The sequence below is a fragment of the Brevundimonas diminuta genome, assembly GCF_039673845.1.
GTDB lineage: Bacteria > Pseudomonadota > Alphaproteobacteria > Caulobacterales > Caulobacteraceae > Brevundimonas > Brevundimonas diminuta_E.
The window spans coordinates 170,228-226,345 of sequence record NZ_JBDJMK010000004.1 but is presented as its reverse complement, the minus strand read 5'-3'; the positions used below and the strand labels follow the sequence as shown (position 1 = coordinate 226,345).

Below are 56,118 nucleotides of genomic sequence, written 5' to 3'. Positions count from 1 at the left end.
CGATGTATCTGATCATCGGCATCTGGGGCGGCGCCAACCGCATCTACGCGGCGTACAAGTTCTTCCTGTACACCCTGCTGGGCTCGGTCCTGATGCTGCTGGCCATGCTGTGGATGGCCCATGAGACGGGCACCACCAGCATTCCGGAACTGAAGCAGTACGCCTTCGACCCGGCGGTGCAGCCGCTGCTGTGGCTGGCCTTCTTCGCCTCCTTCGCGGTGAAGATGCCGATGTGGCCGGTGCATACCTGGCTGCCGGACGCCCACGTTCAGGCGCCGACGGCCGGTTCGGTCATCCTGGCCGGCATCCTGCTGAAGCTGGGCGGCTACGGCTTCATCCTGTTCAACATTCCGATGTTCCCGCAGGCGTCGCAGATGTTCACACCTCTGGTGCTGACGCTGTCGGTGATCGCCATCGTCTACACCTCGCTGGTCGCCTTCCGTCAGACCGACATCAAGAAGCTGATCGCCTATTCGTCGGTCGCCCACATGGGCTTTGTGACCATGGGTATCTTCGCGGGCAATGAGGCGGGCGTGCAGGGCGCTGTCTTCCAGATGCTGAGCCACGGCCTGATCTCGGGCGCGCTCTTCCTGTGCGTCGGCGTGGTCTATGACCGGATGCATACCCGTGAGATCGCCTTCTACGGCGGTCTGACGGCGCGGATGCCCTGGTACGCGGCCATCTTCCTGATGTTCACTATGGCCAACGTCGGCCTGCCGGGTACCTCGGGCTTCATCGGCGAAGTGCTGACGATGACGGGCGCCTATCAGGTCTCGACCTGGACGGCCCTGATTGCGGCCTCGGGCGTGATCTTCTCGGCGGTCTATGCACTGACGCTGTTCCGCAACGTCATGTATGGCCCGATCACCAATCCGGCGCTGGAAGACATCACCGACATCGACAAGCGCGAACTGCTGATCTTCGTGCCCCTGATCGTCGGCACCATCTGGCTGGGCCTCTATCCCAACGCCGTTCTGGATTACACCGGGCCGACGGTTGAGGCCCTGACGACCGCCTATCGCGCAGCCATCGGCGGGTGAGAGCATAATGACTGATCTGTCTTCCGCCCTTCATCTCTCGGCTCCGGAACTGACCCTTGCGGTCGGCGGGCTGGTGCTGCTCATGCTCGGCGCCTTCGCCGGGGAGAAGTCGACGCGTCTGGTTTCGGGCCTGTCGGTGCTGCTGCTGCTGGCGGCGACGGCTCTGGCCGCCGTCGGCCCGCTGGGCGCCGCCTTCAACGGGGCCTATGTGGCCGATCCGCTGGCCGTCTACGGCAAGGCGGTGATCTTCCTGTCCGCCGCCGTGGCCGTGGTGCTGGGCGACGGCTGGATGCATCGCAACAACATCGCCAAGTTCGAATATCCGATCCTGATCGTGCTGGCCTCGGTCGGCATGGGCATGATGGCGTCGTCGGGCGATCTGATCTCGCTCTACATCGGCATCGAGATGCACTCGCTGGCCCTCTACGTCCTGGCCGCCTATCGCCGCGACGACCTGAAGGCCTCTGAAGCCGGTCTGAAGTATTTCGTTCTGGGCGCCCTGTCGTCGGGTCTGCTGCTGTACGGCGCCAGCTTGATCTACGGTTTCGCCGGTTCGATGCGGTTCGAGGACATCGCCGCCTTCGCCAGCGGCAACCCCGGTCCGGGCCTGATCTTCGGCCTGGTCTTCCTGATCTGCGGTCTGGCGTTCAAGGTTTCGGCCGCGCCGTTCCACATGTGGACGCCCGACGTCTATGAAGGCGCCCCGACGCCGGTCGTGGCCCTGTTCTCGACCGCGCCCAAGGTGGCGGCCATGGTCCTGATCATCCGCGTGCTGGTCGAAGGCTTCGGTCTGGCCCATGACCAGTGGGCGCAGGTGCTGATCCTGATCTCGCTGATCAGCTTTGCGGTCGGCGCCTTCGGCGGACTGATGCAGAAGGACATCCAGCGCCTGCTGGCCTATTCGTCCATCATCAACATCGGCTACGCCCTGCTGGGCGTGGCGGCGGGCACGCAGGTCGGCGTTCAGGCGACCCTGATGTTCATGACCCTGTATGTCGTGGACCAGATCGGCTTCTTCGCCATCCTGCTGTCGCTGAGCCGCAATGGTCGTCCGATCCGCAAGATCGCCGATCTGGCCGGTCTGAAGAAGGACCGCCCGGTGACGGCTGTCGCCCTGACGATCCTGTCGCTGTCGGCTGTCGGCATTCCGCCGATGTCGGGCTTCTGGGGCAAGTTCTACGTCTTCGGCGCCGCCGCCGATGCGGGCTACTGGATGGCGGGCGTCGCGGGTCTGGTGGCCTCGGTCGTTGCGGCCTTCTACTACCTGCGCATCATCAAGGTGATGTGGTTCGACACGCCTGAGTTCGACGTGACGACCGACAAGGCGCCGGCCGGCGCGCAGTGGATCGGCTGGGCGGCTGCGGCCTTCAGCTTCCCCGTGCTGCTGATCGCCCTGACCTGGCTGGAGCCGCTGACGCGCGCGGCGGCCGCGGGCGTCGGGATCGGATAAGGGGCCTTGGCGGCTCCGGTCCTGATCCTCGAAGAGACCGACTCCACCAACGCCGAGGCGCGCCGTCGCGCCGAGGCGGGCGAGGCCGGGCCGCTGTGGATCGCGGCCCGGCGTCAAACCGCCGGGCGCGGTCGTCGCGGCCGCGCCTGGGACAGCCGGGACGGCAATCTGGCCACGACTCTGCTGCTGACGCTGAACCGCACTCCGGCCGAGGCGGCGCAACTGACTTTCGCCGCCGCGCTGGCGGTGGCCGATCTGCTGGACCGCTATGTTCCGCCCGCGCTGGTCAGCATCAAATGGCCCAATGATGTCCTGCTGGACGGGCGCAAGTCGTCGGGCATCCTGATCGAGTCCGGCCCGGCGCCGTCCGGCGGCCTGTGGCTGGCCGTCGGCATCGGCGTGAACCTGTCCCACGCGCCCGAAGGGACCGAGCGCCCGACCACCTGTATGGCCGAGCATCTGCGTCACGACGTGGCCGCCTCGCCGTCGATGGAGGAGGGGGCGAAGGCGCTGGCCGAAACCTTTGACGCCTGGCTGGAACGCTGGACGCAGTTGGGCTTTCAGCCCGTGCTGGACGCCTGGGTCGCGCGCACGCCGGGCCTGTTCGGCCCCTGCACGGCGCGGCTGAGCCATGAAACCCTGAGCGGGATCGCCGACGGCGTCGAGGCCGACGGCGCCCTGCGTCTGAAACTGCCGGACGGCAGCCTGCGAGTGATCTCGGCGGGCGACGTCTTCTTCGGAGAGGCCGCCTGATGCTGCTGGCGATCGAGCAAGGCAACACCAACACCCTGTTCGCCGTCCATGACGGTCAGGAGTGGATATTCCAGTGGCGCACCGCCACCGATCCCATGCGCACGGCGGATGAATACGCCGTCTGGCTGCATCAGCTGTTCGAGATGCGCGGGCATGGGCTGACCATGAGCGACATGGACGGCTGCATCATCTCCAGCGTGGTGCCGCAGTCGATCTTCAACCTGCGCAATCTGGCGCGGCGCTATCTGAACGTCGAACCTCTGGTGATCGGCGAGAACGTCGAGCTGGGCATAGAGGTCCGCATCCATAAACCCAGCGAGGCCGGGGCCGACCGTCTGGTCAACGCCATCGGCGCGCTTCAGGTCTATGAGGGCGACCTGCTGCTGATCGACAGCGGCACGGCGACCACCTTTGACATCGTGTCCGGCGCGAACGGGCAGGGCGGGGGCGCCTTTGAAGGCGGCCTGATCGCGCCGGGCATCAATCTGTCGCTTCAGGCGCTGCACGAGGCGGCGGCCAAGCTGCCGCGCATCGCCATCCAGCGCCCCGACACCGTGATCGGGCGCGACACCGTGACCTCCATGCAATCGGGCGTCTTCTGGGGCTATATCGCCCTGATCGAAGGGCTGGTGGACCGTATCAAGGCCGAGTGGGGCAAGCCCATGACGGTCATCGGCACCGGCGGCGTCGCCTCCCTGTTCGAGGGCGCAACCGACTCTATCGACCGGTTTGATCCGGACCTGACCATCCGCGGCCTACTCGAAATATGGCGGCGGAACTCCCATCTGTAAGGCCGTATGAAAAAGCAAAATCAAAACGACGAACTCGTCTTCCTGCCGCTGGGCGGCTCGAACGAGGTCGGCATGAACCTGAACGCCTATGGCTTCGGCCCGGCGCATGACCGCAAATGGATCATCGTCGATGTCGGCGTGACCTTCGGCGACCAGTCCACGCCAGGCGTGGACGTTATCGTGCCTGATCCGACCTTTCTGGAAGGCGAGAACATCCTGGGCATTGTGCTGACGCACGCCCACGAGGACCATATCGGCGCCCTGGGCTGGCTGTGGCCGCGCATTCAGGCGCCGCTGTACGCCACGCCCTTCACCGCCTTCCTGATCCGCGAGAAGCTGCGCGACGCCGGCATCTATGAAGATGTCGAACTGGTCGAGGCGCCGCTGGGTTCGACGGTGAACCTTGGCCCGTTCGAGGTGACCTATGTCACCATCACCCACTCGATCGCCGAGCCGAACGGTCTGGCGATCAAGACGCCGTTGGGCACGGTGCTGCACACCGGCGACTGGAAGATCGACAACGATCCGGTCGTGGGCGAGCGCACCGACGTCGACTTCATTCAGAAGCTGGGCGACGAAGGCGTCCTGGCGATGGTGTGCGACTCCACCAACGTCTTCGTGGACGGCGTAGCCGGCTCCGAGGGCGATGTGAAGGTCAAGCTGGCCGAGCTGATCCAGGGCCTGAAGGGCCGGGTCGCCGTCGGCTGTTTCGCCTCCAACGTCGCGCGGATGCACAGCGTCATCAGCGCCGCCGAGGCTGCCGGGCGCCGCGTGGCGCTGGCTGGTCGCTCGATGCACCGCATCACCGCCGCCGCCAAGTCGGTCGGCATGTTGAACGACATCAAGCCCTTCCTGTCCGAACAGGAGGCCAAGGTCTGGCCGGCGGACGAGATACTGTATCTGTGCACCGGCAGTCAGGGCGAGGCGCGCGCCGCCCTGTCGCGCGTGGCCGAAGGCACCCACCCGTTCATCAAGCTGGGCGAGGGGGATCACTGCATCTTCTCGTCGCGCGTCATTCCCGGCAACGAACTGTCTATCGGGCGTCTGCAGGACAAGATGGCTGAGCGCGGCATCCGCATCTACACCGAGAAGGATCGCCCCGGCATCCACGTCTCGGGCCACCCGTGCCGTGATGAACTGAAGCAGATGTATCAGTGGGCGCGGCCGCAGATCGCAGTGCCGACCCACGGGATGCGTCGCCACCTGATCGAGCACGGCGCCCTGGCTCAGGCCATGGGGGTGCCGGAGGCGGTGACGCCGCGCAACGGCGACATGGTGCGTCTGGCCCCCGGTCGGGCCGAGATCATCGACGAAGTGCCCTCGGGCCGTCTGTTCGTCGACGGCGGCATGCTGGTGGAAGAGGCGGGCGAGGCCCTGCGTGAGCGCAAGCACGCGGCCAACAACGGCATTCTGATCGTCAGCTTCGCTCTGGACCGTCGCGGCCGGATCGCCAGCGATATCGACGTGCGCGGCATCGGCCTACCGGGTGATCCCAACCGTCCGCTGGGCGATGTGCTGGACGACATGGCCGAGCGCGTCGAGAACACGGTGCGCGGCCTGAAGGGCGAGGCCCTGCAGGACGAGATGGTCATCGAACAGGCCGTCAGTCGCACCCTGAAGAAGGCCAGCCAGCAGATCTGGGATCGTCGCCCGATCGTGGAAACCGTGGTGTTGAGGCTCTGATGGCGGATCGTCTGTATCTTCTGAACGCCGACTGGTTCGACGATCAGGGCGGACCGTGGTTCTGCCCGCCCGGCGCGCGGATCGAGGGCGTGCTGGGGCTGTATCCGCGCCTGCGCGAGCATCTGACGGTGACCCATCTGGATCACCCGCGCCCGCGCCCGGCCATGATCGCCGAGGTGGGGGAGGCGAACCAGAGCTGCCCCCTGCTGGTGCTGGACGGCGAGTTCGACTGGCCGGACGCGCAGGTCAGCGAGGAAACGGGCGCGCGCTTCCTGCAGGATGACGACATCCTGCCGTATTGGGCCGCGCGCTACGGCATCGGGCGGCCGCATCCGTAAGCAGAGAATCCTTCTCCCGATGGGAGAAGGTGGCCCGAAGGGCCGGATGAGGGTTCCCTGCGGATGTCGGCGTAAGCCGTGGCGGAAACGGCTGACTGCGGGACCCTCACCCTTTCGCCTGTTCCAATCGCTTCGCTCTTGGAGGCTCAAGCCCTCTCCCATCGGGAGAGGGTGTCAGAGCGTGACCTTGCGATAGTTGTCGCGATCCAGCGCGCCGATCTCGACTGAAATCTGCCGGGGGCCCTCATAGCTGGATACGCCGGCCAGCAGGGCGGCCTGCACGGCTTCGCCCAGGGCGGTCTTCTGTTCCTGTGTGCGGCCGGTCAGGATGCGCAGGTCGCAGTGGACCATGGCCTGGGCCGGGTTGCCATCGGCGATGATCAGGTTTTCACAGCGCACGATGCGCGTCTTGCAGGCGGGAAGGGTCGCGCCGACGGTGTCGACGCACAGCCGGTGAATCTCCAGCGCCAGGGCGCGCCAGTCGGTCGCGTCGAAATGGGTGGAGTGTTCCAGCGTAATCTGTGGCATTCAGGGAGTCCTTGCTGAGGCGCCTCACCAAAGGCGCCGCACGAAGAAAGCGATATACGGACTTTTGTCGATGCCCCTTGGCCCATTTACCCTGATCGCCACCTATCTGACTGTCTGGTGGATCGTGCTGTTCGCCATCCTGCCGCTGGGCATGTCCGAACAGGTCAAGGAGCCGCCGACCGACGGCACCCAGTGGGGCGCGCCGACTGAGCCGAAGCTGAAGAAGAAATTCATCACCACCACCTGGGTTTCGGCCCTGGTCTGGGTGCTGATCGTCGCCCTGGTGTGGCTGGGCTGGATGCCGATTCCCCACATTTCTCACGCCGGCGCGCTCTAGATTTCGCGCCATTCGCCCGGTTAAATCCCGGACCTGACTGACTTTGCAGAGACTTACGACCATGCGCCTGTCGCGCTACTTCCTGCCGATCCTGAAAGAAGCCCCCTCCGACGCCCAGATCGTGTCGCATCAGCTGATGCTGCGCGCGGGCATGATCAAGCAGGAGGCCGCCGGCATCTATGCGTGGTTGCCGCTGGGTCTGCGCGTGCTGCGCAAGATCGAAAACATCGTCCGCGAGGAGCAGACCAAGGCGGGCGCCGTCGAACTGCTGATGCCGACGCTGCAACTGGCGGACCTGTGGCGCGAGTCAGGCCGTTACGACGCCTATGGCCCGGAGATGCTGCGCATCACCGACCGTCATGAGCGCGAACTGCTGTACGGTCCCACGAACGAGGAGATGATCACCGACATCTTCCGCGGCTATGTGAAGTCGTACAAATCCCTGCCGCTGAACCTCTTCCACATCCAGTGGAAGTTCCGCGACGAGCGCCGCCCGCGCTTCGGCGTCATGCGCGGTCGCGAGTTCCTGATGAAGGACGCCTATTCCTTCGATCTGGACGAGGCCTCGGCCCGGATCGCCTATAAGCGGATGTTCGCGGCCTATCTGAACACCTTCTCGCGTCTGGGCCTGAAGGCGGTGCCGATGCGCGCCGACACCGGGCCGATCGGCGGCGACCTGAGCCACGAGTTCATCGTCCTGGCCGAGACGGGCGAGAGCGAGGTCTTCTGCGATCGCAAGCTGGTCGAGATGACGCCGCCGGGCCATGACCTCAGCATCGAACAACTGGACAAGGTCTTCACCGAGCGCACGGCCCTCTACGCCGCGACCGAGGAAATGCACGATCAGTCCCGTTTCGAGTCCGAGACGGCCGAAGGCGACCGCCTGTCGGCGCGCGGCATCGAGGTCGGCCACATCTTCTATTTCGGCACGAAATATTCGGCGCCGATGAAGGCGCGCGTCGCCGGGCCGGACGGTCAGGACACCGATGTCCACATGGGCAGCTATGGCGTCGGCGTCTCGCGCCTGCTGGGCGCCATCATCGAGGCCAGCCACGACGACAGCGGCATCATCTGGCCGGATTCGGTCGCGCCGTTCGATGTGTCGGTCATCAATCTGCGGGCCAATGACGCGGCGGTTTCGGCGGCCTGCGAAGACGCTGTGGCCAGGCTGGAAGCGCTGGGCAAGGACGTCCTCTATGACGACACCGACGAGCGTCCGGGCGGCAAGTTCGCCACCGCCGATCTGATCGGCGTGCCGTGGCAGCTGACCATCGGTCCCAAGGGGCTGGCTGAGGGCGTGGTCGAACTGAAGCGCCGCGCCACCGGCGAGAAGCAGAGCCTGTCGCTGGACGCCGCCCTGGAGCTGCTCACGAAATGACCGACGCTGCGACGGCTTCGGCGCCCGCATCCCGGCGATCCGGCCCCTTTTCCAGCTGGGAGATCGGGCTGGCGCTCCGCTATCTGCGCGCCAAGCGCAAGCAGGGCGGGGTGGCGCTGATCGCCATGATCAGCTTCATCGGCATCATGCTGGCCGTCGCCGTTCTGATCAGCGTGATGAGCATCATGGCAGGCTTTCGCGGCACGCTGATGGACCGGATCCTGTCGTTCAACGGCCATATGTATGTGCAGGGGCCGGTGCTCTATGCGCCGGACCGCGACGCGGCGCTGAAGCGGATCGCCGACGTGCCGGGCGTGGTGGCGGTGACGCCGCTGGTCGAAAACCCGGCCATGTTCCGTGCAGGCGGCGCAGCCACCGGCGGCATCGTGCGCGGGGTGCGCCCTCAGGATCTGGCGTCGATGAAGTTCGTTCACGACAGCCTCAGCCCTGAGACACGCGCAGCTTTCGGCAAAGGGGAATACGGCGGCGACCATGTCCTGATCGGCAAGACACTGGCGACAGAGATGGGGCTGAGTGAAGGCGACCCGATCTCCCTCTATACGCCCACAGGCGCGGACAGCGCCTTCGGCAATCTGGGCGGGCTGGAGAAGACCTATATCGTCGGCGGCGTCTACACCTCGGGCGCGGCGGACTATGATCGCGCCTTCATCTTCATGCCGCTGGAACAGGCGCAACTGTTCTTCGGCAAGGACGGCGTCTGGGACATCATCGAGATGAAGGTCGCCGAGCCCGATCTGGTCGAGAACCTGCTGACGCCCGTCCAGCGCGCCGCCGGGCCGGGCAGCATCGTCAGTGACTGGCGCAACCGTCAGGCCGCCATCTGGGGCGCGCTCAAGGTCGAGCGCGTGGCCATGAGCATCATCCTGGGCATGGTGGTCGCCATCGCCGCCATGAACATCATCAGCGGCATCGTCATGCTGGTGAAGAACAAGACGCGCGACATCGCCATCCTGCGCACCGTGGGCGCCAGCCAGTCGTCCATCCTGCGTATCTTCTTCATGTCGGGCGCCGCCATCGGCATCGGCGGCACGATCGCCGGTCTGGTTCTGGGCCTGCTGTTCTGCTGGAACATCGGGGCGATCCAGCATTTCCTCGAGGCTCTGCTGGGCGTCCAGCTGTTCAACGCCGAGGTCTATATGCTGGATTCCGTTCCGGCCAAGGTGGACCTGTGGGACGTGACCTGGGTCGCGGTCTTCTCCTTCTTCATGAGCTGCCTGGCCAGCCTGCCGCCGTCGTGGAACGCGTCGCGCATCGATCCGGTGGAGGCCCTGCGCTTTGAATAGGCTGCTGAAGAAGAAACCCGCCGTCGCGGCTGAAACCAACGGCGCCATCCTGTCGCTGCGCGGGGTGACGCGCACCTACCCGACGGCTCAGGGCGGGCTGACGGTGCTGAAGGGTGTCGATCTGGAGGTCATGCCGGGCGAGGTCGTCGGCCTGATCGGACCATCCGGATCGGGCAAGTCCAGCCTGCTGCACGCGGCGGGCCTGCTGGAGCGTCCGACCAGCGGCCAGGTGCTGATCGATGGCGAGGATGTCGGCGGTCTGGATGAACGCGCCCGCACGCGTCTGCGCCTGCATCGCATCGGCTTTGTCTACCAATTCCATCACTTGCTGCCGGAGTTTGATGCTCTGGACAATGTCGCCCTGCCCATGCGCATCGCAGGCGTGCGGGAGGACGAGGCGCGTCGGCGGGCGACTGAAACCCTGACGGCGCTCGGCCTTGGCCAGCGGGTCACGCACCAGCCTGCGCAGTTGTCAGGCGGCGAGCAGCAGCGCGTCGCCATCGCCCGCGCCCTGGCCAACAGCCCGCGCCTGTTGCTGGCGGACGAGCCGACCGGCAACCTCGATCCCGCCACCAGTCAGGCGGTGTTCGAGGCACTGCGCGAACTGGCCAAGACGACCGGCGTCGCCGCCCTGATCGCCACGCACAATATGGAGCTGGCGGGCCACATGGATCGGGTCTTCGCCCTGAAGGACGGCCATCTGGAACAGCGTGCGGCCGAAAGTCACGCCTATTAGGACGCGATGAGCCGCGTCGTCGCCTTCAGCGGCAGCCGATAAGGCAGCATCGCCCAGCGCATGGCGGCGGAGCCCAGCAGCGCGGGAATATCCGCATAGGCCGGGCTAAGCGGATTGAGCGCGCGCTGCAGGGCCGCGCTTTCATCGGGCTTCAGGACCGGCTGGGACAGGGCCAGAACTCGCTGGAACCGGAAGCGCACGGTCTCGCGCCAAACCTCAGTCGTTGTCGACTGACAGGGGCTGACGCCCAGCAGGCGCACGAAGTCATCCAGCGCCTCGGGCGCGCCTTCCATGGCGTAGACGATGCTCCCGTCCACGGCGACCATGACGCCTGCCAGCCCAAGGCCGCGCGCCTGATCGCGCCGCATGTCGGTCAGGGCGGGCCAGCGTGCGCTGTTCAGAAAACCTGAGGGAGGACGGGCCAGAAAAACAGCGCTTTGCAGCACGTTGCGCCTCCATATCCCGACAATGTAACCAGGATATCGTTCGGCGATGCAGAAAGACGGATCAACTGCGTGGGACTACGAGGTTTTCTCGCGGGAAAGCTTGCGTATTTTCAACCCTATGATGCTTGATGGTGCAGTCGGCGGACAAAATGATCAGAATACGAACAAGGCAGAACGGGCCATCGCAGACATCGCCATTATCGATGATGATCGGGCGCTGCTGGAGCTGACGCTTCTGGCGGTGCGCGAGGCGGGCTTTTCCGCGGTCGGTTTTCATGAGCCGCTGGACGCCCTGATGTGGGCCTCTGACGCCGATCCGACCTGCATCGTCGCGGACCTGAAGATGCCGGGAGTCGAGGGGCTGGATCTTGTGGCCGCCTTCTGCGCCCTGAACCGGCACGCGGTCATCATCGTCAGCGCCTTTGTGGACGTGCGCATGACCGTCGACGCCATGCGGCTGGGCGTCGACGACGTCCTGCCCAAGCCCGCCACCATTGATGATCTGGTGCGCGCCCTGCGACGCGGCGTGGAGGCGGTGGCCGCCACATCTCCGCGAGAGGAACTGACCTTTACCCGTCGGGAGCGGCAGGTCGCGGAAATGCTGGTCGAGGGGCTGACCACCAAGCAGATCGCCCAGAATCTGGAACTCAGCCCGCGCACGGTCGAGTTCTTTCGCGCCAGCCTGCTGCGCAAGACCCAGTCGCCTAATTCGGCCGCCCTGGCCTCGGCGCTGACCCGGCTCGGCTTCCTCGCGAATTGAGGTTGGCGAGAACAAACGGGCAACCTAGAACAAATGGGCAACATTTGATCTGGGGATAAATCCTATGACGCGTTGGGTGAGGGATCTGCTGTCGCTTGCGTCCTGCGGCGGCTTCGTCTGGATGGTCTGGCAGGCGGCCTTTCTGGTGACATGACCGCGCCCCACTGAGGCGCGACTCCCTGCATGATGACGATGCGCCGTCTGTAGCGGCGCCGGATGCGGAGTTTTCGATTGGCGGATGCGGTGAACAGTCAGGGCTTTGTCCACCTGCGGGTCCGCAGCGCCTATTCGCTGCTGGAAGGCGCTATCAAGGCCGGCAAGATCGGCAAGATGGCCTCCGATGCTGGAATGCCGGCGGTGGCGGTGGCGGATCGCGCCAATCTGTTCGGCGCCCTTGAATTCAGCCAGACGACAAAGGATGCGGGCGTTCAACCCATCGTCGCCTGCGCCCTGCCGGTGCTGGATATCGGCGGTCAAGTCGCCGAGCGCTGGGCCAAGACGCCGACGGTTGTCCTGATCGCCCAGAACATGCAGGGCTGGCTGAACCTGTGCGCCCTGTCGTCCGCCGCCTATCTGGACGCGGGCGAGATGGCGGAACCGGGCGTGCCCTGGGGACAGGTTGTGGGTAAGTCCCAAGGGCTGATCCTGCTGTCCGGCGGTCCTGATGGGCCTGTCGACCCGCTGTTCGTGCAGAAAAAGCCTGCGGAAGCCGCCGCTGCCCTGACCGAAATGAAGCGAGTGTTCGGCGACCGCTTCTATGTCGAGTTGCAACGTCACGGTCTGTCCAGCGAGACGGTGGCCGAAGGCGGACTGGTCGAATGGGCCTACGCCAACGACACGCCTCTGGTCGCGACCAATGACGTCTATTACGCCAAGGCGGCTCAGGCGAAGTCGCATGACGCCCTGCTGTGCATTTCCGATGGCGCCTTCACGGGTCAGGAAGACCGCCGCCGCGTCACCGGCGAGCACTGGTTCAAGTCGGCCGAAGCCATGCGCGAGCTGTTCGCCGACCTGCCAGAGGCCTGCGACAACACGATCCAGATCGCGCGCCGCTGCGCCTTCCTGGTCAATACGCACAAGCCGATCCTGCCGCGTTTCGACACCGGCGCGGGCCGGTCCGAGGCCGATGAACTGGCGCACCAGGCGCGCGAGGGGCTGAAGGCGCGGCTTGAAAAGAACAAGGCCTATGCGCCGGAAGAAGACTATTGGAACCGCCTCGAATGGGAGGTCGGGATCATCCAGCAGATGGGGTTCCCCGGCTACTTCCTGATCGTTTCGGACTTCATCAAATGGGCCAAGCTGCATGACATCCCGGTCGGGCCTGGGCGGGGGTCGGGCGCGGGTTCTCTGGTGGCGTGGTCGCTGACCATCACCGATCTGGACCCCTTGCGGTTCGGCCTGCTGTTCGAGCGCTTCCTGAACCCCGAGCGCGTGTCGATGCCCGACTTCGATATCGACTTCTGTCAGGAGCGGCGCGAAGAGGTCATCGACTACGTTCAGGACCACTACGGCAAGGACCGGGTCGCTCAGATCATCACCTTCGGCACCCTGCAGGCGCGCGCCGTGCTGCGCGACGTGGGCCGCGTGCTGCAGATGCCGCTGGGTCAGGTGGACCGTCTGGCCAAGATGGTTCCGGCCAACCCCGCCAACCCTGTGACCCTGGCTCAGGCCATCGATCTTGAGCCGCGCCTGCGTGAGGCGCGCGACGCCGAGGCTTCGGTCAAGGCGCTGCTGGAGACGGCGCTGGAGCTTGAGGGCCTTTACCGCAACGCCTCGACCCACGCTGCGGGCATCGTCATCGGCGACCGGCCGCTGACGGAACTGGTGCCCCTGTATCAGGATCCCCGCTCCACCATTCCGGCCAGCCAGTTCAACATGAAGTGGGTCGAGCCGGCGGGACTGGTGAAGTTCGACTTCCTGGGCCTGAAGACGCTGACGGTGCTGGACCGGGCCAAGGGCTATCTGGAACGGCGCGGCGCGGCTCAGGACTGGGGCCTGCTGCCGCTGGATGATCCCAAGACCTATGAACTGATGGCGTCGGGCCAGACGGTCGGGGTGTTCCAGCTGGAATCGCAGGGGATGCGAGACACCCTGCGCAAGATGCGTTGCGGCTCGATCGAGGAAATTACGGCCCTGATCTCTCTCTATCGGCCGGGGCCGATGGAGATGATCGACACCTATATCGACCGGAAGTTCGGCCGGGCTGAGGTCGATTACCTGCACCCCAGTCTGAAGGAGGTGCTGACCGAGACCTACGGCGTCATCATCTATCAGGAACAGGTGATGAAGATCGCCCAGATCCTGGCGGGCTACAGCCTGGGCGAGGCCGATCTGCTGCGCCGCGCCATGGGCAAGAAGAAGAAGGAGGAGATGGATTTCCAGCGGGCGCGCTTCATCAAGGGCGCATCCGAGAAGTCCGTGCCGGAAAGCCAGTCCGGCTCCATCTTCGACCTGGTGGCAAAGTTCGCGGGCTATGGCTTCAACAAGTCGCACGCGGCGGCCTATGCGCTGATCTCGTTCCAGACGGGCTGGCTGAAGGCCAATCACCCGGTCGAGTTCTTCGCCGCCTCCATGAGCCTTGATCTGTCGAACACCGACAAGCTGGCGGTCTTCTATCAGGACTGCCGCCGTTTCGAGGTTCCGGTTCTGGCGCCGGATATCAACCGCTCATCGGCTGACTTCGACGTGTCGTGGGCGGACGGGCAGGGCAGCGTGCTCTATGCGCTGGGCGCCATCCGCAACGTGGGCCTTGAGGCGATGAAGCACGTCATCGAGGTGCGCGAGACGGGCGGGCCGTTCGCCGACATCTTCGACTTTCTGGAGCGGGTCGATCCCAAGGCGGTGAACAAGCGCGCGCTGGAAGGTCTGGCGCGGGCAGGGGCCTTCGACAGCATTCACCCCAACCGCCGTCAACTGTTCGAACAGGCCGATGTGCTGATCGCCTATTGCCAGAGCGTGGCGGCGGAACGCGCCTCATCGCAGGTCAGCCTGTTCGGCGCCGATCAGGCCGCGGCGGCGCGTCCGCGCCTGAAAAGCGTCGAGCAGTGGGCCGGGCCGGACAAGCTGGATCAGGAACTTTACGCCGTCGGCTTCTACCTGTCGGGCCATCCGCTGGAGGAACTGACGCCTGCGCTGAAACGCAAGCGCGTGACCTTCGTGGCCGAAGCGCAAGGCCTGGCTGAGGCGGGGCATGAAGCCTTTCAGATGGCCGGCGTCGTGCGTCGCCGTCAGGAGCGGGCCAGCGCCCGCACCGGCGAGAAATTCGCCTTTGTCACCTTCTCGGACCCGACGGGTGAGTTTGAATGCCTGTTCCCGCCTGAACAGCTGCGGCGTTGCCGGGAGGTTCTGGAGGTCGGGACCTCGGTTCTGGTCAAGGTGCGGGCCAAGGCGGCGGACGGGGAGGTGCGCTTCTTCGGCGACGACGCCAGCCGCATGGATGTGTTGCTGGACGACGCCCAGATCGGGTTGCGGGTGATCCTGTCGGCCCAGTCGGCGGACGCCGAGGCGCTGAAGGCGCGGCTGGATCGGGCGCGGGCGCAGGGCAAGGGCGGCGAGGTCTGGCTGCAGGCGACGCTAGGCGGCCGCACCGAGGTCGAGATCAAACTGCCCGGCCGATACCGGCTGGATGCAGCGCTACGCGGCGCGCTGAAATCGGCGCCGGGGGTGGTGATGCTGGAGGACGCCTGATGAACGAGACGAGCGTGAAGACCCATGCCGGGTCCTGCCACTGCGGCGCGGTGGCTTATGAGATTGATGTCGGTCTGGACGGACTGCTCGAATGCAACTGCTCCCATTGCTACCGCAAGGGGTTCGTTCTGGCCTTTGCGCCGCGCTCGGCTTTTCGACTGACGAAGGGGGAGAGTGAAACCACGTCCTACTTCTTCAATCAGCACAAGATCGACCATCGCTTCTGCAAGACCTGCGGGGTGCAGCCGTTCGGCTACGGCGTGGGACCGGATGGAAGCGAGGTGGCGGCGATCAATATCCGCACGCTGACTGATATCGAGCCGTGGAACTGGACGGCGCAACGCGTGGACGGCCGAAGTTTCTGATCCGGCCGGAGGTCGGCTCGCGTGATGACATCGGGCTCGCGGCGACTGTTGCGGCTATCTTGCTCGGCCGCTTGTGTTTTTCAGGCCTTTCGCCTATATGCGCGGCGCACTTCGCACGTGGGCGTGGCGCGGTCCGGGGAGACATCCCGGCCTGCACCGTTCCGAGGGATCAGCCGATTCTTTTAACCGCCCGCGCTAGGTTTGATCGGAAAAAGGAAAACACGATCATGGCTCTGCCTGAATTCTCGATGCGTACGCTGCTGGAAGCCGGCGCTCACTTCGGCCACCAGACGCACCGCTGGAACCCGAAGATGGACCGCTACATCTTCGGCTCGCGCTCGAACATCCACATCATCGACCTGTCGCAGACGATGCCGCTGCTGCACCAGGCCCTGGTCGCCGTGCGCGACGTGGCCGCCAAGGGCGGTCGCGTGCTGTTCGTCGGCACCAAGCGCCAGGCCGCTGATCCGGTCGCGCAGGCCGCCACGCGCTGCGCCCAATACTACATGAACAACCGCTGGCTGGGCGGCACCCTGACCAACTGGCGCACCGTTTCGGGTTCGATCGCTCGTCTGCGCGAACTGGAAACCATCGTCGACGCCGGCGGCGAAGGCCGTAACAAGAAAGAGCTGCTGACCCTGCAGCGCGAGAAGGACCGTCTGGAACTGTCGCTGGGCGGCATCAAGGACATGGGTTCGGTGCCGGACATCATGTTCGTGATCGACACCAACAAGGAAGCGATCGCGATCCAGGAAGCCCGCAAGCTGAACATCCCGATCATCGCCATCCTGGACACGAACTCGGACCCGGACGGCATCACCTATCCGGTGCCGGGCAACGATGACGCCGCCCGCGCCATCCAGACCTACTGCGACCTGATCGCCGACGCCGTTCTGGACGGTCTGGCCGCCGGCGCCGTCGCCCAGGGCATCGACCTGGGCGCTTCGGAAGCTCCGGTCGAGCCGATGCTGCGCGAAGCCGAGGCCCCCAAGGCTGAAGCCGAGGCCGCTCCGGCCGGCACGGAAGGCGTGGCTGAAGAGCTGGTCGCCGCCGAGGCCGAGAAGGTCGAGGGCTGAGACTGACGTTCCGGCGCCGCCGCGCGCCGGACCGACGTCAACTTGACATGCGGCCGGGCTAAACAGTCCGGCCGCCCATTTTGAATTTCAGGAGAAGAACATGGCCGAGATCACTGCCGCCCTCGTGAAGGAGCTTCGCGAGCGTTCGGGCGTCGGCATGATGGACTGCAAGAAGGCGCTGGTTGAAAACAACGGCGACATCGAAGCAGCGATCGACTGGCTGCGCGCCAAGGGTCTGTCCAAGGCCGCCAAGAAGGCCGACCGCGTCGCCGCCGAGGGCCTGGTGGCCGTCGCCGTGCGCGAAGACGGCAAGGGCGAAGTCGCCTCGGCCATCGAGTTCAACGCTGAAACCGACTTCGTCGCCCGTAACGACCTGTTCCAGGCCGCGGCCAAGGAATTCGCTCAACTGGGCCTGCACCACGACGGCGTCGACGCCATCCACGGCGCGACCCTGGAAAACGGCAAGACCGTTGAGGCCGAAGTCACCAACCTGATCGCCACCATCGGCGAAAACATGCAGCTGCGTCGCGCGGCTCGCCTGTCGGTTGGCGAAGGCGTGGTGTCGACCTACGTCCACAACGCCGTTTCGCCGGGCGTCGGCCGCATCGGCGTGCTGGTCGCTCTGGAAGGCGCGGGCGACAAGGAAACCCTGCGTGAAGTGGGCCGCAAGATCGCCATGCACGTGGCGGCCACGGCTCCGCTGGCGCTGGACACCTCGGACCTGGATCCGGCTGCGATCGAAAAGGAACGCGCTGTCCTGATCGAGAAGGCCAAGGAAGAAGGCCGTCCGGAAAACATGATCGAAAAGATCGTGTCGGGCCAGATCGCCAAGTTCCAGAAGGACGTGGTGCTGACCAAGCAGCCGTTCGTCATGGACCCGGACGTGACCATCGAACAACTGGTCGCCAACACCGGCAAGGAGCTGGGCTCCGAGCTGAAGCTGGCCGGCTTTGTCCGCATGGCGCTGGGCGAAGGCGTCGAAAAGTCCGACGCCCCCGACTTCGCGTCGGAAGTCGCCTCGATGACCGGCGGCAACTAAGGAAGACCTCTCCCTCCCCATCAAGGGGAGGGAGAATTATGTGTTTGGGCGCGTTCGGCTTTGAAGGCTGACGCGCCCTTCGTCTATGATGAGCCGCCGATTCATTTCGCGCGGATGCCAAACCCCTGTATCCCGGACCCCTGATCATGCCCGACGCCCCTTCCGAGTTTCGTTACAAGCGCGTCCTGCTGAAGGTTTCGGGCGAGGTGCTGATGGGCGATCAGCCCTATGGCGTCGACATGAAGACCGTGGATGTGGTCGCCGCCGCAGTCGCCGCCGTGGCGCGTCAGGGTGTTGAGATCTGCCTGGTCATCGGCGGCGGCAACATCTTCCGAGGCCTGTCCAAGGCCGCAGAGGGCATGGACCGCGCCAACGCCGACTATATGGGCATGCTGGCCACCATCATGAACGCCCTGGCCATGCAGGGCGCGCTGGAGAAGATCGGCGTCGACACGCGGGTCCAGAGCGCCATCCCGATGGCCGCCATCGCCGAGCCCTACATCCGCCGCCGCGCCCTGCGTCACCTTGAAAAGGGCCGCGTGGTGATCTTCGCCGCGGGCGTGGGCGCGCCCTTCTTCACCACGGATTCCGGCGCCGCCCTGCGCGCGGCCGAAATGGGCTGCGACGCCTTGCTCAAGGGCACCAGCGTCGATGGCGTCTATACGGCCGATCCGAAGAAGGATCCGACCGCGACCCGTTACGAGACCCTGACCTATCAGGAGGTTCTGGCCAAGGATCTGCGCGTCATGGACGCCTCGGCCATCGCCCTGATGCGCGACAGCGGCATTCCGATCGTGGTCTTCTCGATCCGCGAGGAAGGCTCGATCCACAAGGCGCTGACGGGCGAAGGCACCTTCACCGTCATCGCCAACAAGGCCGCCTGAGCGGCCATTCCATCGACTTAAGACAGGACCAAGGACACAGTCATGGCCAAACCCGATCTCCAGACGTTCCGTGACCGGATGGACAAGTCCGTTTCCGCGCTGAAGGACGACTATGCCGGTCTGCGCACGGGCCGCGCCAGCGCCGGACTGGTCGAGCCGGTCATGGTCGAGGCCTATGGCTCGACCTCGCCGCTGAACGCCGTCGCCGCGATCAGCGTGCCTGAGCCCCGCATGATTTCGGTCAGCGTCTGGGACAAGGGCATGGTCGTGGCCGTCGAGAAGGCCATCCGTTCGGCCGGTCTGGGCCTGAACCCGGTCGTGGACGGCCAGACCCTGCGCATCCCCATTCCGCCGCTGACCGAAGAGCGCCGCAAGGATCTGGCCAAGCTGGCGGGCAAATACGCCGAGGACAAGAAGGTCGCCGTCCGCAACGTGCGTCGCGACGCCAACGACGAGCTGAAGAAGGCTGAAAAGGCCGGCGACATCAGCCAGGACGAACAGAAGAAGATGGAAGCCGAGGTCCAGAAGGACACCGACGCCGCCATCAAGCGCATCGACGAGACCTTGAAGGCCAAGGAAGTCGAGATCATGCAGGTCTGACGTCATCATCAGTCCTGTTTCAGGAAGGTCCCATATGTCGGCCGAGCCCGTCGCCACGGCGCCTGCAAAGGGGCCACGTCACGTCGCCCTGATCATGGACGGCAACGGCCGCTGGGCGCAGCGCCGGGGCCTTCCGCGCGCCGTCGGCCACCGCGAGGGGGTTCAGGCCCTGCGCCGCACCATCAAGGCGGCGCCGGAACTGGGCGTGCAGTGTCTGACGGTGTTCGGCTTCTCGACCGAGAACTGGAGCCGCCCGGCCGATGAGGTGTCGGACCTGATGGGGCTGGTCCGCGCCTTTGTCGGCAGCGACCTGAAACGCCTGGCTGCGGCTGGCGTGCGGGTGAGGGTGCTGGGCCGTCGCAAGGGGCTGCCGGACGACATCGCCGCCATCGTCGCCCGTGCCGAGGCCGAGACGGCGCACAATGACAAATTCCTGCTTCAGGTCGCCTTCAACTATGGCGGGCGGGCGGACCTGGTCGATGCGGCGCAACGGCTGGTCGATCGCGCCCGGATGGGCGAGGATGTGGCCGTGGATGAAGTGACGCTGGGCGCCGGGCTGTCGACGGCCGGGGCGCCGCCGGTCGATCTGATCGTGCGCACATCGGGCGAGCAGCGCCTGTCCAACTTCCTGCTGTGGGAGGCGGCCTACGCCGAGATGGTGTTCCAGGATATTCTTTGGCCTGACTACGGCCTTGAGGCGCTGGCCGAGGCGATTTCGCAGTTCGGCGCGCGTGAGCGGCGCTATGGCGGGCGTGAGGCGATGACGGCGGCTTACGGCGAGGCGGCGGGCTGATATGGCGCTGAAGCCCCGCGATATCGCCCTGAGAGCGGCCTCGGCGCTGGTGCTGGCGCCGGCGGCCGTGCTGGCGACCTGGGCGGGCGGAGACTGGTTCTGCGCCCTTGTGGTGCTGGGGGCCGTGCTGCTGGCTTTTGAGTGGGCGCGGATGTGCGCGCCGCGCCTGTGGCGATCCGTCGGAACCGGCGTGGCGCTGGCGCTGGTGGTGGCGGTCATCGCGGCCCACGTCGGCCAGATTTCACTGGCGCTGGTGCTGATGGTGTTCGGCGCGCTGGCGGCGGGTCTGTTCGCGCGGACGCGCGGGGAGTCCATGCTGGATACGGCCTATGGGGTGCTCTACCTCGGCTGGCCCTGCATCCTGCTGATCTGGCTGCGCGATCTGAACGAGGTTCAGGGGCTGTACTGGACGGTGATGGTGTTCGCCGTGGCGTGGTCGGCGGACATTCTGGCCTATCTGGTCGGCAGCCTGGTCGGCGGGCCCAAGCTCTGGCCGCGCTTTTCGCCCAACAAGACATGGTCCGGCTTCATCGGCGGGCTGACCGCCGGGATGATCGCGGGCGCCGGAATGGCGGCATGGCTGGAGATGGGCCGTCTGAACGTCTTCTGGGGCGGCGTGCTGGGCCTGACGGCGGCGCTGGCCACCATGGGCGGCGACCTGTGGGAATCGGCGCTGAAGCGGCGCTTCGGGGTCAAGGATGCGGGCAATCTGATACCCGGCCACGGGGGCCTGCTGGATCGCGTCGACGGGCTGATGTTCGCCGTGGTGGTGGTGTCGGCCGGGCGGCTGATCGTCCTGATGCTGGAGCGGACGATATGATTGCGCGCCGTGTGACCATTCTGGGCTCGACCGGGTCGGTCGGCTCATCGACGCTGGACCTGATGGAGCAGGCGCAGGCCGCAGGCTCGGCTCGGTTTGAGGTCGAGGCCCTGACCGGCGGCGCCAATATCGCCCGTCTGGCCGAGCAGGCGCGTCGCTGGCGCCCGCGCATCGCGGTCACGGCCGATCCGGCGCGACTGGATGAACTGCGCGATGCGCTGGCCGGAACCGGGGTCGAGGCGGCGGCGGGGCCGGACGCCATCGTCGAGGCGGCCGTGCGGCCCGCTGACTGGATCATGGCCTCCATCGTCGGCGCGGCGGGGCTGCGCTCGGCCTGGGCGGCGGCGGGGACGGGGGCGACGCTGGCCCTGGCCAATAAGGAAAGCCTGGTCTGCTGCGGCCCGGCGCTGATCCAGCGGGTGCGTCAGGCGGGGGGGCGGCTGATCCCCGTCGATTCCGAACATTCGGCCATTTTCCAGGTGTTTCCGGCCGATGCGCCTGAGCGGGTGTCAAAGCTGGTGCTGACCGCTTCGGGCGGGCCGTTCCGCACACTGCCGCGCGCGGCCATGACCCGCATCACGCCCGAACAGGCCGTGGCCCACCCGAACTGGAGCATGGGCGCCAAGATCTCGGTCGACAGCGCCACCATGGCCAATAAGGGGCTGGAGCTGATCGAGGCCGCCTATCTGTTCGACATGCCGGAAGACCGGATCGACGTGGTCGTTCACCCGGAATCGATCATCCACAGCCTTGTGGAATATGTGGACGGTTCGACGCTGGCCCAGATGGGGCTGCCGGACATGAGGACGCCGATCGCCTGCGCCCTGTCGTGGCCGGACCGGATCGTATGGCCCGCGCCTCGGCTGGATCTGGCGGCGCTGGGCCGGTTGACCTTTGAAGCGCCGGATCATGAGCGTTTTCCGGCCCTGCGTCTGGCGCGTGAAGCGCTGGCGGCGGGCGGGGCGGCGCCGATCGTTTTCAACGCGGCGAACGAAATGGCGGCCCTGGCTTTTCTTGACCGGCGGCTGGGCTTTCTCAATATTGCCGCAGTCGTCGCCGACACCCTTGAGCAGGCGACGGGCGCGGGCGTGTCTTGCGGTTCTGACGATGCCTGCGACGCGGCCCTTGCGGTCGATGCGGAGGCGCGAAGGATCGCGAGCAACGTCATCGCCTCGCTGACCATTGCAGCCTGAGGGCGCAGGAGACATTGACCGGTATGCTAGGCGCTTTCGGCCAGGTCCTGATGTATGTCGTGCCGTTCCTGCTCGTCCTCACGGTCGTGGTGACGGTGCATGAGCTGGGGCATTTCCTGACAGCGCGCGCCTTTGGCGTGAAGATGGACCGTTTCTCCATCGGCTTTGGCCGCGCGATTTTCCAGCGGGTCGACCGGCGCGGCGTCGAATGGCGTCTGGGCTGGCTGCCGCTGGGCGGCTATGTGAAGTTTTCCGGTGATCTGGACGCCACGGGCGTGCCGGACCGGGCGGGTCTTGAGGCCATGCGCAAGGCCGTGACCGCCGAGCACGGGCCGGGCGCAGAGCGCGACTATCTGTATTTCAAGCCATTGTGGCAGCGGGCGCTGGTCGTGGCGGGCGGGCCGATCGCCAACTTCATCCTGGCCATCTTCATCTTCACCCTGCTGTTCAGCCTGGTGGGCGTCGAACTGCGTCCTGCGCGGGTGATGCAGGTTGAGGCTGGATCTCCGGCCGCTGCCGCAGGCTTCCAGCGGGGCGACCTGATCACCCACGTCAACGGCAAGCTGATTGCAGACGGCGGCGAGGTGACCCGCGTCGTGGCCCTGAGCAGCGGCGATCCGGTGCGTTTCACCGTCGAGCGCGGCGAGCAGCAGGTGCAACTGACGGCCACGCCCGAACGCCGTGTCGAGACGGATCGCATCGCCGGGCGCGTCAGCGTCGGCCGCATCGGACTGGGGCTGGGATCGAACCGCAGCGAAATCCGTCATGTCCGTTATGGCCCTATTGCGGCGGTGGGGCAGGGCGTGCGTGAAACCGGCGCCATTCTGAATACGACCTTCACCTACATCGGACGCATCTTCAGCGGCCGAGAATCCGGCGATCAGCTCAGCGGTCCGCTGGGTATCGCCAAGGCTTCCGGAGCCCTGACCAACGCCGCCGTGGAAGCGAATCCTGAGCCCTGGGCCATCGTCCGCAATCTGTTGCTGACGTTGACCAGCTTCGCCGCCATACTTTCGGTCGGAATCGGCTTTCTAAATCTCATGCCCATTCCTGTTCTGGATGGAGGGCACCTGCTGTTCTACGCTTATGAAGCCGTGGCGCGTCGACCGATGGCGGCCAAGGTTCAGGAAGCCGGATACCGGGTCGGTCTTGCTTTGCTGGCGAGTTTGATGTTGTTCGCGACCTGGAACGATCTGCAGAAGCTCAATCTCTTCAAATTCCTCGGCGGGCTCGTCTCGTGAGCCGACGCCAGCCCCCGATGGTTTCCCGCATGAATCAAAACGACAGTCGCCACATGAATCAGACACCCGGCCGCATTATCGGGGTCAGCGCCCTGGCTCTGGCTTTCGCCGCCGGTCTGGCTCAGCCCGCACTGGCGCAGCAGGCGGCGCCGGCCCCAGCCCCAGCCCCGGCCCAGGCCGATGCGGCTGCGGCGCAGACGCCTCAGGTCCAGATGGCGGCGCCCGAAGCCGAGCGCGCCGTCGTCAACCGCATCGTGGTGCGCGGCAACCAGCGGATCGATCAGACGACGGTCCTGTCCTATCTGCCGATCCAGCCGGGCGACACCATCGACGCCGTGACCATCGATGTGGCGGTGCGGACCCTGTCGCGCACGGCCCTGTTCGCCGACGTCCAGATCGGGCTTCAGGCCAACGGCGACCTGATCGTCGAGATCGCCGAGAACCCGATCATCAATCAGGTGACGTTCGAGGGTAACAAGGCCCTGGCGATCAAGAAGCTGACCGACGAAGTCACCATCAAGCCGCGCGGCATCTATACCCGCGCCCGGGTTCAGGAAGACGTCGGCAAGATCGTCGAACTGTACCGCCTGTCGGGCCGTATCTCGGCGACCGTGACGCCCAAGCTGGTCCAGCTGGAGCAAAACCGCGTCGACGTGGTGTTCGAGATCGACGAAGGGCCCGAAACCGGCATCGCCGCCGTCACCTTCCTGGGCAATACGGCGTTTTCGGACAGCGACCTGCGTCAGGTCATGGTCACCAAGCAGTCGGCCTGGTGGCGTCTGTTCAGCTCGAACGACAACTACGACCCGAACCGGCTGGATTACGACCGCGAGCAATTGCGGAAGTTCTATACCAACCGCGGTTATTATGATTTCCGCATCCTGTCGTCGGTTGCTGAACTGAAGCCGGACAACAGCGCCTTCGGCGTGACGGTGACGGTGGACGAGGGCGATCGCTACAACTTCGGCGAGATCAAGGTCGTTACCGAGAACGACCGCCTGAACGCTGATTTCCTGCAGATGCTGCTGCCGATCCGCAAGGGCGACCTGTACGAAAGCGATCGCATTCAGGCGGCGGTCGACACCCTGACCTTCGCCGCCGGTTCGGCCGGTTACGCCTTCGTCGAGATCAACCCGACCTATCGCGCCGATCCTGAAACGGACACGGTCAACGTCACCTTCAACGTGCGTGAAGGCCAGCGCGTCTACATCGACCGCATCAATGTGGTGGGCAACACCCGCACCCTGGACACCGTCATCCGCCGCGAACTGATGGTGGGCGAGGGCGACGCCTTCAACCGTTCGCTGGTCGAGCGTTCGCGCAACAACCTGCGCGCCCTGGGCTTCTTCAAGGACGTCAAGATCGAGGAGACGCGCGGCAGCGCGCCGGACCGTTCGGTCGTCAACGTCACCGTGGAAGAGCAGCCCACCGGCGAACTGTCGGTCGGCGCGGGCTTCAGCTCGGTCGACTCCTTCGTGCTGAACCTGGGCATCACCGAGCGGAACTTCCGCGGTCGGGGCCAGAATGTCGTGGCGCGCGCCGAATGGGGCTCGCTGCGTCAGCAGATCGACTTCCGCTTCACTGAGCCGAAGTTCCTGGGACGCGACGTGCGGGCGGGCTTCGACCTGTTCCACATGCGCTATGACCTGAGCAAATATTCGTCCTACGACTATCGCTCGACCGGCGGCGGGGTGCGCATCACCTATCCGCTGAACGGCTATGCCTCGTTCAGCACCCGCTACTTCCTGAAGAGCGATGAAGTCGTCATTCCCTACGGCTACTGCGGCGCCGTCGGCGCTGGCTCGTCGGCGCTGTGCGATCAGGCGGGTTCGTACCTCAACTCATCGGCGGGCTATACGCTGATGGTGAACCGCCTGAACGACCCGGTGCGGCCGACGCGCGGCTGGACCACCTCTCTGCGTCAGGACTTCGCCGGCATCGGCGGCGACGTGAACTACATCAAGACCGAGGCGGACGCCTCCTGGTACTATGGCATCCGTCCGAACTGGGTGGTCAGCGTTCAGGGTCAGACCGGTTACGTCAGCGGCTGGAACGGCGACCCGATCCGCATCAACGACCGCTTCTTCAAGGGCGGCAACACCTTCCGCGGCTTCGAGACGGCCGGTATGGGCGCGCGCGACCTGACCACGACCGACGCCCTGGGCGGCAACTTCTACGCCATCGGCACGGTTGAACTGACGGTGCCGAACTATCTGCCGGACGAATACGGCATAAAGACCTCGCTGTTCGCCGACTTCGGCACCATCGGCAAGCTGGATGACCGCTATCTGATTGATGCGACGACAGGACAGCGGAATCCGAATATTGTCGATAAACTGTCCCTGCGGGCGGCGGCCGGGGTCAGCATCCACTGGCGTTCGCCGATGGGGCCGATCCGTTTCGACCTGTCGAAGGTCCTGTCCAAGGAAGACTACGACAAGACCGAGACCTTCCGCTTCTCGACCTCTACCCAATTCTAACCGCGGCCTGACCGCCGCCACCAAGGCTTAGATTATGAAACTCATCGCTATCGGCGCCTTCGCCCTTGCTTCGCTGACCGCTTCGGCCGCCCTGGCCCAGTCGCAGGGCCCGGCCAACCCTGGCCCGGCCATCCCCGGCGTCTGCGTCTATTTCAACCAGCGCGTTCTGGCCCAGTCGACCGCCGGTCAGGCCGTCCAGACCCGCATGGAGCAGCTGGCGCAGGAAGTTCAGGGCGAGCTTCAACCTTACGCCACCGCCATCCAGACCGAGGCTCAGGCCCTGCAACAAGGCGCCTCGACCATCCCGGCCGACCAGATGAACCAGCGCCGTCAGGCCCTGCAACAGCGCGTCCAGGAAGCCCAACAGCTGGAAGGCACCCGCGACAACGAACTGCGCTACACCCTGGCCGAACAGCGCCGTAAGATCTCGGAAGCCATCGAGCCCCTGCTGGTCGCCGTCTATCAGGAAAAGGGCTGCGGCATCATGATTGACCGCGAAAGCGTCTTCATCATGAACCCGTCGATGGACGTGACCGACACCGTTATCCAACGCCTGAACGCCCAACTGCCGACCCTGAGCTTCAATCGCATGCCGGTTCCGGCCCAGCCGCAATCCTAAGGCGGGCCATGCCCGATCCGAGGTTTTTCGAGACCCTGTCGTCCCTGACGGTCGCCGCCCTCGCCGAGCAAATCGGCGGGGAGGTGGTCCGGGGCGGCGAGGTCGTCATCTCGGCCGTCGCGCCCCTGTCCAGTGCGGACCGGGGCGCGATTGCGTTTCTGGGCGACCGCAAGTTCGCCGCTGCTTTGGCGCAGACGAAGGCCGGTTGCGTGATCGTGCCGCCGTCGGCCGTGGACGCGGCGCCTGCTGACGCCGCCGTCATCGTCTCGGGCGAGGCTCAGGCCGCCTGGGCGCGCGCCTCGGCCCTGCTGCACAGACCCATCCGTCTGGATCGCGCCATCACCGCCGCCGAGGCCGCCGAGGACGACAGCGTCGTGGTCGAGCCGGGCGCCATTCTGGGCGAGGGCGTCCGCATCGGGCGCGGCAGCCGTATCGGCGCCAATACCGTCATCGGGCCAGGCGTCCAGATCGGCCGCGACTGTCTGATCAGCCCCGGCGTCACCGTCGGCTTCGCCCTGCTGGGCGACCGGGTGAAGCTGCTGGCGGGCGCGCGCATCGGCGAGGCGGGCTTCGGCGCCGCCGGGTCGAAGGCTGGGCCGGTGGACATTCCGCAACTGGGCCGCGTCATCCTGCAGGACGGGGTGACCATCGGCGCCAACTCCTGCATCGACCGGGGCGCCTATGACGACACTGTCATCGGCGAGAACACCAAGATCGATAATCTGGTCATGATCGGCCACAACTGCGTCATCGGCCGCAACAATCTGATGGCGGCGCACACCGGCATCTCGGGCTCGGTCACCAGCGGCGACAACTGCATCTTCGGCGGTCGGGCGGGTGTGGGCGACCACATCACCATCGGCGAAGGCGCGCGCGTCGCGGCCGGAGGAGGCGTTCTGGCCGACATTCCGCCGGGCGAGACCTGGTCCGGCTATCCCGCCAAACCCATCCGCCAGTTCTTGCGCGAGACGGTCTGGCTGTCCAAAGAGGCGTCCCGGAAGAAGGGCGCGAAGGAATCGAAAGAATGAGCGAAGACAACACGATCGATTACGCCGAGGTGATGCGTCGCCTGCCGCACCGCTATCCCTTCCTGCTGGTCGACAAGGCGCAGGACTTTGTGGCGGCGACCTCCATCGTCGGCATCAAGAACGTCACCCACAACGAGCCCTTCTTCCCCGGCCACTTCCCGATCGATCCGGTCATGCCGGGCGTGCTGATCGTCGAGGCCATGGCCCAGACGGGCGCCCTGCTGATGTCCAAGTCGCTGGACGTCGCGGTGGCCGACAAGGTCATCATGTTCATGTCGATCGACGGCGTGCGCTTCCGCAAGCCCGCCCGTCCGGGCGACCAGCTGCGCATGGAGGTCAAGGTGATCAAGGCGCGCGGCGACGCCTATAAGTTCCGTGGAGAGACCTTCATCGACGGCAAGCTGGCGGCCGAGGCCGAGTTCATGGCCATGGTCGTGACCGTGGCGGAGCCCGCCCAGTGACCATCCACCCGACCGCCGTTGTGGACGCCTCGGCGACCGTGGCGGACGGGGTCGAGATCGGCCCGTTCTGCACCGTGGGGCCGGGCGTGACGCTGGCCTCCGGCGTTCGTCTGGTCAGCCATGTGGTGATCCAGCAGGACGCCAGCGTCGGCGCAGGCACCACGATCCATCCCTTCGCCATCATCGGCGGCGACCCTCAGCACGGCGGCTACAAGGGCGAGCCGGTACGGCTGGAGATCGGCGAGAACAACCTGATCCGCGAGCACTGCACCTTCAACCGGGGCACGCCGCAGGGATCGGGCGTCACACGCATCGGATCTAACAACCTGTTCATGACCGGCGCCCACGTCGGCCACGACTGCGTGGTCGGCGACAGCGTCACCATGGCCAACAACGCCACCCTGGGCGGCCACGTTCATGTCGGCGACAGAGTGTTTCTGGGCGGCCTGTGCGCCATCCACCAGAACGGCCGGGTGGGACAGGGCGCTATCGTCGGCGGTCTGGCCGCCGTGACGCGCGACGTCATTCCCTACGGCTCGGTCTGGGGCAATCACGCCAGTTTGCACGGCCTCAACCTGATCGGGCTGAAGCGCAAGGGCTATGGCAAGGATGCGGTGCGTCGCCTGTTGGCCGCCTATCGCGACCTGTTCGAGGGCGAAGGGGTCTTCGCCGAGCGTCTGGACCGGGTCGAACAGGCCTATGCCGACCTGCCCGAGATCATGGAGATCACGTCCTTCATCCGTGACGGCGGCAAGCGCCCGCTGTGCCTGCCGGGCGCGGAATGACGATCGCGCCCAAGCTGGCCCTGATCGCGGGTTCGGGCGACCTGCCTATCCGCGTCGCCCAGCGCTGCGAGGCCGAGGGACGCGAGGTCTTCATCATCCGCCTGAAGGGCTTCGCCGACGCCCACCTGCATCGCTGGCCGGGGCAGGACTTCGGCATGGCCGAGATCGGCAGGATCGTGAAGGCCATGCGGGCCGAGGGCTGCCGCGCAGTCTGTCTAGCGGGCTACGTCAACCGCCCGGATTTCAAGACGTTGAAGCCCGATCTGAAGGGGGCGTCCCTGCTTCCCGGCATCATCGCGGCGGCGTCAAAGGGCGACGACGCCCTGCTGCGCAAGATCCTGTCGGTGTTCGAGGACGAAGGCTTCGCCGTCGAGGGGGCGGACGACATCCTGGGCGGCGAGATGCTGGCGGCGGGCGCCTTGGGCCGCGTGACGCCGACGGTCGAACAACTGGCGGACCTGAAGAAGGCGCTGCACGTTGCTGAAAAATCAGGCGAACTGGATATCGGTCAGGGCGCGGTCGTCTGCGACGGACTGGTGCTGGCGGTCGAGGCGCAGGAAGGCACTGATGAGATGCTGCGCCGCGTGGCGCACCTGCCCGCCGACCTGCGCGGCTCGCCGGGCTTTGCGCGCGGCGCGTTGGGCAAGGCGCCCAAGCCGATCCAGGATCTGCGCGTCGACATGCCCGTTATCGGACCGACGACGGTCGAGCTGGCTGCTGCTGCGGGTCTGGCCGGGATCGGCGGGTTCGAGGGACGGCTGATCGTCATCGACCACGAGGGTCTGGTCGAGGCGGCCGACCGTCTGGGTCTGTTCGTCTGGGGAGAGCCGCGATGAGCCGTCCGTTGAAGGTCATGCTGGTGGCGGCCGAGGCGTCTGGCGACGCCTTGGGCGCCGGGTTGGCGCGGGCGTTGAAGGCGCGGCTGGGCAAGGACGTGGTCTTCGTCGGCGTGGGCGGCCCCAAGATGGCGGCGGAGGGCGTCGCCAGCCCGTTTGATATCGCCGAGTTGTCGATCCTGGGCTGGATCGAGGGGCTGAAGGCCTATGGCAAGGTCAAGAAACGGGTGGCTGAGACGGCGGCGCTGGCGGCAGCGGAGAAGCCGGACGCCGTGGTGCTGATCGACAGCTGGGGCTTCACCATCCGCGTGGCTCAGGCGATCCGCGCCGCTTCGCCGAAGACGCCGCTGATCAAATACGTCGGACCGCAGGTCTGGGCCTCGCGGCCGGGCCGCGCCAAGACGCTGGCGGGGTCGGTGGATCATCTGCTGGCCCTCTATGCGCTGGATGCGCCGTGGTTCGAGAAGGCGGGCCTGCCGACGACGGTCGTGGGTTCACAGGCGCTGCACGTCGACATGGCAGGGGCCGACGGCGCCCGCTTCCGCGCGACGCGGGGCATTGCGGCGGATGCGCCGTTGCTGCTGGTTCTGCCGGGCAGCCGCCCCAGCGAGATCACGCGAATGACGCCTGTCTACGAGCAGGCGGTCAAACAGCTGAAGGCGCAGATTCCGGGGCTGGAGGTGGCCGTCGTCGCAGCAGGCACGGTGGCCGCCGATGTGGCGGGCCGCGTCGCCGCCTGGCCGTTCCGCGGCCATGTCGTGCAGGAATCTGACAAGTACGACGCGATGAAGGCCGCGAACGCCGCCCTGGCCACCAGCGGCACGGTCTCTACCGAACTGGCGCTGGCGGGGGCGCCGATGGTCATCGCCTATAAGATCGACGGGTTGAGCTACGCGCTGATGAAGAGGCTGGTGACGGCCAAGCACATCACCCTGTTCAACATCGCCGCCGATGAAGCCATCGCGCCGGAGTTTATCCAGCATGAGGCGACGCCGCAGTCGCTTGCCAAGGCGGTGGGGCGGCTGCTGACCGATCCTGAGGCGGCGGCCGATCAGGCGCGTCGTCAGACCGAGGCGCTGGATCTGATGGGACGCGGCGGGCCGGACCCGTCGGAACTGGCGGCGGACGCCGTGTTGCGGGTGATCGCGGCGAAGGCGGGCTGATCCCCGTCTACCCGCTCATCCCGGCGGAGGCCGGGACCCAGTAAGAACCACGCGCGCAGTTCTCGGCTGATGGGGCTGGAAGCGCCCTTGGCTACTGCTGTGACTGTGGCCAAAGCACTGGGTCCCGGCTTCCGCCGAGATGAGCGGATTTTAGAAGGACTTAGGCCAGCAAGGCCCGCGTCGCGGCTTCCACGTCTGCCTGACGCATCAGGCTTTCCCCCACCAGTAGGGCGCGGGCGCCAGCCGTGATAACGCGCGCCACATCCTGCGGCGTGAACAGGCCGCTTTCGGCGACCAGCAGGGCGCCTTCGGGGCTGAGCGCCGCCAGTTGCTCGGTCGTCGCCAGATCGACCTCGAAGGTGCGAAGCGAGCGGTTGTTGACGCCGATCAGGGCGTCGTCGCGGCCCTGGACCAGCTTGGCGGCGCGCGCCATCTCGTCGGCGTCGTGCGTCTCGATCAGGGCGTCCATGCCCCAGCGGGTCGCTTCGGCCAGCAACTCGGCGGCCAGGGCGTCATCCACCATGTCCATGATGATCAGGATGCAGTCGGCGCACAGCGCCCGGCTCTCGGCGACCTGCCACGGATCGACCAGGAAGTCCTTGCGCAGGCAGGGCAGGGCGACGGCCGCGCGCGCGGCGACCAGATAGGCGTCGTCGCCCTGAAAGCTCGGGCCGTCGGTCAGGACGGACAGGCAGGATGCGCCGCCGCGCTCATAGGCCTGCGCCAGAACGGGCGGGTTGAAGTCGGCGCGGATCAGGCCCTTGGACGGGCTGGCCTTCTTGATCTCGGCGATCAGGGCCGGGCGGCTTGTTTCGGCGAAGCGGTCAGCCAGGGCGGCGCGGAAGCCACGCGGGGTCGACGCCTCGCGGGCGCGGGCCTCGATGGCATCTTGCGATACGGCGGCCTTGCGGGCGGCGACATCCTCGCGCTTGTAGGCGGCGATGCGGTCCAGAACGTCGCTCATCAGGCGTCCTCGTCTTCGATCGGCGCGTGGGAGACACGCACCAGTTCAGCCAGGGCGGCGGCGGCGCGGCCGTCATCGATGACGGCGGCGGCCAGTTCGGCGCCCGATTTCAGGTCTTCGGCCCGTCCGGCCACCACAAGAGCGGCGGCGGCGTTCAGCAGGACGATATCGCGATAGGGCCCGCGCTCGCCCGCCAGCAGGGCGGTCAGGGCCGCCGCATTGTGCTCGGCGTCGCCGCCGCGCAGGTCGTCCATCGTCGCCAGCGGCAGGCCGGCGTCGGCGGGCGTGACGGTGAAGCGGCGCACGGCGCCGTCCTTCCATTCGGCCACCTCGGTCGGGCCTGTGGTGGTCAGTTCGTCCAGACCCTGACCGTTGACGGTCCAGGCGCGCCGGGCGCCCAGTCGGCCCAGCACCTCGGCCAGCGGCTCCAGCAGGGCGGGGTCATAGACGCCCATGACCTGATGCGTGGCGCCCGCCGGATTGCAAAGCGGCCCCAGCAGGTTGAACACGGTGCGGAAGCCGATCTCGCCGCGCATCGGCCCGACGTGGCGCATGGCCCCGTGGTAGGTCGGGGCGAACAGGAAGGCGATGCCCGCCTGATCCAGCGCCCGCGCCTGCTGGGCGGGCGTGGCGTCCAGATTGACGCCCAGGGCGGCCAGAACGTCCGACGAACCGGACTTGGAGCTGACGGCGCGGTTGCCGTGCTTGGCGACCTTCAGCCCCGCGCCCGCCAGCACGAAGGAGGCCGCCGTCGAGATGTTGTAGGTGTGCTGTCCGTCGCCGCCGGTGCCGCAGGTGTCGATGACTTGTTCGAACGGGTGATCCAGCGACCGGGCGGCCTCGCGCATGGCGCTGGCGAAGGCGACGATCTCGTCCACCGTCTCGCCCCGGATGCGTAGGGCGGTGACGGCGGCGGCGACCTGTGACGGGGTCGGTTCGCCGCGCAGACAGGCGGAGAAGAAGGCCTTGGCCTCATCCAGGTTCAGCACCTGTCCGTCGACCAGCTTGGCCAGCAGAGGCTTGATGCTGTCCATCACACGCTCGCCGGATTCTTCAGGCTGGAATGGCGCTTGACGCCCGCCAGATCGAGGAAGTTGGCGATCATCGCGTGGCCGTGCTGGGTGGCGATGGATTCCGGGTGGAACTGGACGCCGTGGATCGGCCGCGTGCGGTGTGACAGGCCCATGATCTCGCCGTCCTCGGTCCAGGCGGTGACCTCCAGCACGTCGGGCAGGTTTTCACGACGCACGGCCAGCGAGTGATAGCGCGTCGCCGTGAAGGGCGAGGGCAGGCCGCCGAACACGCCGCGCCCTTCATGCAGGATGGGCGAGGTCTTGCCGTGCATCAGGGTCTTGGCGCGCACCACCTCGCCGCCGAAGGCCTGACCGATCGACTGGTGACCCAGACAGACGCCAAGGATGGGCATGGTCTCTGCGGCGGTCTCGATCAGCGACAGGCAGATGCCCGCCTGATCCGGCGCGCAGGGGCCTGGCGACAGCAGGACGGCCTCGGGCTTCAGCGCCCAGGCTTCTTCGACGGTCAGGTCGTCGTTGCGGACGACGTGCGTCCGGGCGCCCAGCTCCGCGAGGTAGTGGACGAGGTTGTAGGTGAAGCTGTCGTAGTTATCGACGACGAGGATCATGGCGAAGGCTTCTTGAGAACGGGAAGGCAGGGCGGCCCAAACATGGAAGGCAAGCGGCCCGATTGAAAGCGGACGTTAAGCTGTCCGGGCGATAGAGGGGCATCGCCATCGGAAGAAATCCGTCTTGACCCCTGTAGAATGCATCCGTGACGCCCGCGCCCTGTTGAACGAGGCGCCCAGCGAACAACCCAAGCCGCTGCGCCTGCTGGCGGCAGCCGCCTTCGCCGCGACGACGGCGATCCTTCTGGCCGGGACCATGGTCGTGGGCCCCGGCGTAGTGTTTGACCAGGCTGCCACGGTTTCCAATCCCTAGCCGTCGGAGCCCTGGCCGCGCGTGGTCGCGGTGAAACGCCACGCCTCGGCGGCGGCTTTCATCGGCGCGCGGGCCTTGGCCAGGGTCTCGGCGTATTCGGCGGCCGGGTCGCTGTCGGCGACGACGCCTGCGCCTGCCTGAACGAAGATCTGGCCCTTGGCGAACATGGCGGTGCGCAGGACGATGCAGATGTCCGCCTCGCCATTGGCCGAGATATAGCCGACGCCGCCGCCGTAGCCGACGCCGCGCTTTTCGCTCTCAAGCTCGTCGATGACCTCCATCGCCCGCACCTTGGGCGCGCCCGACAGGGTGCCGGCGGGCAAGGCGGCCAGCAGGGTGTCCACAGCGTCCAGCCTAGGATCGGCGTCGCCGTTGACGTTGGAGACGATGTGCATGACCTGGCTGTAGCGCTCGACCACGAAGCTTTCCGTGACCTCGACCGAGCCGGGTTTGGAGACGCGGCCCACGTCGTTGCGGCCCAGATCCAGCAGCATCAGATGCTCGGCCCGTTCCTTGGGATCGGCCAGCAGTTCGACTTCCAGCGCCTTGTCCTGTTCGGGCGTGGCGCCGCGCGGACGGGTGCCCGCCAGCGGGCGGATGGTGACGCGCCCGTCCTTCAGCCGGACCAGAATTTCCGGGCTGGAGCCCGCCAGCTGGAAATCCACATAGTCGAGGAAGAACAGATAGGGCGACGGATTGCCGCGACGCAGCGACCGGTAGAAGGCGAACGGGTCCTGGCTCCACGGCGCCGAGAAACGGTGCGCCAGCACGACCTGAAAGATGTCGCCCGCAGCGATGTAGTCCTTGGCGCGCGCCACCATGCGGCCGAAGGCGGCCTCGTCCACGTCGGAGTGGAAGTCGGGCGCCGGGACCGGCTCGATCTCGCGCTGGATGGGCAGGGGGCCGCGCAGGCGGTCCTCGAAGTCCTCCAGCCGAGCCTCGGCGGCGGCGTGGGCTTTGGCCGGCTCAACCCCGGCGTCGGGATAGGCGGCGGAGATCAGGACGATCTCGTGCTTCACCGAATCGAAGATGGCGACCAGCGCCGGGCGGGCCATGACGGCGTCGGACAGGTCCAACGGGTCGGCATTGGGGGCGCCTAGCGGCTCCAGCAGACGCACCATGTCATAGCCGAAGACGCCGAACAGACCGGCGGCCATCGGGGGCAGGTCGGCGGGCAACTCAAACTTCGTCGCAGCGATCAGGGCGCGCAGCGACTCCAGCGCGGGCCGGTCTTCGGCCGTGAAGGTTTCCGACAGGACGTCGGCGCCGCGCGCGATCTCGGCCTTGCCGTCGCGGCAGCGCCAGACCACGTCCGGCGACAGGGTGACGAAGGAATAGCGGCCGTTGACGGCGCCGCCTTCGACCGACTCGAACAGGCTGGCGTAGCGCCGCCCGTGCCCGACCTTCAGGAAGGCCGAGACGGGGGTTTCAAGATCATCGACCAGGCGGCGGACCAGAACCTGAGGGCGGCCCGCCGTCAGGCCGGCGATGAAGGCGTCGCGTTCTTGCAGCATTACTTCTTGGCGGGAGCGGCCGGGGCCGCCGCCGGGGCGGCGGCGGGGGCCTCGACGCCCAGAGCCTGAAGGGCCAGGGCGGGATCGTTACGCGACTTGGTGCGCGAAGCGGCGGCGGTCAGGGTGCGGTCGGCCAGCGTATTGGCCAGTTCCTCGGTCAGACGCGGGCGGGCCTGTTCGGCCAGCGGCGCGGCCAGAGCCGGGTCCGCAGCATGGATGGCGTCCACGCGGCCGACGACGAAGGCCGTCTGCGACTGGGCGTCCGAGAAGACCTGACCCTTGCCCTGACCGAACAGGCCGCGCAGCACGCCGTCGCCGACCTGGGCCTGGGCTTCGCGGCTCTGTTGCACGCCGGTGCGGACGATCAGCTGGGCGCCGACGTCAGAGGCCACCTTGGCGATGTCTTCGCCGCCGCGCACGCGACCGGCCAGTTCCTCGGCCTTGGCCGACAGGCGACGGGCGTTTTCGCGCATGGTCCATTGCATGCCCAGCGGAGCGCGGACTTCCTCCAGCGTCGGCAGGGCCGACGGGCGGATGTCGTCCAGACGGACGGCGAAATACTGGCCTTCACCGGCGTCGATCACGTCGCTTTCGCCGCCCTTGGACAGGGCGTAGGCGCTTTCCAGAACCTGACGCGGGGCGTTCATCGGCTGGCCGTCCGGCAGTTGGCCCTGTTCGGTGAAGGGCGGCAGCTGGATGATGCGGGCCTTGGCGGCGGTGGCGGCGTCGGCCAGGTTTTTGCCTTCCTGACGCGCCTTTTCATACTGCTCGACCTTGGCGTAGGTCGCGGCCTTGACGGCCTCGGCCTGCAGTTCCTGAACCAGAGCCGGGCGGGCGCTTTCCAGCGTCACGTTCTGACCGGCCTGAATGGCGGCCAGCTTGGCGACGGTGAAGCCCAGACGGCCCTGAACGGGCGCCGAGACCTGATCGACGGTCATGCCGAAGACGGCGGCGCCGACAGCGGGGTCGCCCACGGCGGCCTGCGGCGTGGCGGCGTAATCGCCCAGCTGGATGTTGTTGGCCTTGGCGACCTCAGCCGGGCTCTTTCCGGCGCGCAGGTCGGCGGCGATCTTGTCGGCGGCGGCCTTGGTCGGGACGGTCAGGGTGACGAAGGTGCGCTTCTCGGGCTCGACCAGCGAGGCCTTGCGGAACTCGAACCGCTCCTTGATCTGCTCTTCGGTCACGGGCGGCAGGGCGTCGCCCGCGCCCGGCGTGAACAGCACCAGCGAGATCATGCGGAACTCGGGACTGCGCAGGCGGGCCTCGTTTTCCTTCATGAAGGCGGTCAGCTGGACGTCGGTCGGAGCGCCTGCGCTGCCGGCCATGGCCTGGGTGACCTGGAACCAGCGGCCGTCGCGCGTCTCCAGCGCCTGACCGGCCAGCAGGGCGGCATAGGCGCGCGGCGCCTGCAGACCGGCGAACACGGCCGAACCGACGTGCGAGGTGACATACTGGTCGCGCAGGTCCTGCTCGAGCATTTCCGAGGTCAGGTTCTGCTGGGCCAGGGCCTGGGCGTAGAGGTCTTTGTCGAACTGGCCGGTGATCTGGTTGAAGAAGGCGGGAATCTTGCGGATTTCCGCCAGCACCAGCTCCTTGCCGGGGCGGATGCCGCTCTTCCAGGCCCACGACAGGAAGCCCAGACGCTGGGTCTGGCTGTCGAGATACTGCTGGTGCAGGTTTTCCTTGACCATGTCGTCATAGCTGACGGGACGACCGGCCTGTTCCTGCAGATTGGCGCGCACGCGCTCGAAGTCGGTGCGGAACTGGTTGGAATCGACGCTGCGGTCCCCGGCGCTGATGATGTGGCGCGGCCCCAGATTGGCGAAGATGTCGGATTGCGCCCCGACAATCAGGAAGCTGAGGATGATCAGGGCGAACAGGCCTGCGGCCCATTTCGACTTGGCGAAGTTTCGGAAGTACGTGATCATCGAAAAGAACCTGACGAGGGCCGGCGTCGAAAGGGCGCCAAGGGTCGCGTATAGGGGGTGCGGGGCCGCCGCCGCAAGTGAGGCCTGACGACATCTTGGCTTCTGTCGCGCTCGCCACTAGACAGGCCGCATGAAACAATCTGTGAAGCTGGTCGCCGGCAACTGGAAAATGAACGGTCTGGGCGCGAGCCTGACCGAGGCTGAAACCCTCGCAAAGGCGCTGAAGGAACAGGCTGCGGCCTGCCGCGTGGCCCTGTGCCCGCCCGCCACCCTGATCGACCGGATGACGCAGGCCCTGAAGGGCGGCGTCGTTGAAATCGGCGGGCAGGATTGCCACGCCGAGGCGTCGGGCGCCTACACCGGCTCGGTTTCGGCCGAGATGGTTCGCGATGCGGGCGCCGGTCTGGTGATTCTCGGCCACTCGGAACGCCGCGCCGGATTCGGCGAGACGGACGCCGATGTCGCCGCCAAGGTCGAGGCTGCTCTGGCCGCCGGTCTGGAGCCGATCATCTGTATCGGCGAAACGCTGCAGGAACGTGAAGCCGGTCAGGCGGTCGAGGTGGTCAGCCGTCAGGTCGCCGGTTCTCTGCCGTCCTCGCTGTCGGGCAAGGCTTTCGCCGTGGCTTATGAGCCGGTCTGGGCCATCGGCACCGGCCTGACGCCGACGCTGGAGCAGATCGAGGAAGTCCACGCCGCCGTGCGCGCCGCCATGGTCGCCCGGCTGGGCGAGGGCGGCCGCGCCGCGCCGATCCTGTACGGCGGCTCGGTCAAGCCGTCGAACGCGGCCGAGATTCTGGCTGTGGCCGAGGTCGGCGGCGCCCTGGTCGGCGGCGCCTCGCTGAAGGCCGAAGACTTCCTGGGCATCATCCGCGCGGCCTGACCGCGCGGACCATTTGCCCGAAACCTCCAACGGTGTTAGAGGCCGCCGCTTGATCGGCGCGTTTCTGCGCCCACATGAATGACGCCATGCTCCAGACCATTCTGCTCGTCGCGATGATCATCATCTCGGTCTCTCTGTCGGCCGTGATCCTGCTGCAACGTTCCGAGGGCGGCGCCCTGGGCATGGGCGGCGGGCCGTCGGGCTTCATGACGGCGCGTGGCGCGGGCAACCTTCTGACCCGCGTGACGTCGTTCCTGGCCGTGGCTTTCTTCGTCTGCGCCATCGGCCTGACGATCGCGGGCAACTATGCACGCGGTTCGCGTTCGGTGATCGACGCCGACGCCGTCGGCTCCATCGCCGTGGACCAGCCGCAACAGACGGCGCCTGCGCCGGAAGCGGCCCTGGCTGCGCCCGCCGCGCCGACCGCGCCGTCGCTGGATGACCTTGAGGCCAGCCTTCCGGCCGGCCAACGCGCGCCCGCCAACTAAAGGCGACGTCGCCACCGAGTTTGGGGAAGCGCGCCGCAAGGCGCGCTTTCTTCTTTTGATCAACAGTTCGATTTTTCCTGGGCCCCTGCGCGCAGGACGAATCATGGAGTAAGGTGTCCGCCCATGGCTCGTTATGTGTTCATCACCGGCGGCGTGGTTTCCTCTCTTGGAAAAGGCCTTGCCTCCGCCGCTCTCGGCGCTCTTCTGCAGGCGCGGGGCTATAAGGTCCGCCTGCGCAAGCTGGACCCCTATCTTAACGTCGATCCGGGCACGATGAGTCCCTATCAGCACGGCGAGGTCTTCGTGACCGACGACGGTGCCGAGACGGACCTCGACCTGGGCCACTATGAGCGCTTCACCGGCGTCTCGGCGGCCAAGTCGGACAACATCACGACCGGTCGCATCTATCAGACCATCATCGAGAAAGAGCGTCGCGGCGACTATCTGGGCGCGACCGTTCAGGTGATTCCGCACGTCACCGACCAGATCAAGCAGTTCTGCCTGAACCCCGCCAAGACCGACGCGGGCGAGGATGTGGACTTCGTTCTGGTCGAGATCGGCGGCACGGTCGGCGACATCGAGGGCCTGCCCTTCTTCGAGGCGATCCGCCAGCTGGAGCAGGACCTGCCGCGCGGCCAGTCGTGCTTCGTCCACCTGACCCTGCTGCCCTTCATCAAGACTGCGGGCGAGATGAAGACCAAGCCGACGCAGCACTCGGTCAAGGAACTGCGCTCCATCGGCATCCAGCCGGACATCCTGCTGTGCCGCTGTGAAGAGCCGATCCCGGCCGACGAAAAGCGCAAGATCGCCCAGTTCTGCAACGTCCGTCCCGACAGCGTCATTCAGGCGATGGACTCGGCCGACATCTACGCCGTGCCGCTGGACTATCACCGCGAGGGTCTGGACACGCAGGTTCTGGCCCACTTCGGCCTGACCGAGGCGCCTGAGCCGGAACTGAAGGGCTGGAACGAGATCGTCCGCCGCCGCCTGCACCCGGACGGCGAGGTCAACATCGCCGTGGTCGGCAAATACACCGTCCTGAAGGACGCCTATAAGTCGTTGATCGAGGCGCTTCAGCACGGCGGCGTGGCCAACAACGTCAAGGTCAACATCGACTGGGTCGAGGCCGACACCTTCGAGGGCGACCCGCAGGCCTGCGCCGAACGTCTGGAAGGCGCCCACGCCATTCTGGTGCCCGGCGGCTTTGGCGAGCGTGGGGCCGAGGGCAAGATCGAGGCGGCGCGCTACGCCCGCGAGCGCAAAATTCCCTATTTCGGCATCTGCTTCGGCATGCAGATGGCGGTGATCGAGGCGGCGCGGAACCTGGCGGGCTTCCCCAAGGCGACCTCGACCGAGTTCGGCCCGGCGGATGAGCCTGTCGTGGGCCTGATGACCGAATGGGTTCAGGGCAATGAGCGCGTGAAGCGTGAACTGGGCGGCGATCTGGGCGGCACCATGCGTCTGGGCGCATATGACTCGACCCTGGCTGAAGGCTCCAAGATCGCCGAGATCTACGGCGCGACCGCGATCAATGAGCGCCACCGTCACCGCTATGAGGTGAACATCAACTACCGCGAGGCGGTTGAGGAAAAGGGCGGCCTGTTCTTCGCGGGCCTGTCGCCCGACGGCGTCCTGCCCGAAACGGTCGAGCGCCGCGACCACCCGTGGTTCATCGGCGTGCAGTACCACCCGGAATACCGCAGCCGCCCCTTTGCCCCGCACCCGCTGTTCGCCAGCTTCGTCGCGGCGGCCCTGGTGCAGAGCCGTCTGGTCTGATCACGGACGTTTGTTGGGGGCTTCGTCCGCCCCTGTGCCAAGCTGGAATTAACCTTTCGGGGCGGCACATAATGGCAGGCGAAATCCTCTACTTCCTGCACCGGCATTTCCGCACGGTGTTCCTGATCGGCGCCACGGTCAGCATCTTGTCGCTGGGCCTGATCGCTCGCGGCGTGCTGGGGATGCTGTTCAGCGCCTGAGACGGCGGTCTTTATGACGCGCCGCCGTCTGTGTTGTGCTGACGACAAGAGGGGCGGCATGCCCTATCCCTGATCTTCGTCGCCCCCTGAGCTCTGTCGCCGGGGCGGAGGACAGGGAGTTCAGCCTTGATCGATGCTCAGCCGGTTGTCGTTGACGAAGTGGTGGTGACGGCGGCGCGCCTGCCGCCTGCTGCGGGCGAGGCGGCCTTTTCCGTCATCCGGCTGGACGACGGGGTGCTGGCGCACGCCGCGCGGCTGGACGAAGCGCTGTCCAGCGTTCCGGCTGTGTCCCTGTTCCGGCGCACCTCCAGTCTGGCGGCCAATCCGACGACGCAGGGCATCAGCCTGCGCGCCATTGCGCCGTCGGGCGCGGGGCGGACGCTGGTGACGCTGGACGGGGTGCCGATGAACGACCCCTTCGGCGGCTGGGTCATCTGGTCGCAACTGCCGACCGAAAGCCTTGAGAACCTCGACATCGTGCGCGGCGCCGGGGCCGGTCCCTATGGCGCGGGCGCCCTGACGGGCGTGATCCAGTTGCGCGAGCGGGAGCGCGGCGGCGCGTTGTCGGCCTCGGTCGCGGAACGGGGCGGGGCGCGTCTGGCCGGGTCGGGCGGCTTTGACATCGGTCAGGCGCGGCTGACGGCGTCCACCCTTTATGAGACCAGCGACGGCTATGCGCCGGTGCGCGGCGCGGCGGCCGGGATGGCGGATACGCCGTTGGATCTGGAGGCGCGGGCGGCGGCTCTGCGGCTGGACGCCCCGCTGGGCGAGGCCAGTCTGTCGCTGCGAGGGTCCATCTATGACGAAGAGCGCGGCTCGGGTCTGGCGGGGGCGCGGTCCAGCGCCAGCGGCCACCTGTTGTCCGCGACAGCGGCGCGCAGGTCCGATGAAGGCCGCTATGGCTGGCGGCTTCAGGCGTGGCGGCGTGAAAGCGATTTCTCCAACACATCGGTCGCGGTCGCCGCCGACCGCAACACGACCACGCCCGCCAATGACCAGTATGAGACGCCCGCGACCGGCTGGGGCGTTAACGCCGCCCTGCGTCGTTCGGCGCGCGACATCGGCGGCGGACGGCTGGAATGGGAGCTGGGCGCCGACGCCCGCTTCAACGAAGGCGAGACGCGAGAGCGCTTCCGCTACATGGGCGGAGAGTTCACCCGCGACCGCGTGGCGGGAGGCGAGACGTCCGTGGCGGGTCTCTATGGCGAGGGGTCATGGAGCGACGACCTGTGGCTGATCGCGGGCGGGCTGCGGCTGGACGGCTGGCGCAATGAGAACGGCAAGCGCCGCGAATGGGATCGGGCGACGGGCCTGCTCACGCTGGATGAAACCGATCCCGACCGATCCGGCGAGGTGGTCAGCGCCCGGCTGGCGGCGCGGCGTTTCATCGGCGGCGGCTGGGCGGCGCGCGCGGCGGCCTATTCCGGCTTCCGTCCGGCGACGCTGAATGAACTGCACCGCCCGTTCCGCGTCGGCAACGACCTGACCGAGGCCAATGCCGCCCTTGTTCCCGAGACGCTGCAGGGAATCGAGGCGGGGCTGGCGTTCGAGGGGCCGATCTCGGCCTTCGGCTTCAACCTGTTCTGGAACCGGATCGAGGACGCCATCGTCAACGTCACGATCGCAGAGGGGCCAGGGACCTTCCCGCGCGCAGGCTTTGTTCCGGCGGGCGGCGTGCTGCGCCAGCGCCAGAACGCCGGGACCATCGAGGCCAAGGGGATCGAACTGACGGCGCGTCAGGCGTTGCGCGAAGGCCTGAATCTGAACGGCGCCCTGTCCATCACCGACGCCCGCATGGATGGCGGATCGGCAGCGCCGCAACTGACCGGCCTGCGCCCGGCCCAGGCGCCGATCTGGAGCGTGACCGGCGGGGTGGAGTGGCAGGCGTCAGACCGCCTCGGCCTGTCGGTGCTGGCCCGCTATGAGAGCAAGCGGTTCGAGGATGACCTGAACAGCCGCGTGCTGGACGCCGCCGTCACCGTGGATGCCCGAGCGGAATGGCGCGCTGGCCCGCGCACCCTGCTGTGGCTGGCGGCCGACAATCTGTTCGACGCCGATGTAGAGGTGTCGGAAACGGCGGGCGGCGTGGCGGGATATGCGCCGCCGCGCACCGTGTCGCTGGGCCTGCGCCTGTCCTACTGAGGGGCTGGCTCAGGCGGCGGCGGAGGCGGCCGCCTCGGCGTTGGAGACGCGGTTCCGGCCCGTGCGTTTCGACGCATAGAGGGCTTCATCGGCCCGGCCGAGGAACTGCTGGGCCGTCTCCTTGGCGTGGCGCAGGGCGAAGCCGACGGAAATGGTCACGGCGCCCAGATCATCATTGGTCGAACGGCGACGCAGGTTGCGTGAGGCGATCTCTTCACGGGCGGCGTTCAGGGCGGCCTCGATGGCGCCCGCCGTTTCGCGCGGGAAGATGACGGCGAACTCTTCGCCGCCATAGCGGGCGGCGACGCGCGGTGCGCGCGCGACGCGGCCCAGGACGCTGGCGACATAGCGCAGCACCTGATCGCCGGTTTGGTGCCCCCATGTGTCGTTGAAGCGTTTGAAATGGTCGATGTCGATCAGCGCCAGACCGATCGAGGCGCCCTCGGCCTCGGCCTCATTGCACATGCGCTGGAGCTGTTCATCGAAGGCCTTGCGGTTGGCCAGATTGGTCAGGGCGTCGGTCATGGCGTCGCGACGGACCTGCTCCAGATGGTCGCGCAGCTTGATGACTTCGCGGTTGGAGGATTCCAGCCGCCGCTCCAGCGCCGAGGTGTGCCGCCGGATCCGCCGCGTGGCGTCGCTGAGCGAGGTGACGATGACGCCCAGACTGTCAGTGTCGGGCGCCGAGGCCATGTTGTCGACCGCCTGGGCCAGGGTGTCGCCATAGTCGGCCTGGCTCTCGCGGGCCTTGTCGATGGCGGCGGCGACGGCGGCCAGTTCGCGGTTCAGCACGGCGCCTGCGTCACGAATCTCTTCGGACAGGCGGCTGCGCGGCAAAAATTCGGCCGCCAGCATTTCGGCTGTAGCGTCGGTGAAGGGCGCGTCGCTCGCCAGCAGCCGCGCTATTTCCTGACCCAGGGCGCTGTCAGGCGCGCTGAGATAGTGCAGCCACAGCTCGAAATTCAGCGGCGTCGGCCAGACCGACGCCTGCTGCATGGAGTCCACCGCACGGTGAGCCAGCGCATAGGCCTCAGGGCTGCGGACGGTGGTTTCCACCTGACTGGACATGACTTTGGACGCCCCCGGGAAGTTCTGACCAGAAATCTAGCCTGCGCTTCCTAAACCGGGGTTTAATCAAAGTCGTCCGTTCAGTCTGCGAAAACGACCGGACGACGCAGGAAGGCGGGCACGTCGTCGCCGAAGGCGCTGCCGCGGACCGGCGCCGGAGCAGCAGAGGCGGCCGCAGCCGGAGTCTCAGGCTTCTTGCGGTTGCGCGAACGACGCGGGGCGTCCTCCGTCCGGGGCGCGACGGTTTCGACGGGGGCAGGGGCCTCGGCTTCGACGGCTTCGACCGGAGCTGCGTCGACCGTCTTGCGCGAGCGGCTGCGTTCGCTGCGCTCGCCGCTGCGGCCGCGACCGCGACCCGAGCGGCTGTCGTCGCGCGGGCGCTCCTTGATCGAGGCGAAGTCGATGTCGTCCAGCGGCAGTTCGACCGGCTCTTTCTTGATCAGCTTCAGCACCTTGTCCAACGACTTGTCGTCGGCGGGCGTCACGATCATGAAGGCCTCGCCCAGACGACCGGCGCGACCGGTGCGGCCGATGCGGTGGACATAGTCGTCGGCGTGGTGCGGAACGTCGTAGTTGAAGACGTGGCTGACCGCCGGGATATCCAGGCCGCGCGCGGCGACATCGGACGCGACCAGCAGCTTCAGCTCGCCGCTGCGGAAGTCGGACAGGGTCTTCATCCGCAGGGACTGGTCCAGGTCGCCGTGGATCGGCGCGGCGTTGAAGCCGTGGACCTGCAGCGACTTGGCGACGATGTCGACTTCCGACTTGCGGTTGCAGAAGACGATGCCGTTCTGGACCTCGCCGCGCTCGACCAGGGCGCGCAGGGCGGTGCGCTTGGCCTTGGGGTCCGAGGTCGGCAGGCGGGTGATGTGCTGGGTGATGGTGTCGGCGGTCGTAGCCGGGCGCGCCACCTCGATCCGGGTCGGATCCTTGAGGAACTGCTGCGTCAGGCGCGTGATCTCCGGCGGCATGGTGGCCGAGAAGAACAGGGTCTGGCGACGCGGCGGCGTCAGCTTGAAGATGCGCTCGATGTCCGGGATGAAGCCCATGTCCAGCATCCGGTCGGCCTCGTCGACCACCATCAGCTCGACGCCGGTCAGCAGCATCTTGCCGCGATCGAACAGGTCCAGCAGGCGGCCCGGCGTGGCGATCAGAACGTCCACGCCCTTGTTCAGGGCGGCGACCTGGTCGCCCATCGACACGCCGCCGATCAGCAGCACCCAGTTCAGACGGGTGCCTTTGGCGTATTTGGCGAAGCTTTCGGCGACCTGGTCGGCCAGTTCGCGGGTGGGGGCCAGCACCACGGCGCGCGGCATCCGGGCGCGGGCGCGGCCCGAGGCCAGACGGTCGACCATGGGCAGGGTGAAGGCGGCCGTCTTGCCGGTGCCGGTCTGGGCGATGCCGAGGACATCGCGTCCGGCGAGGGCCACCGGAATGGCCTGTTCCTGAATGGGGGTGGCGGTCGTGTAGCCGGTATCGGCGACCGCTTGCAGGGTCGTGGGCGAAAGGCCCAGCTTGGAAAACTCAGTCATGCAGTCCTGAAGGGACGGAGGATAACGTTCGCAAACGCCTTCAGCTGACGGAACCGCCCCTCTTGGGCGAGCGGGCGGCGCGCATCGCCAGTCCTGTTCCGAGCCTGCGGCCGTATAAAGAAAGCCCTACGCCTCAGTCAAGTATTTCTGTTCGCCACGGCCCCGCTTGGCAATGGCGTCGGGCGCTGTATGGTCCGCTCGGGGACTGGGAGAAGGATGTCGAATGCGCGCTGCCGTATTGATCGCGCTGATGTTTGCCGCGCCGCTGGGCGCACAGGCGTCGGATCGCGGACGGGGTGTCGACGCCATGCAGGCGGCCTTTGGAAATACAGTCGTTTCCCACTATCCCGACGGCGACTGGGTCAAGCACTGGTTCGACCGCGACGGCGCCTATCGCGCGCTGTTTTCCGATGGACGCCGCCTGACCGCCCGCTGGGCGCGCGAGGGCGACAGGGTTTGTCTGAACGAGATTCGCCCGCGCATGATCATCTCGCGCTTCTGCACCCCCTATATTGAGGCGTCCGTAGGCGAGAGCTGGCCCGGACGCGACCCTCTGGGCCGCCGTGTCCGCAATGAGCTGGTGGCGGGGCGGTAGATTAAGCGCCCGCTCATCCCGGCGGACCCCGGGATGAGCGGTATTTGGGGATCAGAAAAACGCCCCCGTTCGTGAGAACGAGGGCGCTTTGTTTTATTCAGCGTCTGCAGCCTTGGCCTTCTTGGCAGGAGCCTTTTTCGCGGCCGGTTTCTTGGCGGCGGGCTCCTTCTTCGCCGCAGGCTTCTTCGCAGCGGCCTTCTTGGCGGGCGCCTTCTTCTTGGGCGCGGCGCCGGCCTTGGCGGCCAGCAGAGGCAGGGCGGCCTCCATCGTCATGTCTTCGGGCGCCGTGCCCTTGGGCAAGGTGGCGTTGATCTTGCCCGACTTGACGTAGGGGCCGTAGCGACCGGCCATGACCTGAACGGCCTCGCCCGTTTCCGGGTGGGCGCCCAGCTCTTTCAGCGAAGCAGCGGCCGAGGCGCGGCCTGCACGACCTGCGCGCTTTTCAGCCAGCAGGGCCACAGCGCGGTTCAGGCCGACGTCGAACACTTCCTCGATATCCGCGACGTTGGCGTAGGTGCCCGCGTGCGCCACGAACGGGCCATAGCGGCCCAGGCTGGCGGTGATCATCTTTCCGTCTTCGGGGTGCGGACCCACGTCGCGCGGCAGGCTGAGCAGGCGCAGCGCCTTCTCCAGATCAATCGAAGCCGGGGACCAGCCCTTGGGCAGGGACGAGCGCTTGGGCTTGTCCGCGTCCGGCGGCGTGGTTTCGACATAGGGGCCGAAGCGCCCGATCTTCAGATGCACGGGCTGGCCGGTCGCCGGATCGACGCCCAGTTCGCGATCGCCGCTCTCCGCGCCGCCGTCGGCCGCATCGGGCGAGGCCACCGGGCGGGTGTATTTGCATTCAGGATAGCGCGAACAGCCGATGAAGGCGCCGAAACGGCTGGTCTTCAGGCTGAGTTGCCCTTCGTGGCAGACCGGGCATTCGCGCGGGTTGGAGCCGTCGCCCTTGTCCGGGAAGATGTGGGCGCCCAGCGCCTCGTTCAGGTGATCGAGGATGGCCGTGGTGCGCAGCTCGCCCGCAGCCTGGGTCGCGGCATGGAAGTCGTCCCAGAACTGACGCAGCAGCGCCTTCCAGTCCAGATCCCCCGCCGACACCTCATCCAGCTGGGTCTCCAGCGCGGCGGTGAAGTCGTATTCGACCCATTTGGCGAAGAACTGCTCCAGGAAGGCCGTGACCAGCCGTCCCTTGTCCTCTGGATAGAAGCGGTTCTTGTCCATGCGGACGTATTCGCGGTCGCGCAGGGTCGTCAGGATGGAGGCGTAGGTCGACGGGCGGCCGATGCCCAGTTCTTCCAGCTTCTTGACCAGGGTGGCTTCCGAGAAGCGCGGCGGCGGTTCGGTGAAGTGCTGGTCGGTGCGGATCGCCTCGACCTTGGCCTTGGCGCCTTCCTTCAGCGCGGGCAGGCGGCCGCCTTCGTCTTCCTCGTCCTCGGCGCCTTTCTGTTTTTCGTCGCGGCCTTCTTCATAGGCGGCGATGAAACCGTCGAAGACCACGACCTGACCTGTGGCGCGAAGGCCCGTCTGGCCGTCGGGCGTCTCGATCTCGACCGTAGTGCGGTCCAGACGTGCCGATTCCATCTGCGAGGCGATCATCCGCTTCCAGATCAGCTCATACAGACGCTGCAGATCGTTCTCGAGGCGCAGGGTGTCGGGGCTGCGCAGGATGTTGGTCGGACGAATGGCTTCGTGCGCTTCCTGGGCGTTCTTGGCCTTGGTCTTGTAGTAGCGCGGCTCGGCCGGGACATAGGCGGGGCCGAAGCGCTGGCCGATGGCCTCGCGCGCCTGGGCGATGCCCTCGGGCGTCACATAGACGCCGTCGGTCCGCATGTAGGTGATCAGGCCGCCGGTGTCGTCGACGCCCTCATACAGCTTCTGCGCCGCCTGCATGGTGCGCTGGGCGGTGAAGCCCAGCTTGCGCGCGGCTTCCTGCTGCAGGGTCGAGGTGGTGAAGGGCGGGGCGGGGGACCGCTTGGCCGGCTTCTTCTCGACCGACTTGATGGTGAAGTCGCCGCTGTGGACGGCCTCGCGCGCGGCCATGGCCATCGCTTCGGACACGATGTCCAGACGCTGGACGCGTTTGCCTTCATGCTTGACCAGACGGGCGGTGAAGGGCGGGCTGTCGGCGATCAGATCGGCCTCGACCGACCAGTATTCCTGGGCCTTGAACTTCTCGATCTCCATCTCGCGATCGACGACGATGCGCAGGGCGACCGACTGCACCCGCCCAGCCGAGCGGGCGCCCGGCAGCTTGCGCCACAGCACCGGCGACAGGTTGAAGCCCACCAGATAGTCCAGCGCCCGGCGCGCCAGATAGGCGTCCACCAGCTCCATATCCAGCTGGCGCGGGTTGGCCATGGCCTCCAGCACGGCGGACTTGGTGATGGCGTTGAAGGTGACGCGCTGGACGTCCGTGTCCTTCAGCGCCTTCTTCTTGTTCAGGATCTCCAGAACGTGCCAGCTGATCGCCTCGCCCTCGCGGTCGGGGTCGGTCGCGAGAATGACGCGGTCGGCGGCCTTGGCGGCCTCGGCTATCTCGGACAGGCGCTTGGAGGCCTTGGCGTCGACCTCCCAGTGCATGGCGAAGTCATCGTCGGGCAGCACCGAGCCGTCCTTGGACGGCAGGTCGCGGACGTGGCCGTAGGAAGCCAGAACCTTATAGTCCGAGCCCAGGTATTTATTGATGGTCTTGGCCTTGGCGGGGCTCTCGACGATAACGAGATTCATGGCGCTCAATCGGGGAAAACGGGGCGCGAACGTGGTTGCGGCGAGCGCGGAAGTCAATCGGCGCAATTTATAATGGCAACCTTTCCGAGTAACGCTAGTTTACAAACCACCTCTGGTTATGTTCCTCTCAGGCGTTCCCGGGAGGGTTGACGATGAACAAGACCACGCAACAAAGCAGAAAGCCGACGAGCCCCGATCTGACGGACTATCCGGTCCGCGAGTATGTGGCCGCCATGGCGGCTGAACTGGCCGGAATGGCGCGCTGGGACGGGGATGAGAGACTGGCCGGACTGCTGGAAAACGCGGCGGACATGGCGCGTCGCACCGCCCCCGCCTAGACTGACGCCAGTCCGCCGGGCAGCAGGGTCGCCCGTCCTGCCAGATGAAGCTCCAGCAGGGCGGCGGCCGTTTCCGCGATCGACAGACGGGCGGCGCGCGCCAGTTCGTCACGGGCGATGGGCGTCGGCGACAGCAGGGATTCGATACGATCCAGCACGGCATCGTCGATCTGATCGGGCGATCCGGCGTTGAACGGCGAATCAGCAGGCGGCTCGCACAGGGTGCGCAGGGCGGCGTAGGTGCGCTCTATGTCCTCGATCCCTTCGCACAGGATGGCGCCCTGACGCAGCAATTCGTTCGGCCCCTTGGAGCGCGGGTCCAGCGGCGAGCCCGGCACGGCGAAGACGTCGCGCCCCTGTTCTCCGGCCAGCCGGGCGGTGATCAGGGAGCCTGATCGGATTTCGGCCTCGACCACCACCACGCCGCGCGACAGGCCCGAGATGATGCGGTTGCGCCGCGGGAAGTCGCGCGCCTGCGCCCGGGCGCTGATGGGGCTTTCGGAGACGATGCAGCCGCGCTGGGCGATCTGGCGATACAGGTCGGCGTTGTCGGACGGATAGATGTCATCCACGCCGCCGCCCAGAACCGCGACCGTGCCGGTTTCGAGGGCGCCCAGATGGGCCGCCGCGTCGATGCCGCGCGCCAGCCCCGAGACGACGACATGACCGCCTTCGCCCAGCTGCTGGGCCAGTCCGCGCGCGATCCTCTGGCCGCCAGCCGAGGCGATGCGCGCGCCGACGATGGCCATGCAGGGCTGCTGCATCAGCGCCGGATCGCCCAGCGTCCACAGCAGGGGCGGTGGCGGATCGACGGCGGCCAGGGCTTCGGGATAGGCGGCCTCGCCCCACAGGATCAGCCGCGCGCCGATACGGGCGCCGGCCTCCAGTTCGGCCTCGACGGCTTCGGGCGCCGGGATGGAATAGCCGCTGCGTCCCCGGCTGCGGATCAGGTCGGGCAGGGCGTCCAGCGCGCGCTCGGCCGAACCGAATCGCTGCAACAGCTGGGAAAAGGCCACAGGGCCGACGCGGTCGGTCCGGGCGAGCCGGAGGCGGGCGAAACGCTCGGCCTCCGACAGGGTCGTCACGCCTTCTTCGCCCCGATCTTGGGCTCGGCGCCTTTCAGCAGGCGGCCGATGTTCTCATGGTGGCGGATGAAGATCAGGACGGCGGTGAAGACCGCCATGATGAAAATAGGCTGCGGCGCGGGCAGGCCCAGCGCGGGCAGGGGCAGCAGGGCGTAGAGCGGCGTCAGCGCCGCCGCGACCAGAGCCGCCAGCGAGGAATAGCGCAGGGCGAAGGCCATGATCAGCCATGTCGCCGCCGCCAGCAGGCCCAGAGGCCAGCACGCCGCCAGGATCAGGCCGAAGAAGGTCGCCACACCCTTGCCGCCCTTGAACCCCAGCCAGACGGGGAAGAGGTGGCCGAGGAAGGCAGCGCCGCCGGCGATGGCGGCTGCCGCGTCGGTTCCCAGCAGATGCCGCGCGATCAACAGGGCGACCGCGCCCTTGCCCGCGTCCAGGATCAGGGTGGCGATGGCCAGATCCTTGCGCCCGGTGCGCAGGACATTGGTCGCGCCGATATTGCCAGAGCCGATGTTGCGCACGTCGCCCGCGCCCGCCGCGCGGGTCAGGACCACGCCGAACGGAATGGAGCCCAGCAGATATCCGCCGACAGCCACAAGCCCGAGCGTAAGGAGCGCCGGCCCCGTCAGATCGTGCAAGTGATTCGCTCCCCTTAACGTGCGTCGTGGACGATGCGGCCCGAAACGACGGTGAGCAAGACCTTGCCTTGCAGGCGACGTCCGTCAAATGGCGAATTCTTCGACTTGGAGCGCAGCGACGCGGCGTCGATCACCACAGGCGCCCCGGCGTCGAACAGCACCAGATCAGCGGGCGCGCCTTGCGACAGCTCACCGGCCTCCAGCCCCAGCAGGGCGGCCGGGCCCTGCGTCAGCGGACGTAGCACGTCCAGCAGGTCGACGCCGTATTCGTGATGCAGCGTCAGGGCGGCGGGCAGCAGGGTCTCCAGACCCACGGCGCCCGGCTCGGCCTCGGCGAAGGGACGGCGCTTGTTCTCGGCCGGTTCGGGACAGTGGGCCGAGGTGATGACGTCGATCAGGCCGTCGCGCACCGCTTCGATCAGGGCCTGCCGGTCGCTCTCGGCGCGCAGGGGCGGGTCCAGCCGGTAGAAGGTGCGGTAATCGCCGATGTCGATTTCGTTGAAGCACAGGTGGTTGATCGAGGCCGAGGCCGCGACCTCCAGCCCACGCGCACGGGCGCGGGCCAGCGTCTCCAGCGCGCCTTCGGTCGAGATCTGGTCGATCAGGAAGCGCGCGCCGGTCTGTTCGACCAGAGCCAGATCGCGCTCCAGCTGGATGCGCTCGGCGATGACGGGCGCGCCCGACAGGCCCAGCCGCGTCGCCAGTTCGCCCGAGGTCGCGACCGCGCCCTCCGACAGCCACGGCTCGGTCGGGCGGCAGGCGATCAGGGCGTTGAACGAGGCGGCGTAGGACATCACCCGTTGCAGGGTGCGGGTGTTGCTGATCACCCGGTCGCCGTCGGTGAAATACAGGGCGCCCGCTTCATGCATCAGGCCGATCTCGGCCATGCGCTCGCCGTCGCGCGCCTGCGTGGCCGCGCCCGCCGCGCGGACGTGGACGAGATCCAGCGCGGCGCCGCGTCGCTGGATGTGGTCGATCATGGCCGGGTCGTCGATAGCCGGGTCGGTGTCGGGCTGGACGACGATGGTGGTGACGCCGCCCGTCGCCGCCGACAGGCTGGCCGACTTCAGCGTCTCCTTGGGCTCGTTGCCCGGCTCGCCGGTCTTGACCCGGATGTCGATCAGGCCGGGCGCCAGGCATCGGCCCTCGGCGTCGATGATCTGCACGCCCTCGGGGCGTTGGGTCGCCTGTCCGTGGATGACCTCGACGATGCGGCCGTTCTCGATCAGGACCGCGCCGGGGCCGTCATAGTCGCTGGCCGGGTCCAGCAGGCGGGCGTTGATGATAGCGATGGGCTGTTGAGCGGCGGTCATGCGGCGCCTCCCGCGCGGCGGTGGGCGAGGGCGGCCAGAACGGCCATGCGGGCGGCGACGCCCATCTCGACCTGATCCTGGATCAGGGAGACGCTCAGATCGTCGGCTACGTCGGAATCGATCTCCACGCCCCGGTTCATCGGGCCGGGGTGCATGACCCTGGCGCCCGGCGCGGCCCAGGCCAGCTTTTCGCGGTCCAGACCCCAGAAGCGGAAATACTCGCGCGTCGAGGGGATCAGGGCGCCCGCCATCCGCTCCAGCTGAAGGCGCAGCATCATCACCACGTCGCAACCAGCCAGACCCTCCTTCATGTCGTGGAAGACTTCACAGCCCCAGCGGTCGGCGTCGCCGGGCACCAGCGTCGGCGGCCCGATCAACCGCACCCGCGCGCCCATCATCTGCAGCAGGGCGACGTTCGAGCGCGCCACGCGGCTGTGGGCGATGTCGCCGCAGATGGCCACGGTCAGTCCGCCCACGTCGCCGAAAGCGCGGCGCAGGGACAGCAGGTCCAGAAGGGCCTGCGTCGGGTGCTCATGTCGCCCGTCGCCGGCGTTGACCACGGCGCAGCCGACCTTCTGCGACAACAGGTCCACCGCGCCGGAAGAGGCGTGACGCACGACCAGAATCTCCGGCTTCATGGCGTTCAGCGTCACCGCCGTGTCGATCAGCGTCTCGCCCTTCTTCACCGAGGAAGAGGCGACCGGCATGGTCACGACGTCGGCGCCCAGACGCTTGGCCGCGATCTCGAAGGAGGAACTGGTCCGCGTCGAGTTCTCGAAGAACAGGTTCACGACCGTCTGGCCGCGCATCAGGTCCACGCCCTTGGCTGATTGCCTGTTGAAGTCGACGAAGGCGTCGGCCAGGTCCAGCAAGGCCAAGGCGGCCGGCGGATGGAGATCTCCGGCGGCGAGGAAATGGTCGCGAGGAAACGGCGTCAGCCGTTCCTTGATGAGATCGGTGACAGGCGCTGCGTGGGTCATTGAGACGCCGCTATAGGCGGGACTCAGGCCAGATGGAATAGCAGCAGGGCCGCAGGGATGCCGATGACCGAGAATACTGTCGTCGCCGCGATGATCCCGGCCATCAAGGGCGCGTCTCCGCCCATCTGACGCGCCAGCACATAGGCCGAGGCGGCGCCGGGCGCCGCGCCGCACAGCAGGGCGATTCCCTGCGCCAGTTCATCGCCGCCATACAGGCGCGCCAGCTGCCACATGGCCAGCGGCGTCACGATCATCTTGACCACGACCACGGCGCCGACCGTGACGCGGGTGCGGGCCAGTTCGCGGAAGCTGAGGCCCGCGCCCGCCACGATCAGGCCCAGCGGCAGGGCGGCCGATCCCAGCAGCTGCAGCGTCTCGCTCACCCCCGGCGGCTGCGGCGCGCCCGAGAAGTTCAGCGCCAGCCCCAGCAGACAGGCCAGCAGGATGGGGTTGGACATCATCGCTCGGAACAGGGCTTTGGGCGAGGCGCCGTGCTGGCCCGCGCCCCATTTGGACAGGACGATGACGCTGAGGATGTTGCTGACCGGGATCATGGCGGCGATGACCACGGCGGCCAGGCCCACGCCCGCCGGCCCGAAGGTCGCCTGCGCCACCGGCAGGAAGACGAAGCTGTTCCAGCGGATCATGCCCTGAAAGACGCTGGTGTAGGCCGGGCCGCTGAGAGGCAGCAGCGGCTTGGACAGCAGGGTCAGGGCCGAGATGATGATCGAGACTGTGACAGCGGCGGCGCCTGCCGCGCCTGCAGCCGAGCCCGACAGGTCCGCATTCCAGATCGCCGGGATCAGGAAGCCCGGATAAAGGACATTGATGGCCAGCTTCTCGATCGGCCGCCAGGCGGCGTCGGGCAGATAGTCCGACTTCTTCAGCCCATAGCCGAGCGCCAGCAGCAGGAAGACCGGCAGGACGCCCGCGAGAATGGCCGTCATCTCAGCCGCGCAGCCGGTCCAGCGCGCCTTGCAGGATCCATGCGGCGGCGGTGCGGTCGACCACATCGGCGCGGCGCTTTCGGGTCAGGTCCAGTTCGTCGATCAGGAAGCGCTCGACGGCGGTGGTCGACAGCCGCTCGTCCTGAAAGGCGACGTTGACGGGGCGGAACCGCTCCAGATTGCGGGCGAAGGCGCGGCACGACTGGGCGCGGGGGCCCTCGGTGCCGTCCATGTTCAGCGGCAGGCCGATGACGAGGGCTGAGACCTTGCGGCCGTCCATGATCCTGAACAGCTGTTCGGCGTCCTTGCTGAACTTGGTCTTGCGGATCAGCTCCAGCGGACTGGCGATGATGCGTCCGGTGTCAGACACGCTGACGCCGATGGTGTTCTCGCCCAGATCCAGACCCAGCCACGGGGTGTTGGGCGGGCAGGCGGCGGACAGTTCGGAAAGGTCAAAGACAGGCACGAGGGCGCGTTAGGCCCTGCGGGGGCGCGTGTCAAAGCGCGCGGTCCTTTACCTCCGCTCATCCCGGCGGACGCCGAGACCCAGTAAGAGCCGCGCGCACGCCGGTCCGCGACTATGGCGCAATGCGGTCAAGGTTTCTGCCTTGAAGCCAAAGCACTCGGTCCCGGCGTCCGCCGGGATGAGCGGTGAGGGGGAGTGACTCACACGTCATCGTCCCCGACCGGTCCGCCTTCATTCTCCATGCGGCGGATCGAGCGGACTTCCTTGCGCGTGAACTTCAGCCGTACGCCCAGACCGCCGTCCTCTTCATTCAGGAACACGGCGCCGCCTTCTTCCAGCGCGGCCTGAAGGCGGCTGCGGGCCTCATCGCCGGGGTCGACGTTCTCGCGTTCGAAGTCGGCCAGGATGTCGACCGTCAGGCCGGACAGGCGGGCCACATGGTCGCGCGGCCATTGCACCAGGGCGCGGGCGGCGCGGGCTTGGGGGCCGGTGATCTTCATCGTCGGGTCTCCTTGGGGCGGGCCTTCATAGTCGCGGCAGGCGGAGCATCAGGATAGGGGACCTTTGGTCGCCATGGTCAAGCTGGATCAAGGGCGGCGCACAATCCTTGTCGAAGCGGCGTTGAAACGCTAATCCCGCCCCCTCAGACTCTCATGCTTTGGAGGGCCGCATGGCCATCGACGCCGCGACGGTGCGCAAGGTTGCGCATCTCGCCCGCATCAAGACCCCCGAGGACCGCCTGGAGCCGCTGGCCCAGGAGCTGAACGGCATCCTGCAGTGGATCGAACAGCTGGACGAGGTGGACGTGCAGGGCGTCGAGCCGATGACCTCCAACGTGTCTCAACCCTTGCGCCTGCGCGACGACGTGGTGACGGACGGCGACAAGGTCGCCGACGTCCTGTCCAACGCGCCCAAATCCGCCGACGGCTTCTTCGTCGTGCCCAAGGTCGTGGAGTAAATCATGACCGATCTGACCAAGCTGACGCTCGTCGACGCCGTCGACGGCCTGAAGGCCAAGACCTTCTCGTCGGAAGAGCTGACCCAGGCCTTCCTGACCAATATCGAGGCCTCCAACCCGACGCTGAACGCCTATATCGAGGTGACGGCGGACAAGGCGCTGGCACAGGCGCGCGCCTCTGACGCCAAGCTGGCCAAGGGCGAGGGCGGGGCGCTGGAAGGCGCGCCGCTGGGGATCAAGGATCTGTTCTGTACCGAAGGCGTGCAGACGACCGCCGCCTCCAACATGCTGCGCGGCTTCGTGCCGCCGTATGAATCCACCGTCACCGCCAATCTGTGGCGCGACGGCGCGGTCATGCTGGGCAAGCTGAACATGGACGAGTTCGCGATGGGCTCGGCCAATGAAACCTCGGCCTTCGGTCCGGTGAAGAACCCGTGGAAAGCCAAGGGTTCGGACGCCGAACTGACGCCGGGCGGCTCGTCGGGCGGCTCGGCCTCGGCCGTGGCTTCTGACCTGTGTCTGGCCGCGACGGCCTCGGACACCGGCGGCTCGATCCGCCAGCCCGCCGCCTTCACCGGCACGGTGGGCATCAAGCCGACCTACGGCCGCGCCAGCCGCTTCGGCATGGTGGCCTTCGCCTCGTCGCTGGATCAGGCCGGGCCGATCACCAAGACGGTGAAGGACGCCGCCCTGCTGCTGAAGTCGATGTGCTCGTTTGACGCCAAGGACTCGACCAGCCTCGACGTCCCGACCCCCGACTGGACCCAGTCGGTCGGCCAGTCGGTCAAGGGCCTGCGCATCGGCGTGCCCGCTGAATATCTGATCGACGGCATGTCCGAAGAGATCAAGGCGCTGTGGGAGCAGGGCGTCGAGTGGCTGAAGGCCGCCGGTTGCGAGATCGTCGAGATCAGCCTGCTGCACACCAAATACGCCCTGCCGACCTATTACATCGTGGCTCCGGCCGAGGCGTCGTCGAACCTGGCGCGCTATGACGGCATGCGCTTCGGCCATCG

55 protein-coding genes (2 of these 55 only partly in view) are annotated in these 56,118 nt (G+C 67.0%); 38 read left to right on the top strand and 17 right to left on the bottom strand.

Features of this window, described 5'->3' with window-relative positions; genetic code table 11:
• The 6 genes in view from ABE454_RS06050 to ABE454_RS06025 are tightly spaced (at most 7 nt apart) and all read left to right on the top strand, a layout consistent with a single transcriptional unit that may run on beyond the window.
• On the top strand, positions 1-1,040 hold the 3' portion of the coding sequence (locus ABE454_RS06050) for an NADH-quinone oxidoreductase subunit M (RefSeq protein ID WP_346530028.1). The gene continues 448 nt to the left of window position 1, outside the view; 1,040 of the gene's 1,488 nt are visible here — the last part of the coding sequence; the start codon falls outside the window, past its left edge; the stop codon is at positions 1,038-1,040.
• Between the two features lie 7 nt (positions 1,041-1,047).
• A complete protein-coding gene (gene nuoN / locus ABE454_RS06045; RefSeq protein ID WP_346530025.1) occupies positions 1,048-2,490 on the top strand; it encodes an NADH-quinone oxidoreductase subunit NuoN in 1,443 nt (480 codons plus the stop codon).
• Between the two features lie 6 nt (positions 2,491-2,496).
• Positions 2,497-3,243 (top strand): biotin--[acetyl-CoA-carboxylase] ligase, encoded by a 747-nt coding sequence (locus ABE454_RS06040; RefSeq protein ID WP_346530023.1) that lies wholly within the window; start codon positions 2,497-2,499, stop codon positions 3,241-3,243.
• Positions 3,240-4,034, top strand: a complete 795-nt coding sequence (locus ABE454_RS06035; RefSeq protein ID WP_346530139.1) for a type III pantothenate kinase — start codon at positions 3,240-3,242, stop codon at positions 4,032-4,034. Before ABE454_RS06040 ends, ABE454_RS06035 begins: the two co-directional genes overlap by 4 nt.
• Before the next feature lie 6 nt (positions 4,035-4,040).
• Positions 4,041-5,717, top strand: coding sequence for a ribonuclease J (locus ABE454_RS06030; protein WP_346530021.1), 1,677 nt, complete (start codon positions 4,041-4,043; stop codon positions 5,715-5,717).
• Positions 5,717-6,055, top strand: a complete 339-nt coding sequence (locus ABE454_RS06025) for a DUF3088 family protein (RefSeq protein ID WP_346530018.1) — start codon at positions 5,717-5,719, stop codon at positions 6,053-6,055. Before ABE454_RS06030 ends, ABE454_RS06025 begins: the two co-directional genes overlap by 1 nt.
• 174 nt (positions 6,056-6,229) lie before the next feature.
• On the opposite strand, the gene ABE454_RS06020 is transcribed toward ABE454_RS06025, so the two are convergent.
• Positions 6,230-6,583, bottom strand: coding sequence for a 5-carboxymethyl-2-hydroxymuconate Delta-isomerase (locus tag ABE454_RS06020; protein WP_346530015.1), 354 nt, complete (start codon positions 6,581-6,583; stop codon positions 6,230-6,232).
• 70 nt (positions 6,584-6,653) lie between these two features.
• Between ABE454_RS06020 and ABE454_RS06015 the strand changes: the two genes are divergently transcribed.
• From ABE454_RS06015 to ABE454_RS06000, 4 genes are all read left to right on the top strand, one after another.
• Entirely contained in the window at positions 6,654-6,920 is a 267-nt protein-coding gene (locus ABE454_RS06015) for a DUF1467 family protein (protein ID WP_346530013.1), read from the top strand.
• 61 nt (positions 6,921-6,981) lie between these two features.
• On the top strand, positions 6,982-8,298 hold the full coding sequence (proS, locus tag ABE454_RS06010; RefSeq protein WP_346530010.1) for a proline--tRNA ligase: 1,317 nt from the start codon (positions 6,982-6,984) through the stop codon (positions 8,296-8,298).
• Positions 8,295-9,602: a lipoprotein-releasing ABC transporter permease subunit gene (locus tag ABE454_RS06005; protein ID WP_346530008.1), complete on the top strand. Its 1,308-nt coding sequence runs from the start codon at positions 8,295-8,297 to the stop codon at positions 9,600-9,602. The genes proS and ABE454_RS06005 overlap by 4 nt, the downstream gene beginning before the upstream one ends.
• Positions 9,595-10,338, top strand: a complete 744-nt coding sequence (locus ABE454_RS06000) for an ABC transporter ATP-binding protein (protein ID WP_346530006.1) — start codon at positions 9,595-9,597, stop codon at positions 10,336-10,338. The genes ABE454_RS06005 and ABE454_RS06000 overlap by 8 nt, the downstream gene beginning before the upstream one ends.
• On the opposite strand, the gene ABE454_RS05995 is transcribed toward ABE454_RS06000, so the two are convergent.
• Positions 10,335-10,784, bottom strand: coding sequence for a hypothetical protein (locus ABE454_RS05995; RefSeq protein ID WP_346530004.1), 450 nt, complete (start codon positions 10,782-10,784; stop codon positions 10,335-10,337). The genes ABE454_RS06000 and ABE454_RS05995 overlap by 4 nt on opposite strands.
• Positions 10,785-10,884: 100 nt before the next feature.
• Here ABE454_RS05995 and ABE454_RS05990 point away from each other — a divergent pair, with 100 nt between their 5' ends.
• From ABE454_RS05990 to lpxB, 18 genes are all read left to right on the top strand, one after another.
• On the top strand, positions 10,885-11,544 hold the full coding sequence (locus ABE454_RS05990; RefSeq protein ID WP_346530002.1) for a response regulator transcription factor: 660 nt from the start codon (positions 10,885-10,887) through the stop codon (positions 11,542-11,544).
• Positions 11,545-11,775: 231 nt separating this feature from the next.
• Complete coding sequence (dnaE, locus tag ABE454_RS05985; RefSeq protein ID WP_346530000.1) at positions 11,776-15,231, top strand: DNA polymerase III subunit alpha; 3,456 nt, start codon at positions 11,776-11,778, stop codon at positions 15,229-15,231.
• Entirely contained in the window at positions 15,231-15,596 is a 366-nt protein-coding gene (locus ABE454_RS05980) for a GFA family protein (RefSeq protein ID WP_346529997.1), read from the top strand. Before dnaE ends, ABE454_RS05980 begins: the two co-directional genes overlap by 1 nt.
• Before the next feature lie 227 nt (positions 15,597-15,823).
• Positions 15,824-16,672, top strand: a complete 849-nt coding sequence (gene rpsB / locus ABE454_RS05975) for a 30S ribosomal protein S2 (protein WP_346529995.1) — start codon at positions 15,824-15,826, stop codon at positions 16,670-16,672.
• 100 nt (positions 16,673-16,772) lie between these two features.
• Positions 16,773-17,711: a translation elongation factor Ts gene (gene tsf / locus ABE454_RS05970; RefSeq protein WP_346529993.1), complete on the top strand. Its 939-nt coding sequence runs from the start codon at positions 16,773-16,775 to the stop codon at positions 17,709-17,711.
• A 146-nt stretch (positions 17,712-17,857) separates the two neighbouring features.
• Positions 17,858-18,595, top strand: a complete 738-nt coding sequence (gene pyrH, locus ABE454_RS05965) for a UMP kinase (protein ID WP_346529990.1) — start codon at positions 17,858-17,860, stop codon at positions 18,593-18,595.
• A 42-nt stretch (positions 18,596-18,637) separates the two neighbouring features.
• On the top strand, positions 18,638-19,195 hold the full coding sequence (gene frr, locus ABE454_RS05960; RefSeq protein WP_346529987.1) for a ribosome recycling factor: 558 nt from the start codon (positions 18,638-18,640) through the stop codon (positions 19,193-19,195).
• A gap of 34 nt (positions 19,196-19,229) precedes the next feature.
• Positions 19,230-19,988 (top strand): polyprenyl diphosphate synthase, encoded by a 759-nt coding sequence (gene uppS, locus ABE454_RS05955; protein WP_346529985.1) that lies wholly within the window; start codon positions 19,230-19,232, stop codon positions 19,986-19,988.
• 1 nt (position 19,989) lies between these two features.
• Entirely contained in the window at positions 19,990-20,808 is an 819-nt protein-coding gene (locus ABE454_RS05950) for a phosphatidate cytidylyltransferase (RefSeq protein ID WP_346529982.1), read from the top strand.
• Positions 20,805-22,001: a 1-deoxy-D-xylulose-5-phosphate reductoisomerase gene (gene dxr / locus ABE454_RS05945; protein WP_346529979.1), complete on the top strand. Its 1,197-nt coding sequence runs from the start codon at positions 20,805-20,807 to the stop codon at positions 21,999-22,001. Before ABE454_RS05950 ends, dxr begins: the two co-directional genes overlap by 4 nt.
• Positions 22,002-22,024: 23 nt before the next feature.
• Positions 22,025-23,242: a M50 family metallopeptidase gene (locus ABE454_RS05940; RefSeq protein ID WP_346530137.1), complete on the top strand. Its 1,218-nt coding sequence runs from the start codon at positions 22,025-22,027 to the stop codon at positions 23,240-23,242.
• 53 nt (positions 23,243-23,295) lie between these two features.
• Complete coding sequence (gene bamA, locus ABE454_RS05935) at positions 23,296-25,722, top strand: outer membrane protein assembly factor BamA (RefSeq protein WP_430825746.1); 2,427 nt, start codon at positions 23,296-23,298, stop codon at positions 25,720-25,722.
• Between the two features lie 34 nt (positions 25,723-25,756).
• A complete protein-coding gene (locus ABE454_RS05930) occupies positions 25,757-26,341 on the top strand; it encodes an OmpH family outer membrane protein (RefSeq protein ID WP_346529977.1) in 585 nt (194 codons plus the stop codon).
• Between the two features lie 8 nt (positions 26,342-26,349).
• Entirely contained in the window at positions 26,350-27,369 is a 1,020-nt protein-coding gene (gene lpxD, locus ABE454_RS05925; protein ID WP_346529975.1) for a UDP-3-O-(3-hydroxymyristoyl)glucosamine N-acyltransferase, read from the top strand.
• The gene (gene fabZ / locus ABE454_RS05920; RefSeq protein ID WP_003166913.1) at positions 27,366-27,830 is read left to right on the top strand and encodes a 3-hydroxyacyl-ACP dehydratase FabZ; all 465 of its coding nucleotides are present in this window, start codon (positions 27,366-27,368) and stop codon (positions 27,828-27,830) included. The genes lpxD and fabZ overlap by 4 nt, the downstream gene beginning before the upstream one ends.
• Complete coding sequence (lpxA, locus tag ABE454_RS05915; protein ID WP_346529973.1) at positions 27,827-28,615, top strand: acyl-ACP--UDP-N-acetylglucosamine O-acyltransferase; 789 nt, start codon at positions 27,827-27,829, stop codon at positions 28,613-28,615. The genes fabZ and lpxA overlap by 4 nt, the downstream gene beginning before the upstream one ends.
• Positions 28,612-29,451 (top strand): UDP-2,3-diacylglucosamine diphosphatase, encoded by an 840-nt coding sequence (lpxI, locus tag ABE454_RS05910; RefSeq protein WP_346529971.1) that lies wholly within the window; start codon positions 28,612-28,614, stop codon positions 29,449-29,451. Before lpxA ends, lpxI begins: the two co-directional genes overlap by 4 nt.
• Positions 29,448-30,614 (top strand): lipid-A-disaccharide synthase, encoded by a 1,167-nt coding sequence (gene lpxB, locus ABE454_RS05905; RefSeq protein ID WP_346529969.1) that lies wholly within the window; start codon positions 29,448-29,450, stop codon positions 30,612-30,614. Before lpxI ends, lpxB begins: the two co-directional genes overlap by 4 nt.
• A 160-nt stretch (positions 30,615-30,774) precedes the next feature.
• Here the strand turns inward: lpxB and trpC are convergent, their stop codons facing one another.
• From trpC to ABE454_RS05890, 3 genes are read right to left on the bottom strand one after another with little or no spacing between them, the layout of a single operon-like run.
• Positions 30,775-31,578: an indole-3-glycerol phosphate synthase TrpC gene (trpC, locus tag ABE454_RS05900; RefSeq protein ID WP_346529967.1), complete on the bottom strand. Its 804-nt coding sequence runs from the start codon at positions 31,576-31,578 to the stop codon at positions 30,775-30,777.
• Positions 31,578-32,615 (bottom strand): anthranilate phosphoribosyltransferase, encoded by a 1,038-nt coding sequence (trpD, locus tag ABE454_RS05895; RefSeq protein WP_346529964.1) that lies wholly within the window; start codon positions 32,613-32,615, stop codon positions 31,578-31,580. The genes trpC and trpD overlap by 1 nt, the downstream gene beginning before the upstream one ends.
• The gene (locus ABE454_RS05890; protein ID WP_346529961.1) at positions 32,612-33,220 is read right to left on the bottom strand and encodes an anthranilate synthase component II; all 609 of its coding nucleotides are present in this window, start codon (positions 33,218-33,220) and stop codon (positions 32,612-32,614) included. The genes trpD and ABE454_RS05890 overlap by 4 nt, the downstream gene beginning before the upstream one ends.
• Positions 33,221-33,344: 124 nt before the next feature.
• On the opposite strand from ABE454_RS05890, the gene ABE454_RS05885 reads away from it, so the two are divergent.
• Positions 33,345-33,533, top strand: coding sequence for a hypothetical protein (locus ABE454_RS05885; RefSeq protein WP_119412147.1), 189 nt, complete (start codon positions 33,345-33,347; stop codon positions 33,531-33,533).
• On the opposite strand, the gene trpE is transcribed toward ABE454_RS05885, so the two are convergent.
• Positions 33,530-35,047 carry an anthranilate synthase component I gene (gene trpE / locus ABE454_RS05880; protein WP_346529958.1) on the bottom strand — a complete coding sequence of 506 codons (1,518 nt, stop codon included), beginning with the start codon at positions 35,045-35,047 and terminating at the stop codon, positions 33,530-33,532. The two genes, ABE454_RS05885 and trpE, sit on opposite strands and share 4 nt — an antisense overlap.
• Positions 35,047-36,975: a peptidylprolyl isomerase gene (locus ABE454_RS05875; RefSeq protein WP_346529956.1), complete on the bottom strand. Its 1,929-nt coding sequence runs from the start codon at positions 36,973-36,975 to the stop codon at positions 35,047-35,049. The genes trpE and ABE454_RS05875 overlap by 1 nt, the downstream gene beginning before the upstream one ends.
• A gap of 130 nt (positions 36,976-37,105) precedes the next feature.
• On the opposite strand from ABE454_RS05875, the gene tpiA reads away from it, so the two are divergent.
• The 5 genes from tpiA (at position 37,106) to ABE454_RS05850 (ending at position 42,461) form a co-directional block, all read left to right on the top strand.
• Positions 37,106-37,855 (top strand): triose-phosphate isomerase, encoded by a 750-nt coding sequence (gene tpiA, locus ABE454_RS05870; protein WP_346529953.1) that lies wholly within the window; start codon positions 37,106-37,108, stop codon positions 37,853-37,855.
• Positions 37,856-37,941: 86 nt separating this feature from the next.
• On the top strand, positions 37,942-38,343 hold the full coding sequence (gene secG, locus ABE454_RS05865) for a preprotein translocase subunit SecG (RefSeq protein WP_346529950.1): 402 nt from the start codon (positions 37,942-37,944) through the stop codon (positions 38,341-38,343).
• Positions 38,344-38,466: 123 nt separating this feature from the next.
• On the top strand, positions 38,467-40,119 hold the full coding sequence (locus ABE454_RS05860) for a CTP synthase (protein WP_346529948.1): 1,653 nt from the start codon (positions 38,467-38,469) through the stop codon (positions 40,117-40,119).
• A 71-nt stretch (positions 40,120-40,190) separates the two neighbouring features.
• Entirely contained in the window at positions 40,191-40,319 is a 129-nt protein-coding gene (locus ABE454_RS05855; RefSeq protein WP_346529946.1) for a hypothetical protein, read from the top strand.
• Between the two features lie 129 nt (positions 40,320-40,448).
• Complete coding sequence (locus ABE454_RS05850; protein WP_430825777.1) at positions 40,449-42,461, top strand: TonB-dependent receptor; 2,013 nt, start codon at positions 40,449-40,451, stop codon at positions 42,459-42,461.
• Positions 42,462-42,470: 9 nt separating this feature from the next.
• Here ABE454_RS05850 and ABE454_RS05845 read toward each other — a convergent pair whose 3' ends face one another.
• Together ABE454_RS05845 and ABE454_RS05840 are read right to left on the bottom strand one after the other, a co-directional pair.
• Positions 42,471-43,529 (bottom strand): GGDEF domain-containing protein, encoded by a 1,059-nt coding sequence (locus ABE454_RS05845; RefSeq protein WP_346529942.1) that lies wholly within the window; start codon positions 43,527-43,529, stop codon positions 42,471-42,473.
• An 80-nt stretch (positions 43,530-43,609) separates the two neighbouring features.
• Entirely contained in the window at positions 43,610-45,061 is a 1,452-nt protein-coding gene (locus tag ABE454_RS05840) for a DEAD/DEAH box helicase (protein ID WP_346529939.1), read from the bottom strand.
• A 223-nt stretch (positions 45,062-45,284) separates the two neighbouring features.
• Between ABE454_RS05840 and ABE454_RS05835 the strand changes: the two genes are divergently transcribed.
• Positions 45,285-45,656 carry a hypothetical protein gene (locus ABE454_RS05835; RefSeq protein ID WP_346529937.1) on the top strand — a complete coding sequence of 124 codons (372 nt, stop codon included), beginning with the start codon at positions 45,285-45,287 and terminating at the stop codon, positions 45,654-45,656.
• A gap of 93 nt (positions 45,657-45,749) precedes the next feature.
• Here ABE454_RS05835 and topA read toward each other — a convergent pair whose 3' ends face one another.
• Positions 45,750-48,383: a type I DNA topoisomerase gene (gene topA / locus ABE454_RS05830; protein ID WP_346529933.1), complete on the bottom strand. Its 2,634-nt coding sequence runs from the start codon at positions 48,381-48,383 to the stop codon at positions 45,750-45,752.
• A gap of 152 nt (positions 48,384-48,535) precedes the next feature.
• Here topA and ABE454_RS05825 point away from each other — a divergent pair, with 152 nt between their 5' ends.
• On the top strand, positions 48,536-48,721 hold the full coding sequence (locus ABE454_RS05825; RefSeq protein WP_346529931.1) for a hypothetical protein: 186 nt from the start codon (positions 48,536-48,538) through the stop codon (positions 48,719-48,721).
• On the opposite strand, the gene dprA is transcribed toward ABE454_RS05825, so the two are convergent.
• The 7 genes from dprA to ABE454_RS05790 all read right to left on the bottom strand — a co-directional run bounded on the left by dprA (position 48,718) and on the right by ABE454_RS05790 (position 54,647).
• On the bottom strand, positions 48,718-49,806 hold the full coding sequence (dprA, locus tag ABE454_RS05820) for a DNA-processing protein DprA (RefSeq protein WP_346529929.1): 1,089 nt from the start codon (positions 49,804-49,806) through the stop codon (positions 48,718-48,720). The two genes, ABE454_RS05825 and dprA, sit on opposite strands and share 4 nt — an antisense overlap.
• Positions 49,803-50,441, bottom strand: a complete 639-nt coding sequence (gene plsY / locus ABE454_RS05815) for a glycerol-3-phosphate 1-O-acyltransferase PlsY (RefSeq protein ID WP_346529927.1) — start codon at positions 50,439-50,441, stop codon at positions 49,803-49,805. The genes dprA and plsY overlap by 4 nt, the downstream gene beginning before the upstream one ends.
• 14 nt (positions 50,442-50,455) lie before the next feature.
• Positions 50,456-51,754 (bottom strand): dihydroorotase, encoded by a 1,299-nt coding sequence (pyrC, locus tag ABE454_RS05810; protein WP_346529925.1) that lies wholly within the window; start codon positions 51,752-51,754, stop codon positions 50,456-50,458.
• Positions 51,751-52,734, bottom strand: a complete 984-nt coding sequence (locus tag ABE454_RS05805; RefSeq protein WP_346529923.1) for an aspartate carbamoyltransferase catalytic subunit — start codon at positions 52,732-52,734, stop codon at positions 51,751-51,753. Before ABE454_RS05805 ends, pyrC begins: the two co-directional genes overlap by 4 nt.
• Before the next feature lie 23 nt (positions 52,735-52,757).
• Entirely contained in the window at positions 52,758-53,681 is a 924-nt protein-coding gene (locus ABE454_RS05800) for an AEC family transporter (protein WP_346529921.1), read from the bottom strand.
• A gap of 1 nt (position 53,682) precedes the next feature.
• Positions 53,683-54,147, bottom strand: coding sequence for a Holliday junction resolvase RuvX (ruvX, locus tag ABE454_RS05795; protein ID WP_346529918.1), 465 nt, complete (start codon positions 54,145-54,147; stop codon positions 53,683-53,685).
• Positions 54,148-54,347: 200 nt separating this feature from the next.
• On the bottom strand, positions 54,348-54,647 hold the full coding sequence (locus ABE454_RS05790; protein WP_346529916.1) for a DNA-binding protein: 300 nt from the start codon (positions 54,645-54,647) through the stop codon (positions 54,348-54,350).
• Between the two features lie 170 nt (positions 54,648-54,817).
• On the opposite strand from ABE454_RS05790, the gene gatC reads away from it, so the two are divergent.
• Both gatC and gatA read left to right on the top strand, forming a co-directional pair.
• Positions 54,818-55,105 carry an Asp-tRNA(Asn)/Glu-tRNA(Gln) amidotransferase subunit GatC gene (gene gatC, locus ABE454_RS05785; protein ID WP_003167060.1) on the top strand — a complete coding sequence of 96 codons (288 nt, stop codon included), beginning with the start codon at positions 54,818-54,820 and terminating at the stop codon, positions 55,103-55,105.
• Between the two features lie 3 nt (positions 55,106-55,108).
• Positions 55,109-56,118 carry the 5' portion of an Asp-tRNA(Asn)/Glu-tRNA(Gln) amidotransferase subunit GatA gene (gene gatA, locus ABE454_RS05780; RefSeq protein WP_346529914.1) on the top strand. Its footprint extends 469 nt past the window's final position, so only the first 1,010 of its 1,479 coding nucleotides appear in the window; its start codon is at positions 55,109-55,111; its stop codon lies off the right edge, out of view.

What these genes read in the sequence shown, in the direction of transcription:
- fabZ (WP_003166913.1), top strand. Translation starts at nt 27,366, where the DNA reads ATGAGCGAAGACAACACGATCGATTACGCCGAGGTGATGCGTCGCCTG.
- ABE454_RS05805 (WP_346529923.1), bottom strand. Translation starts at nt 52,734, where the DNA reads ATGACCCACGCAGCGCCTGTCACCGATCTCATCAAGGAACGGCTGACG.
- trpE (WP_346529958.1), bottom strand. Translation starts at nt 35,047, where the DNA reads ATGCTGCAAGAACGCGACGCCTTCATCGCCGGCCTGACGGCGGGCCGC.
- ABE454_RS06030 (WP_346530021.1), top strand. Translation starts at nt 4,041, where the DNA reads ATGAAAAAGCAAAATCAAAACGACGAACTCGTCTTCCTGCCGCTGGGC.
- ABE454_RS05980 (WP_346529997.1), top strand. Translation starts at nt 15,231, where the DNA reads ATGAACGAGACGAGCGTGAAGACCCATGCCGGGTCCTGCCACTGCGGC.
- ABE454_RS05940 (WP_346530137.1), top strand. Translation starts at nt 22,025, where the DNA reads ATGCTAGGCGCTTTCGGCCAGGTCCTGATGTATGTCGTGCCGTTCCTG.
- secG (WP_346529950.1), top strand. Translation starts at nt 37,942, where the DNA reads ATGCTCCAGACCATTCTGCTCGTCGCGATGATCATCATCTCGGTCTCT.
- ABE454_RS05825 (WP_346529931.1), top strand. Translation starts at nt 48,536, where the DNA reads ATGAACAAGACCACGCAACAAAGCAGAAAGCCGACGAGCCCCGATCTG.
- gatC (WP_003167060.1), top strand. Translation starts at nt 54,818, where the DNA reads ATGGCCATCGACGCCGCGACGGTGCGCAAGGTTGCGCATCTCGCCCGC.
- nuoN (WP_346530025.1), top strand. Translation starts at nt 1,048, where the DNA reads ATGACTGATCTGTCTTCCGCCCTTCATCTCTCGGCTCCGGAACTGACC.
- ABE454_RS06020 (WP_346530015.1), bottom strand. Translation starts at nt 6,583, where the DNA reads ATGCCACAGATTACGCTGGAACACTCCACCCATTTCGACGCGACCGAC.
- pyrH (WP_346529990.1), top strand. Translation starts at nt 17,858, where the DNA reads ATGCCCGACGCCCCTTCCGAGTTTCGTTACAAGCGCGTCCTGCTGAAG.
- trpC (WP_346529967.1), bottom strand. Translation starts at nt 31,578, where the DNA reads ATGAGCGACGTTCTGGACCGCATCGCCGCCTACAAGCGCGAGGATGTC.
- ABE454_RS05790 (WP_346529916.1), bottom strand. Translation starts at nt 54,647, where the DNA reads ATGAAGATCACCGGCCCCCAAGCCCGCGCCGCCCGCGCCCTGGTGCAA.
- ABE454_RS05860 (WP_346529948.1), top strand. Translation starts at nt 38,467, where the DNA reads ATGGCTCGTTATGTGTTCATCACCGGCGGCGTGGTTTCCTCTCTTGGA.
- ABE454_RS06025 (WP_346530018.1), top strand. Translation starts at nt 5,717, where the DNA reads ATGGCGGATCGTCTGTATCTTCTGAACGCCGACTGGTTCGACGATCAG.
- dxr (WP_346529979.1), top strand. Translation starts at nt 20,805, where the DNA reads ATGATTGCGCGCCGTGTGACCATTCTGGGCTCGACCGGGTCGGTCGGC.
- uppS (WP_346529985.1), top strand. Translation starts at nt 19,230, where the DNA reads ATGTCGGCCGAGCCCGTCGCCACGGCGCCTGCAAAGGGGCCACGTCAC.
- pyrC (WP_346529925.1), bottom strand. Translation starts at nt 51,754, where the DNA reads ATGACCGCCGCTCAACAGCCCATCGCTATCATCAACGCCCGCCTGCTG.
- topA (WP_346529933.1), bottom strand. Translation starts at nt 48,383, where the DNA reads ATGAATCTCGTTATCGTCGAGAGCCCCGCCAAGGCCAAGACCATCAAT.
- ABE454_RS05840 (WP_346529939.1), bottom strand. Translation starts at nt 45,061, where the DNA reads ATGACTGAGTTTTCCAAGCTGGGCCTTTCGCCCACGACCCTGCAAGCG.
- ABE454_RS05800 (WP_346529921.1), bottom strand. Translation starts at nt 53,681, where the DNA reads ATGACGGCCATTCTCGCGGGCGTCCTGCCGGTCTTCCTGCTGCTGGCG.
- ABE454_RS06015 (WP_346530013.1), top strand. Translation starts at nt 6,654, where the DNA reads ATGCCCCTTGGCCCATTTACCCTGATCGCCACCTATCTGACTGTCTGG.
- tpiA (WP_346529953.1), top strand. Translation starts at nt 37,106, where the DNA reads ATGAAACAATCTGTGAAGCTGGTCGCCGGCAACTGGAAAATGAACGGT.
- ABE454_RS05930 (WP_346529977.1), top strand. Translation starts at nt 25,757, where the DNA reads ATGAAACTCATCGCTATCGGCGCCTTCGCCCTTGCTTCGCTGACCGCT.
- ABE454_RS05950 (WP_346529982.1), top strand. Translation starts at nt 19,990, where the DNA reads ATGGCGCTGAAGCCCCGCGATATCGCCCTGAGAGCGGCCTCGGCGCTG.
- ABE454_RS05890 (WP_346529961.1), bottom strand. Translation starts at nt 33,220, where the DNA reads ATGATCCTCGTCGTCGATAACTACGACAGCTTCACCTACAACCTCGTC.
- ABE454_RS05855 (WP_346529946.1), top strand. Translation starts at nt 40,191, where the DNA reads ATGGCAGGCGAAATCCTCTACTTCCTGCACCGGCATTTCCGCACGGTG.
- lpxI (WP_346529971.1), top strand. Translation starts at nt 28,612, where the DNA reads ATGACGATCGCGCCCAAGCTGGCCCTGATCGCGGGTTCGGGCGACCTG.
- rpsB (WP_346529995.1), top strand. Translation starts at nt 15,824, where the DNA reads ATGGCTCTGCCTGAATTCTCGATGCGTACGCTGCTGGAAGCCGGCGCT.
- lpxB (WP_346529969.1), top strand. Translation starts at nt 29,448, where the DNA reads ATGAGCCGTCCGTTGAAGGTCATGCTGGTGGCGGCCGAGGCGTCTGGC.
- ABE454_RS05845 (WP_346529942.1), bottom strand. Translation starts at nt 43,529, where the DNA reads ATGTCCAGTCAGGTGGAAACCACCGTCCGCAGCCCTGAGGCCTATGCG.
- tsf (WP_346529993.1), top strand. Translation starts at nt 16,773, where the DNA reads ATGGCCGAGATCACTGCCGCCCTCGTGAAGGAGCTTCGCGAGCGTTCG.
- bamA (WP_430825746.1), top strand. Translation starts at nt 23,296, where the DNA reads ATGAATCAGACACCCGGCCGCATTATCGGGGTCAGCGCCCTGGCTCTG.
- frr (WP_346529987.1), top strand. Translation starts at nt 18,638, where the DNA reads ATGGCCAAACCCGATCTCCAGACGTTCCGTGACCGGATGGACAAGTCC.
- ABE454_RS05875 (WP_346529956.1), bottom strand. Translation starts at nt 36,975, where the DNA reads ATGATCACGTACTTCCGAAACTTCGCCAAGTCGAAATGGGCCGCAGGC.
- lpxD (WP_346529975.1), top strand. Translation starts at nt 26,350, where the DNA reads ATGCCCGATCCGAGGTTTTTCGAGACCCTGTCGTCCCTGACGGTCGCC.
- ABE454_RS05835 (WP_346529937.1), top strand. Translation starts at nt 45,285, where the DNA reads ATGCGCGCTGCCGTATTGATCGCGCTGATGTTTGCCGCGCCGCTGGGC.
- ABE454_RS06005 (WP_346530008.1), top strand. Translation starts at nt 8,295, where the DNA reads ATGACCGACGCTGCGACGGCTTCGGCGCCCGCATCCCGGCGATCCGGC.
- proS (WP_346530010.1), top strand. Translation starts at nt 6,982, where the DNA reads ATGCGCCTGTCGCGCTACTTCCTGCCGATCCTGAAAGAAGCCCCCTCC.